Annotated in this window: 55 protein-coding genes and 1 tRNA gene; 28 read left to right on the top strand and 28 right to left on the bottom strand. The window is 65.7% G+C overall.

The annotated features are described in order from the left end of the window. Positions 1–41 precede the first annotated feature (41 nt). Both AB0H42_RS31125 and AB0H42_RS31120 read right to left on the bottom strand, forming a co-directional pair. Positions 42–458: a helix-turn-helix domain-containing protein gene (locus tag AB0H42_RS31125; RefSeq protein ID WP_011207048.1), complete on the bottom strand. Its 417-nt coding sequence runs from the start codon at positions 456–458 to the stop codon at positions 42–44. 434 nt (positions 459–892) lie between these two features. Continuing rightward, on the bottom strand, positions 893–2056 hold the full coding sequence (locus tag AB0H42_RS31120) for a steroid 3-ketoacyl-CoA thiolase (protein ID WP_357062545.1): 1164 nt from the start codon (positions 2054–2056) through the stop codon (positions 893–895). Positions 2057–2214: 158 nt separating this feature from the next. Between AB0H42_RS31120 and AB0H42_RS31115 the strand changes: the two genes are divergently transcribed. The 3 genes from AB0H42_RS31115 to AB0H42_RS31105 all read left to right on the top strand — a co-directional run bounded on the left by AB0H42_RS31115 (position 2215) and on the right by AB0H42_RS31105 (position 5417). Beyond that, positions 2215–3471, top strand: coding sequence for a cytochrome P450 (locus AB0H42_RS31115; protein ID WP_357062558.1), 1257 nt, complete (start codon positions 2215–2217; stop codon positions 3469–3471). A gap of 370 nt (positions 3472–3841) precedes the next feature. Next, positions 3842–4642: an alpha/beta fold hydrolase gene (locus AB0H42_RS31110; RefSeq protein ID WP_357062544.1), complete on the top strand. Its 801-nt coding sequence runs from the start codon at positions 3842–3844 to the stop codon at positions 4640–4642. Between the two features lie 4 nt (positions 4643–4646). Beyond that, a complete protein-coding gene (locus AB0H42_RS31105; protein WP_357062543.1) occupies positions 4647–5417 on the top strand; it encodes a MerR family transcriptional regulator in 771 nt (256 codons plus the stop codon). Between the two features lie 152 nt (positions 5418–5569). Here the strand turns inward: AB0H42_RS31105 and AB0H42_RS31100 are convergent, their stop codons facing one another. From AB0H42_RS31100 to AB0H42_RS31080, 5 genes are read right to left on the bottom strand one after another with little or no spacing between them, the layout of a single operon-like run. Further along, a complete protein-coding gene (locus tag AB0H42_RS31100) occupies positions 5570–5986 on the bottom strand; it encodes a nuclear transport factor 2 family protein (RefSeq protein WP_357062542.1) in 417 nt (138 codons plus the stop codon). Between the two features lie 27 nt (positions 5987–6013). Beyond that, on the bottom strand, positions 6014–6889 hold the full coding sequence (locus AB0H42_RS31095) for a TIGR03619 family F420-dependent LLM class oxidoreductase (RefSeq protein WP_357062556.1): 876 nt from the start codon (positions 6887–6889) through the stop codon (positions 6014–6016). 2 nt (positions 6890–6891) lie between these two features. Then, a complete protein-coding gene (locus AB0H42_RS31090) occupies positions 6892–8058 on the bottom strand; it encodes a thiolase domain-containing protein (protein WP_357062541.1) in 1167 nt (388 codons plus the stop codon). Further along, on the bottom strand, positions 8055–9122 hold the full coding sequence (locus AB0H42_RS31085) for a thiolase domain-containing protein (RefSeq protein WP_357062540.1): 1068 nt from the start codon (positions 9120–9122) through the stop codon (positions 8055–8057). The genes AB0H42_RS31090 and AB0H42_RS31085 overlap by 4 nt, the downstream gene beginning before the upstream one ends. Positions 9123–9135: 13 nt before the next feature. Next, the gene (locus AB0H42_RS31080; RefSeq protein WP_357062555.1) at positions 9136–10059 is read right to left on the bottom strand and encodes an OB-fold domain-containing protein; all 924 of its coding nucleotides are present in this window, start codon (positions 10057–10059) and stop codon (positions 9136–9138) included. Between the two features lie 150 nt (positions 10060–10209). Here AB0H42_RS31080 and AB0H42_RS31075 point away from each other — a divergent pair, with 150 nt between their 5' ends. From AB0H42_RS31075 to AB0H42_RS31055, 5 genes are all read left to right on the top strand, one after another. Further along, entirely contained in the window at positions 10210–11250 is a 1041-nt protein-coding gene (locus AB0H42_RS31075) for an LLM class F420-dependent oxidoreductase (RefSeq protein ID WP_357062538.1), read from the top strand. Between the two features lie 456 nt (positions 11251–11706). Then, a complete protein-coding gene (locus AB0H42_RS31070; RefSeq protein WP_357062536.1) occupies positions 11707–12420 on the top strand; it encodes a DUF3558 domain-containing protein in 714 nt (237 codons plus the stop codon). A 45-nt stretch (positions 12421–12465) separates the two neighbouring features. Next, the gene (locus AB0H42_RS31065) at positions 12466–12918 is read left to right on the top strand and encodes a hypothetical protein (protein WP_357062535.1); all 453 of its coding nucleotides are present in this window, start codon (positions 12466–12468) and stop codon (positions 12916–12918) included. After that, complete coding sequence (locus AB0H42_RS31060) at positions 12915–14093, top strand: hypothetical protein (RefSeq protein WP_357062534.1); 1179 nt, start codon at positions 12915–12917, stop codon at positions 14091–14093. The genes AB0H42_RS31065 and AB0H42_RS31060 overlap by 4 nt, the downstream gene beginning before the upstream one ends. Positions 14094–14264: 171 nt before the next feature. Next, positions 14265–15038, top strand: coding sequence for an ESX secretion-associated protein EspG (locus tag AB0H42_RS31055; protein ID WP_357062532.1), 774 nt, complete (start codon positions 14265–14267; stop codon positions 15036–15038). Between the two features lie 167 nt (positions 15039–15205). Here AB0H42_RS31055 and AB0H42_RS31050 read toward each other — a convergent pair whose 3' ends face one another. Together AB0H42_RS31050 and AB0H42_RS31045 are read right to left on the bottom strand one after the other, a co-directional pair. Further along, entirely contained in the window at positions 15206–15661 is a 456-nt protein-coding gene (locus AB0H42_RS31050) for a hypothetical protein (RefSeq protein WP_357062531.1), read from the bottom strand. Continuing rightward, entirely contained in the window at positions 15651–15914 is a 264-nt protein-coding gene (locus tag AB0H42_RS31045) for a hypothetical protein (RefSeq protein WP_357062530.1), read from the bottom strand. Before AB0H42_RS31045 ends, AB0H42_RS31050 begins: the two co-directional genes overlap by 11 nt. Positions 15915–16426: 512 nt before the next feature. On the opposite strand from AB0H42_RS31045, the gene AB0H42_RS31040 reads away from it, so the two are divergent. Further along, positions 16427–17305, top strand: coding sequence for a helix-turn-helix transcriptional regulator (locus AB0H42_RS31040; protein WP_357062528.1), 879 nt, complete (start codon positions 16427–16429; stop codon positions 17303–17305). Continuing rightward, a complete protein-coding gene (locus AB0H42_RS31035) occupies positions 17302–17508 on the top strand; it encodes a DUF397 domain-containing protein (protein WP_357062526.1) in 207 nt (68 codons plus the stop codon). Before AB0H42_RS31040 ends, AB0H42_RS31035 begins: the two co-directional genes overlap by 4 nt. A 58-nt stretch (positions 17509–17566) precedes the next feature. Here AB0H42_RS31035 and AB0H42_RS31030 read toward each other — a convergent pair whose 3' ends face one another. The 9 genes from AB0H42_RS31030 to AB0H42_RS30990 all read right to left on the bottom strand — a co-directional run bounded on the left by AB0H42_RS31030 (position 17567) and on the right by AB0H42_RS30990 (position 23906). Continuing rightward, positions 17567–17794: a hypothetical protein gene (locus AB0H42_RS31030; RefSeq protein ID WP_357062525.1), complete on the bottom strand. Its 228-nt coding sequence runs from the start codon at positions 17792–17794 to the stop codon at positions 17567–17569. Positions 17795–17957: 163 nt separating this feature from the next. Further along, positions 17958–18410 carry a hypothetical protein gene (locus AB0H42_RS31025; protein ID WP_357062523.1) on the bottom strand — a complete coding sequence of 151 codons (453 nt, stop codon included), beginning with the start codon at positions 18408–18410 and terminating at the stop codon, positions 17958–17960. A 588-nt stretch (positions 18411–18998) separates the two neighbouring features. Further along, complete coding sequence (locus AB0H42_RS31020; RefSeq protein WP_357062521.1) at positions 18999–19661, bottom strand: pentapeptide repeat-containing protein; 663 nt, start codon at positions 19659–19661, stop codon at positions 18999–19001. After that, a complete protein-coding gene (locus AB0H42_RS31015) occupies positions 19658–21160 on the bottom strand; it encodes a hypothetical protein (RefSeq protein WP_357062519.1) in 1503 nt (500 codons plus the stop codon). The genes AB0H42_RS31020 and AB0H42_RS31015 overlap by 4 nt, the downstream gene beginning before the upstream one ends. Continuing rightward, complete coding sequence (locus tag AB0H42_RS31010) at positions 21153–21449, bottom strand: WXG100 family type VII secretion target (protein WP_357062518.1); 297 nt, start codon at positions 21447–21449, stop codon at positions 21153–21155. The genes AB0H42_RS31015 and AB0H42_RS31010 overlap by 8 nt, the downstream gene beginning before the upstream one ends. A 3-nt stretch (positions 21450–21452) precedes the next feature. Then, complete coding sequence (locus AB0H42_RS31005) at positions 21453–21737, bottom strand: WXG100 family type VII secretion target (protein WP_357062516.1); 285 nt, start codon at positions 21735–21737, stop codon at positions 21453–21455. A 425-nt stretch (positions 21738–22162) separates the two neighbouring features. After that, complete coding sequence (locus AB0H42_RS31000) at positions 22163–22486, bottom strand: DUF4143 domain-containing protein (RefSeq protein WP_357062553.1); 324 nt, start codon at positions 22484–22486, stop codon at positions 22163–22165. Next, positions 22444–22791, bottom strand: a complete 348-nt coding sequence (locus AB0H42_RS30995; protein ID WP_357062560.1) for a DUF4143 domain-containing protein — start codon at positions 22789–22791, stop codon at positions 22444–22446. Before AB0H42_RS30995 ends, AB0H42_RS31000 begins: the two co-directional genes overlap by 43 nt. 110 nt (positions 22792–22901) lie before the next feature. Further along, positions 22902–23906, bottom strand: a complete 1005-nt coding sequence (locus AB0H42_RS30990; protein ID WP_357062514.1) for a sigma-70 family RNA polymerase sigma factor — start codon at positions 23904–23906, stop codon at positions 22902–22904. Between the two features lie 305 nt (positions 23907–24211). On the opposite strand from AB0H42_RS30990, the gene AB0H42_RS30985 reads away from it, so the two are divergent. Continuing rightward, positions 24212–24631: a VOC family protein gene (locus AB0H42_RS30985; RefSeq protein WP_357062512.1), complete on the top strand. Its 420-nt coding sequence runs from the start codon at positions 24212–24214 to the stop codon at positions 24629–24631. Positions 24632–24789: 158 nt separating this feature from the next. On the opposite strand, the gene AB0H42_RS30980 is transcribed toward AB0H42_RS30985, so the two are convergent. Together AB0H42_RS30980 and AB0H42_RS30975 are read right to left on the bottom strand one after the other, a co-directional pair. Continuing rightward, positions 24790–26052 (bottom strand): cytochrome P450, encoded by a 1263-nt coding sequence (locus AB0H42_RS30980; protein ID WP_357062510.1) that lies wholly within the window; start codon positions 26050–26052, stop codon positions 24790–24792. Between the two features lie 306 nt (positions 26053–26358). Further along, positions 26359–27141, bottom strand: coding sequence for a crotonase/enoyl-CoA hydratase family protein (locus AB0H42_RS30975; RefSeq protein WP_051164274.1), 783 nt, complete (start codon positions 27139–27141; stop codon positions 26359–26361). A gap of 62 nt (positions 27142–27203) precedes the next feature. Between AB0H42_RS30975 and AB0H42_RS30970 the strand changes: the two genes are divergently transcribed. Beyond that, positions 27204–28850 (top strand): acyl-CoA synthetase, encoded by a 1647-nt coding sequence (locus AB0H42_RS30970; protein WP_357062508.1) that lies wholly within the window; start codon positions 27204–27206, stop codon positions 28848–28850. Between the two features lie 242 nt (positions 28851–29092). Here AB0H42_RS30970 and AB0H42_RS30965 read toward each other — a convergent pair whose 3' ends face one another. From AB0H42_RS30965 to AB0H42_RS30950, 4 genes are read right to left on the bottom strand one after another with little or no spacing between them, the layout of a single operon-like run. Further along, on the bottom strand, positions 29093–29530 hold the full coding sequence (locus AB0H42_RS30965; protein ID WP_357062506.1) for a PIN domain-containing protein: 438 nt from the start codon (positions 29528–29530) through the stop codon (positions 29093–29095). Further along, complete coding sequence (locus AB0H42_RS30960) at positions 29520–29777, bottom strand: AbrB/MazE/SpoVT family DNA-binding domain-containing protein (RefSeq protein WP_357062504.1); 258 nt, start codon at positions 29775–29777, stop codon at positions 29520–29522. The genes AB0H42_RS30965 and AB0H42_RS30960 overlap by 11 nt, the downstream gene beginning before the upstream one ends. Before the next feature lie 59 nt (positions 29778–29836). Next, positions 29837–30943, bottom strand: coding sequence for an acyl-CoA dehydrogenase family protein (locus AB0H42_RS30955; RefSeq protein WP_357062503.1), 1107 nt, complete (start codon positions 30941–30943; stop codon positions 29837–29839). A 21-nt stretch (positions 30944–30964) separates the two neighbouring features. After that, positions 30965–32158 carry an acyl-CoA dehydrogenase family protein gene (locus tag AB0H42_RS30950; protein ID WP_357062501.1) on the bottom strand — a complete coding sequence of 398 codons (1194 nt, stop codon included), beginning with the start codon at positions 32156–32158 and terminating at the stop codon, positions 30965–30967. Between the two features lie 225 nt (positions 32159–32383). Here AB0H42_RS30950 and AB0H42_RS30945 point away from each other — a divergent pair, with 225 nt between their 5' ends. The 14 genes from AB0H42_RS30945 to AB0H42_RS30880 all read left to right on the top strand — a co-directional run bounded on the left by AB0H42_RS30945 (position 32384) and on the right by AB0H42_RS30880 (position 46946). After that, the gene (locus tag AB0H42_RS30945; RefSeq protein WP_030522901.1) at positions 32384–32572 is read left to right on the top strand and encodes a ferredoxin; all 189 of its coding nucleotides are present in this window, start codon (positions 32384–32386) and stop codon (positions 32570–32572) included. A 44-nt stretch (positions 32573–32616) separates the two neighbouring features. Then, a complete protein-coding gene (locus AB0H42_RS30940; RefSeq protein WP_357062500.1) occupies positions 32617–33522 on the top strand; it encodes a 3-oxoacyl-ACP reductase in 906 nt (301 codons plus the stop codon). A 286-nt stretch (positions 33523–33808) separates the two neighbouring features. Continuing rightward, positions 33809–34573: an ABC transporter permease gene (locus tag AB0H42_RS30935; protein WP_030522899.1), complete on the top strand. Its 765-nt coding sequence runs from the start codon at positions 33809–33811 to the stop codon at positions 34571–34573. Between the two features lies 1 nt (position 34574). Continuing rightward, entirely contained in the window at positions 34575–35432 is an 858-nt protein-coding gene (locus tag AB0H42_RS30930; protein ID WP_357062498.1) for an ABC transporter permease, read from the top strand. A 164-nt stretch (positions 35433–35596) separates the two neighbouring features. Beyond that, positions 35597–36730: an MCE family protein gene (locus AB0H42_RS30925; protein ID WP_357062551.1), complete on the top strand. Its 1134-nt coding sequence runs from the start codon at positions 35597–35599 to the stop codon at positions 36728–36730. Next, positions 36727–37752: an MCE family protein gene (locus AB0H42_RS30920; protein ID WP_357062497.1), complete on the top strand. Its 1026-nt coding sequence runs from the start codon at positions 36727–36729 to the stop codon at positions 37750–37752. The genes AB0H42_RS30925 and AB0H42_RS30920 overlap by 4 nt, the downstream gene beginning before the upstream one ends. Then, entirely contained in the window at positions 37749–38810 is a 1062-nt protein-coding gene (locus tag AB0H42_RS30915; RefSeq protein ID WP_063125339.1) for an MCE family protein, read from the top strand. The genes AB0H42_RS30920 and AB0H42_RS30915 overlap by 4 nt, the downstream gene beginning before the upstream one ends. Before the next feature lie 574 nt (positions 38811–39384). Continuing rightward, a complete protein-coding gene (locus AB0H42_RS30910) occupies positions 39385–40665 on the top strand; it encodes an MCE family protein (protein WP_357062550.1) in 1281 nt (426 codons plus the stop codon). Next, positions 40665–41936 carry an MCE family protein gene (locus AB0H42_RS30905; protein WP_357062549.1) on the top strand — a complete coding sequence of 424 codons (1272 nt, stop codon included), beginning with the start codon at positions 40665–40667 and terminating at the stop codon, positions 41934–41936. The genes AB0H42_RS30910 and AB0H42_RS30905 overlap by 1 nt, the downstream gene beginning before the upstream one ends. Next, the gene (locus tag AB0H42_RS30900) at positions 41933–43399 is read left to right on the top strand and encodes an MlaD family protein (protein ID WP_357062495.1); all 1467 of its coding nucleotides are present in this window, start codon (positions 41933–41935) and stop codon (positions 43397–43399) included. Before AB0H42_RS30905 ends, AB0H42_RS30900 begins: the two co-directional genes overlap by 4 nt. After that, positions 43396–44373 (top strand): hypothetical protein, encoded by a 978-nt coding sequence (locus AB0H42_RS30895; protein ID WP_357062494.1) that lies wholly within the window; start codon positions 43396–43398, stop codon positions 44371–44373. Before AB0H42_RS30900 ends, AB0H42_RS30895 begins: the two co-directional genes overlap by 4 nt. 49 nt (positions 44374–44422) lie before the next feature. Continuing rightward, positions 44423–44908 (top strand): h domain protein, encoded by a 486-nt coding sequence (locus tag AB0H42_RS30890; protein ID WP_357062493.1) that lies wholly within the window; start codon positions 44423–44425, stop codon positions 44906–44908. A gap of 218 nt (positions 44909–45126) precedes the next feature. Further along, positions 45127–45780, top strand: a complete 654-nt coding sequence (locus AB0H42_RS30885; RefSeq protein WP_357062492.1) for a hypothetical protein — start codon at positions 45127–45129, stop codon at positions 45778–45780. Next, on the top strand, positions 45777–46946 hold the full coding sequence (locus tag AB0H42_RS30880; protein ID WP_357062491.1) for a helix-turn-helix transcriptional regulator: 1170 nt from the start codon (positions 45777–45779) through the stop codon (positions 46944–46946). Before AB0H42_RS30885 ends, AB0H42_RS30880 begins: the two co-directional genes overlap by 4 nt. Positions 46947–46963: 17 nt before the next feature. Here the strand turns inward: AB0H42_RS30880 and AB0H42_RS30875 are convergent, their stop codons facing one another. The 4 genes from AB0H42_RS30875 to AB0H42_RS30860 form a co-directional block, all read right to left on the bottom strand. After that, positions 46964–47368, bottom strand: coding sequence for an HNH endonuclease signature motif containing protein (locus AB0H42_RS30875; protein ID WP_357062489.1), 405 nt, complete (start codon positions 47366–47368; stop codon positions 46964–46966). Between the two features lie 48 nt (positions 47369–47416). After that, positions 47417–47492: transfer RNA gene (locus AB0H42_RS30870), tRNA-Thr, on the bottom strand. 170 nt (positions 47493–47662) lie between these two features. Further along, positions 47663–47893 carry an MbtH family protein gene (locus AB0H42_RS30865; protein ID WP_030522889.1) on the bottom strand — a complete coding sequence of 77 codons (231 nt, stop codon included), beginning with the start codon at positions 47891–47893 and terminating at the stop codon, positions 47663–47665. A 147-nt stretch (positions 47894–48040) separates the two neighbouring features. Further along, the gene (locus AB0H42_RS30860) at positions 48041–48874 is read right to left on the bottom strand and encodes an alpha/beta hydrolase (protein ID WP_357062487.1); all 834 of its coding nucleotides are present in this window, start codon (positions 48872–48874) and stop codon (positions 48041–48043) included. Positions 48875–49018: 144 nt separating this feature from the next. Between AB0H42_RS30860 and AB0H42_RS30855 the strand changes: the two genes are divergently transcribed. Further along, a complete protein-coding gene (locus tag AB0H42_RS30855; protein WP_357062486.1) occupies positions 49019–49189 on the top strand; it encodes a hypothetical protein in 171 nt (56 codons plus the stop codon). A gap of 90 nt (positions 49190–49279) precedes the next feature. Beyond that, the gene (locus AB0H42_RS30850; protein ID WP_357062547.1) at positions 49280–50911 is read left to right on the top strand and encodes a trehalose-6-phosphate synthase; all 1632 of its coding nucleotides are present in this window, start codon (positions 49280–49282) and stop codon (positions 50909–50911) included. Positions 50912–51120: the final 209 nt, after the last annotated feature.

Raw genomic sequence — 51120 nt, 5'->3', positions numbered from 1 at the left:
GTGCGATCCCGATGGGGATCGCACCGCGCCGACGAGGTCTGCTATTCGGTGCCGTCCGGCGGAATTTCGGGCAAGCCTTCGCTCGCGCGCAGTTTTTCCGCCATGGAGGTGAGCAGGTTCTGCGACTCCTCCGACAGGTCGAAGGCCCGGCTGGACAGCCGGCGCAGACCGTAACCCTGTAGCTGCGATAGGAGTTCCAGGTCGTGGTCGATCTTCGCGGCGTAGATGTCGTTGAAGAAGTAGTCGGGCTTCACCTTGAAGAACTTCGCCAGCGCCGCAACCGTCTCATCGGAAGGATTCGTACGCTGGCCCGACCGTAACTGCGACAGATACGGTTTGGAGATCGGATGACCGGATGCCGTCAGGGCGGCCGCTACCTCTGCATTGGTATGCGGCTTTCGCCCCGGGGGATGCACGGTTTCGAACAGCTTGTTCAGCCGCGCCGCGAAATCAGCCATTGTGAGCCGCCCAATTCCCTTCACTGTACTAACAGACGTTATCTCGGATACCTATCATTGATATTAGCGGCTCAGTAACTGAAAACCTACGCCTGAATCAGGATTTCCTTGAAGCTTCCAGGCGCATATCAGGGGAAGTGGACCGTGGTACCGCGTTTGCGGGTTGCCCGCACCGGACTTGTGGACCTCTGATACGGCCAGGTAGCCGCCCGTCGCGGGGGTCTTCCCGGGCGGGCGGCCAGTAGCCTCTGGATAGCTGGTATCCCTTCCGGAGCCGTGCCGAAGCCATTGTGTGGCGTACGACACGTTCACCGAAAACTGAGATGAACGTTCAACCTACCGGCTGAATTTTGTGAAGGACACTGGGCCCGTATGGGTCTGACTGTGGTCCGTACGGGCCGATGTCCTGTCGCAATAGGGAATTGGTGGATGCGCTACAGGCGTTCGATGATCGTTCCTGTCGCGAGTGCGCCACCGGCGCACATGAGAACCATTGCGATGTTCCGGTCGGAACGTTCGAGTTCATGCAGGGCCGTGGTGATCAAACGGGAGCCGGTGGAGCCGACGGGATGGCCGAGGGCGATCGCGCCACCGTTCACATTCACCCGGTCGAAATCGGGCTTGTGCACCTGGGCCCAGGACAACGCTACGGAAGCGAACGCCTCGTTGATCTCGAACAGGTCGATATCGCCGATGCTCATACCCGACCGCTCGAGCAGCCGTTCGCACGCCTGGATCGGGCCGTCGAGGTGGAACTCGGGTTCGGAACCGACCAGGCACTGGGTCACCACCCGGGCCCGGGGCCGCAGACCTTCACGCTCGGCGGCCTTCTCGTCCATCAGCAGCACCGCCGCCGCGCCGTCGGAGATCTGCGAAGACGTTCCGGCGGTGTGGATTCCGCCCTCCAGTACCGGCTTCAGCTTGGCGAGACTCTCCGCCGAGGTCTCCCGCAGGCCCTGGTCTCGGTTCACCTCCTGCTTCTCTCCGGTCGGGTTGCCCTCCTTGTCGACCACCGGCGCGGTGACGGTGAGCACCTCGCGGTCGAACCGGCCCTCCGCCCAGGCCTGTGCGGCCAGGCGCTGGGACCGCACACCGAGCGCGTCCACGTCCTCGCGAGTGATACCGCGCCGCTTGGCGATTCGCTCGGCGGCCTCGAACTGGTTGGGCATATCGATATCCCAGGAGGCCGGCCGGCGCGGGCCCGCCTGGTCTCCGACATTGGCGCCCAGCGGCACCTGGCTCATCGCCTCCACGCCGCAGGCCACGCCGATGTCGATGGCACCGGCGGCGATCAGGCCGGCGACGAGATGGTTGGCCTGCTGGGCCGAACCGCACTGCGCGTCGATGGTCGTGGCGCCCACCTGCCAGGGCAGGCCGGCCGCGAGCCAGGCCGTGCGGGTGATGTTGTTGGACTGTGCGCCGGCCTGGGTGACGCAGCCGCCGATGATCTGTTCGACCTTGGCGGGGTCGAGGTGGGCGCGATCGAGCAGCCCGCGCTGGGCGAGGCCGAGGATCTCGGCGGCGTGCAGCCCGGACAGCCGGCCGTTGCGTTTGCCGATGGGGGTGCGAGCTGCCTCGACGATAACGGGTGTGCCCATCATGAACCTTTCGTTTCGGACATAAAACTGTAACGTGTTCCGCACGCGGCACGAGGCTTGATCAGTCCGCTTTCTTTCCTCGTTCTCCCGCCTGTGCTTCAATGATTGTAGAACGTGTTTCAGTTTGTCGAAGGAGACATCTGGTGGTGGATACGCGCATGGCCCGGCCGAACCTGCCGGACGGGTTCGACGTCACGGACCCCGACATGTACATGCAGCGGATACCGGTCGAGGAGTTCGCCGAACTCCGGCGTACCGCACCGATCTGGTGGCAGGAGAAGTCGCCGGAAGTGGGCGGATTCCACGACGACGGCTTCTGGGTCGTCAGCAAACACGCCGACGTCAAGGAGGTGTCGCGGCGCAGTGATGTGTTCTCGACCTTCGAGAACACGGCGCTGCCGCGTTTCAACGACGATATCGAGCGTGAGCAGATCGAATTGCAGCGTTTCATCCTGCTGAACATGGATCCGCCCGAGCACACCCGGATGCGCAAGATCATCTCGCGCGGGTTCACCCCCCGGGCGATCAACTCGCTGCGCGAAGAGCTGTCGAAACGGACCGAGGCCATCGTCAAGGCCGCGGCCGAGACCGGATCGGGCGACTTCGTCACCCAGATCGCCTGTGAACTGCCCCTGCAGGCGATCGCCGAGCTGATCGGGGTCCCGCAGGAGGACCGGATGAAGGTGTTCACCTGGTCCAACGAGATGACCGGCTACGACGACCCGGAGATCGACGTCGACCCGGTGCAGGCGTCCACCGAACTGCTCGGTTACGCCTACATGATGGCCGAGGCCCGTAAGGCGTGTCCGGCCGACGATATCGTCACCACCCTGGTCGAAGCCGATATCGACGGCGAATCCCTCAAGTCCGAGGAATTCGGTTTCTTCGTGATGCTGCTCGCGGTCGCGGGTAACGAGACCACCCGTAACGCCATCACCCACGGCATGATCGCCTTCCTGGAGAACCCGGAACAGTGGGAGCTCTACAAGAAGGAGCGCCCGAAGACCGCGGCCGACGAGATCATCCGCTGGGCCAGCCCCATCACCACATTCCAGCGCACCGCGCTGGAAGACACCGAACTGGGCGGAGTCCAGATCAAGAAGGGCCAGCGCGTCCTCATGCTGTACCGGTCGGCCAACTTCGACGAGGACGTCTTCGAGAACCCGATGAAGTTCGACATCATGCGCGAGGACAACCAGCATGTGGCCTTCGGTGGTACCGGCGCCCACTACTGCATCGGCGCCAACCTGGCCAAACTGGAGATCGACCTGATCTTCAACGCGATCGCCGACCATATGCCCGACATCAGCAAGCTGGGAGATCCCCGCCGGCTGCGGTCCGGCTGGCTGAACGGGATCAAGGAGTTCCAGGTCGACTACAAGACCTGCCCGGTGACCGGCCAGACGGCGAGCTGACCACTGATTCGCGCACTTTCCGGCCCCGAGCACCAGGTGCTCGGGGCCGGAAGTATCTCGAAAATCGGCGATCCCGCGAGTGGATCGTTGCTGTCCCGGCACCGGGGTGCCCGGCCGCGGCGGTTCGGACTGCGCGACGAGGCGCCCGCGGGTGCCGCGGTGATAATTCGGACAACGACGTACGGCCGGCCCCGTACTTTTCGCCACGGCTCGGTATGGCTGTTGCGCCGTGGCCGCCGGCGTGTCGGAGTTCGTGCCGGCCGCTCAGTCGCGCCTTCGTCGAAAGCGAATTTCTCGGCGAGCGTCTTGCCGAGGACATCGTCGAGCTCCACCTTGACCTTGACCCGAGGTCAAGGTGGAAGCTGGCCGCATGCCTTATGCAACCACCTCACCATGGACCGGCATGGTGCCTGTCGACGACACGGCCCTGGCGGTTACCGACACCCGCGGCCCCGGTCGCCCCGTTGTGTATCTCAACGGCTCCTACGCCGGTCAGCGATCCTGGCGGCGTGTGATCGCCGAACTCGGCCCTGAGTGGAGGCACGTCACCTACGACGAGCGGGCTCGCGGCGGGTCGAAGCGGTCGGCGGACTATTCCTTCGAGGGCTGTCTTCGCGACGTCGACGCGGTTGTCGAGGCGACCGGAGTGGACCGGCCGCTGCTGGTCGGCTGGTCCTACGGTGCGGCGCTCGCGGTGCACTGGGCCGACCGCAACCCGCACCGGATCGCCGGCGTGGTCTCGGTCGACGGCGCAGTTCCGTGGGGCTACACCGGCGAGGAGGGGCGGGAAACGATTCGGCGTCTGTGGCGCAGGATGCGGTTGTTCCTGCCGCTCGTGCGTCCGTTCGGCATGTCCGCGTCGATGAGCGCCGCTCAGCATGCCGAGGTCAACATCGAGATCAACGAGGTCTGTGCTGCCCTCGAACCGGTCCTGGACCGATTGGCCTGCCCGGTGCGCTACATCCTCGCCACAGGTGCGAACCTGGGTGGTGGCGCGGAGGAGATGGAACAGATGCGCGCCTCCCTCGATCCGGTGCTCCGCCGGAATCCGAATCTGCGGGTCAGCGCGAAGGTGGGGAGCAACCATACGCAGATCCTGCGGAAGGATTTCCGGGCCGTCGCTGCCGCCGTACGGCAGACCGCCGCAGTACACGATGGGGAGGATCGCTGAGTCGATGACCGACGGAGTGACCATCGGCCAGGCGGCCGCGTTCGCCGATATAACGATCAAAACTGTGCGGCACTACCACAAGCTCGGCCTGGTCGACGAACCAGCGCGCGACAGCTCGGGCTACCGGCGATACGACTCGGCCGACCTCTCGAGGCTGGTCCAGGTCCGGACCTTGGCCGCCGCCGGGGTGCCGTTGGCCGACATCGTCCCGCTTCTCGACTTCGACGCTGCGCCGTTCGCCGACGCACTCGCCGATGTCGGGCGGCGCCTCACCGCACGGATCGCCGAGTTGACCGCACAGCGGGACATGCTTCACCGGCTCACCTCCGGTGACCGGACCTTGTTGCCCGACCGCGCCGTGGCGATGCTGGAGGGAATGCCGACTCTCGGCTTCACACCGGATGATGTGCGGACTGCCCGAGAATCCTTCGTGCTGGCCAAGGCCCTGGTCCCCGAAGGCTTCGACGACTACCTCACCGACATCGAGCACGCGCTGCGCGACCCCCGCTTCGTCGAACTGGCCAGGCGCAGCGCCGAAGTCATCGGGTGGGGATCGGATGACCCCCGTGTTGCCGAACTGGCCACCGACATGGCTGAGCACTACCTCGCCAACCCCGCGCAGCTGAGGATCGTGACGGGCTTGCAGGCCCACACCGAGACCGCGACCCGGTACCGGCTGATCGCCCACCACGGCGAGGAACAGAACTCCGCCGCGGGTCGCCTGGCGTCCCTCGTCGAAACGGAGCTCCGTGCCGCCGGCATCGACATCCCCTGAACAGAGTGACCTGAATGCCCATCTCCGCCCATTGCTGCCCGAACCCCTCCCATACGAACCGAGCCCCGCACACCGCCCTGTGGTGTGCGGGGCTCGGTTCATACCCCGGTGGTGAGGCGGCCGGACCGGGAGGGAAACCGGCCGGCCGCGACTCAGCCGACCGGTGTGGCTGTCGCCATGGCCCGCTCCACTTCCCAGAACGCGCGCAGGGCGGCGATCTTGCCCGCTTCGTCCACCTTGTAGGTGAAGACGCCTTCGGCATCGATGCGGTGACCACCGAGGGTGGTGCGGATCGTCCCGGTGAAGGCGACCTCCGCGCCGCAGGCGAAGGAATCGCCGAACAGGAATTCGATCGAATCCGTTCCGGCGATGGCCTTGTCCCAGAATGCCCCGATGGCCTCCGGTCCCCGATGTCCTTTGCCTTCGGGGTCGAAACCGGACGGGCCGACCGGATCTTCCACGATGCCGTCCGCGGCGAACAACGCGAGCCAAGCGTCCTTGTCCCGGGCGCGCACGGCGGCCTGGGAGGCCAGCCCGGCCGCGCGGGCGGGATGTTCGCTGCTGCTCATTGGGTTTCCTCTCGACGAGCCGGACACTCAGGTGATCGGGTTCTGGATGTGCTCCTCGGCGAACTCGCGCAGCGCGTCCTGCTTCGCCGCGAGCTCCCCGTCGAATCCGATACCGGCGGCCGGCCAGGGCACCACGATCGCGTCGGTGACACCGGCGTCGTACTGCTCCTGATAGCCGTCGCGCCCGAACTTGTCGATACAGACGGCCTGGATCTCGAACGGCACCTCCGCACGACCGTATTCGGCCCGCAACTGGCCCAGGCGGGCGATGGTGGTCTGCAGATCGTCGAACTTCATCATGGCCGAGGTCCAGCCGTCCCCGACCTTCGCGGCGCGGCGCAGTGCCACCTCGGTGTGGCCACCGATGTAGAACGGGACCGGTTCGCTCGGCGCCGGGCTCATCTGCAGCTCGTCGAAATCGAAGAACTCGCCGTGGAATTCGACCATGCCGCCGGCGAGGACTTTTTTGATGACCTCGATCATCTCGTCGACCCGGGCGCCGCGGCGCGCGTAGGGCACGCCGCACCACTCGAATTCCTCGGGCGCCCAGCCGATGCCCACCCCGAACCCGAACCGGTTACCGGACAGATTCGCCACCGATCCGACCTGGCGGGCGAGCAGCAGCGGATTGCGGGACCCGAGTTTGAGCACATTGGTGTAGAAGCGTAACCGGGTGGTCACCGCGGCCATGGCGGTCGCGGCGATGAGCGGATCCACCCACGGTGTGTCCGGACCCCAGAAGCGGCTGCCGTCCGGGGTGTAGGGATACTTCGCCGCCTGGGATTTCATGTAGAACAGCGAATCCGGCAGGGCGATCGAGGTGAACCCGACCTCCTCGGCGGTCCGGGCGAGGGCGGGCAGCTGGTCCAGCGGGCTCAGCGCGACCCCGAGGCTGAACTTCAGAGTCATCGGCGTTCCGATCCCACGACCCACATGGAGAAGTACTGCGAGCCGCCGCCGTAGGCGTGACCCAGCGCCTTGCGGGCATTGTCGACCTGATAGTCACCGGCGCGGCCCATGACCTGTTTGGCGGCCTCGGCGAACCGAATCATGCCGGAGGCCCCGATCGGGTTCGAGGAGAGCACCCCGCCGGACGGGTTCACCGGCAGCGCGCCGCCGATCTCGGTTTCGCCTTTGTCGGTGAGCTTCCAGCCGTCACCAGGGGCGGCGAAACCGAGGTTCTCCAGCCACATCGGTTCGAACCACGAGAACGGGACGTAGATCTCGGCGGCGTCGATCTCGGCCAGCGGATCGGTGATTCCGGCCTGCGCCCACAGGGCCTTCGCGGCTTCCCGGCCGGCCTGCGGGTTCACCTGGTCGCGGCCGGCGTAGGCCAGCGGTTCGGTCCGCATGGCGGTGGCGTGGATCCAGCCGACCTTCTTCCCGGACGCCTCCACCGCGGCCGCCGATGTCTCACCGCCGATGACCACGGCGCAGGCACCGTCGGAGGAGGGGCAGGTCTCGTCGAACCGGATGGGGTCCCACAGCATCTGGGAGGCCAGCACCTCTTCGGCGGTCTTGTCGCCCTGCTTGAGATGGGCGTGCGGGTTCTTGGCCCCGTTGCGCCGGTCCTTGGCCGCCACCGTCGCGCCGATGTGCAAGGGTGCGTTCGAACGGCGGATATAGGACCGCACATGCGGGGCGAAGTAGCCGCCGGCACCCGCACCGACCGGCATGGTGAAGGGAACCGGAATCGACAACGCCCACATGGCATTCGATTCCGACTGCTTCTCCCAGGCGATGGCGAGCACCTTCTCGTGCACACCGCCCTGCACCATGCTGGCGGCCACACAGGCGGTGGAACCGCCGACCGAGCCCGCGGTGTGCACGCGCAACAGCGGTTTCCCGGGGGCGCCCAGCGCGTCGGCCAGGTACAGCTCGGGCATCATCATGCCCTCGAACATGTCCGGCGCCTTGCCGATGACGATGGCGTCGATATCGGCCATGGTCAGGTCGGCATCGGCCAGCGCCCGGTCGATCGCCTCCCGGCACATCCCGGCCATCGAGACATCGCTGCGCTTGGCAACGTGATGGGTCTGTCCGGTGCCCAGCACCGCGGCGGGGAAACTCATCGGCCGGCCTCCGAATTCAAAACGGTCACAAGGTTCTGCTGCAGGGCCGGGCCGCTGGTGGCATGTGCCAGGGTGCGGCCCGCGGTGCCCGCCATGATGGGCAGCGCGGCGTAGCCGATGCGCTCCAGCCCGGTGGCGAACATGGGATTGCCGGCCAGCGCGCCGCCGGACGGGTTGACCTTCGTCTCCGGCTTCAGACCGAGCGCCTCGGTCAGGATGAGCTGCTGGTGGCTGAACGGCGCGTGCAGTTCGGCGACGTCGATACCGCTGGTGTCGCCGGTGGTCACCGCCTGTCCCGCGGCGGCGGCCGACGGCGAGGTGGTCAGGTCACGGGCGCCCAGCACACTGGAATCGATCCGGTGCGCCATCCCGGTGATCCAGGCGGGACGCTCGGTCAGCTCGCGGGCACGGTCGCCGACCGCCAGCACGATGGCCGCGGCGCCGTCGGTGACGGGTGCGCAGTCGTGTTCCCGGAGCGGGTCGGCGACATAGGGGCCGGCGAGCAGATCGTCGATCGATTTCCCGTCGACGGTGTGCGCGGCCGAGACCGCGGCCATATCGCGCTCGGTCCAGCGGCCGGCGTCCAGTCCCGCCCGGGCCTGGAGCCCGGCGATGGCCAGCGAATCCGGCCACAGGGGCGTGACCAGGTAGGGGTCGAGCTGGGTGGACAGCACCTGGCGCAGCGTGCTCGCCGAAGACTTCCCGAAGCCGTAGACCAGCGCGGTCTGTACCTGGCCGGTGCGCAGTTTCACCCAGGCTTCGTACAGAGCCCAGGCGGCGTCCATCTCCACATGGGATTCGTTGATCGGCGGTACGGCGCCGATCGAATCGATGGCGGAGATGAACGAGAAGGACCGCCCGGCCAGGTAGTCCGACGATCCGGAGCACCAGAAGTCGATATCGGACTTGGTGATGCCCAGCTGGTCGTAGAGCTGCTGGAAGCAGGGAACCAGCATCTCCACTCCGTTGGTGGTGCCGTAGGTCTCCGGCACATGCGGTGCGTGCGCGAAGCCGACGACGGCGATCTCGGTGGCGTTGTCGATGGAACGCTCGGTGATGGTCACGCGGGGAGCCCTCTCACAGATGATGCTTGTAGGTGTCGTAGTCGGCATCCGGCTCGCCGGTCGGCTCGAAGTGATCGATATTGGCCATGGTGTAGCCCCACTCCTCGCGCGGCTTCCAGACCACCTTGACCCGCATACCCATCCGCACCTCGCTCGCGTCGCAGCCGAGCACGAGGTGCAGGAAAGGAATATCCGCGCCGTCGAGCAGGACATACGCCGCCACATACGGTGGTTGGATCCGCTGCCCGAGGAACGGCACGTTCACGATGCAGAAAGTGGTGACCGTAGCGGTCTCGGCCAGTTCGACCGTTTCCGCGGTGGACCGGCCGTCCATGGGGTCCACGCCGCGCGGCGGGAAGTACACCTTGCTGTTCGCATCGGCCCGCGCGCCGATGAGTTTGCCCTCTTTGAGACCGCGCAGGAAGGTGCTCTCCTCAGGGGAGGCGGTGTGCTTGTAGTCCATCCCGATCGGTGTGGTGATGATGGTAACCGGGTCGGCGTCCGAGGCCGGGGCCGGCTCCGCCGTCGGGGTCTCACCGGGCTCGAAGCAGACGATGTCGTGGATGGTGCCGGTGAGTTCGCCGGCCCAGCGGGCGGTCACCCGCAGGCCGGTGCCGATCTGTTCCGGGCCCTCGACATCGACGGCGTGCAGCAGTGCGGTGTCGGCGCCGTCGAGCTGGATCAGCGCGTAGGCGAACGGCCGGTCGAAGGGCTGGCCGGGCAGCGGGTCGCGGACCCAGGTCCAGGACTTCACCGTGCCCGTGGTGGCGACCTCGACGAACTCCGACAGCGGTTCGGCGGTCACCGGGTCGAATTCGGCGGGTGGTACGAGCACCCGGCCGTCCGAACCCCGGATGCCGAAGACGCGTCGCTCGCGCAGGCCGGTAAGGAACTTGCCGATGATGGGTCCCACGGAGCGCGTGTAGTCGAACTCCATCCGCAGGGGCGCACTGAGCACATCGCTCGGTTTCAGTCCCGGCGGGCGTTCCTGCGTAATTACCGTGGGTGCAGTATTCCCCTGATTCACGATATCGAGTAGAACAGGTTCTTATTCTGCTGGCAAGCAGTAGGCCGGAAGGGGTCGGATATGAAGTTCGGATTGCAACTCGGGTACTGGAGCGCGGGGCCGCCGGAACATGCCGCCGAGGTCGTCGTGGCGGCCGAGGAGGCCGGGTTCGACGCGGTGTTCGCCGCCGAGTCCTGGGGATCGGATGCCTTCACCCCGCTGGCCTGGTGGGGTTCGGCGACCGAGCGGGTGCGGCTGGGGACCTCGGTGGTGCAGCTGTCCGCCCGGACCCCCACCGCCACCGCCATGCACGCGCTGACCCTCGATCATCTCAGCGGCGGGCGGGCGGTTCTCGGTCTCGGCGTCTCCGGCCCGCAGGTGGTGGAGGGCTGGTACGGGCAGCCGTTCGCCAAACCGTTGCAGCGGACCCGTGAATACGTCGATATCGTGCGCAAGGTGCTGGCCCGGCAGGGTCCGGTGACCAACGACGGCCCGAACTATCCGCTGCCCTACAACGGCGCGGGCGCGACCGGTCTGGGTAAACCGCTCAAACCGATAACCCATCCGCTACGTGCAGATCTGCCGATCTGGCTGGGTGCGGAAGGGCCGAAGAATGTGGCGCTGACCGCGGAGATCGCCGACGGCTGGCTGGCCATCTACTACACCCCCCGCATGGCGAATGTGTACAACGAATGGCTGGACGAGGGCTTCGCCCGCCCGGGTGCCCGGCGTTCGCGGGAGAACTTCGAGATCGCCGCGACCGCGCAGGTGATCATCACCGACGATCCGGCGGCCGAGATCGAACGGATGCGCTGGATCACCTCGCTCTACATCGGCGGGATGGGCGCACCGGAACTGAATTTCCACGCGCAGGTGTACCGCCGGATGGGTTACGAGAAGGAAGTCGACGAGATCGGCACGCTGTTCCAGGCGGGCAAGAAGGCCGAGGCCGCGGCGGCGGTGCCGGACGAGCTGGTGCTGGAGACCGCGATCATCGGCAACGAGACCCAGGTGCGTGAGCAGATCGCGGGGTGGGAGGCCGCCGGCGTCACCATGCTGCTGGTCTCGGTGCCCGATGTGGAACAACTGAAGCGGTTGGCGCCGCTGGTCGGCACCCGGTGAACTTGTTCCAGAAAACGCTCTCTTCCGATACCCGCCGGAGGCGCCCGGCGGGTATCGGGCCGCACCCGCGGCGTCACCGCGCGGTCCGGTAGGAGCCGCCCCGGGACATCCACATCGCCGAGCCGGTCCGGCGTTGTTCAGTTGCCGGTACCGCGCCGAGGACTCCCTCGGCCACCGCACTCTTGATCCGGTGCCGACTCTCCCGGCCCGGCCGGCGTCGACCACCATCGCGCGATCGCGTTTCCGCGCGGAACCGCGTCCGCTATTGCTTGTGTCCTCGGCCCGGCAGCGGGCGCATTGCCCAGCTCTGTGCCATCTTCTCCATTGTTGCGCCGGCGTCTTCGGCTGCTGGACTGCGCTGGAACGACAGCACCGAGCGGCACGCCACCGGGTGATCTCACGGCGACGGCTCACGCCGAACGGGATGGCCCGGCTCCGGGTGGTGCGGTTACAGGTATGGGGTGCGGGTGGTTCGCGGTGCGGAGGCGGTGGTTTCGCTTGCGGACGTGGACAAACGTTCGATACGGTCGCTGCAAGCTCGCGGGGGCGGAGGAGCCGGTCCGATCCTGCGGTACCAGTTCCGGGATCGGCACGCAGGGGAACGAATTGGGCATCGTGCGAAGGTCGGCGTGTGCCGTGGTGGCCGGGGCGAGTGTGGTCCTGGTGGCGGCGGGGTGCGGGACGTCTACCGGTGGTTCCGCGGAACCTTCTACGTCGGCGGGTCAGTCGGCTGCGCCGCAAGTGCCGAGTGGGTTCGATCCGTGTACCGATATCCCGCAGGAGGTACTGGATTCGGAGGGGTTGCACGTGACGGGACTCGATCTGGATCGGGATGAGATGCGGCGGGGTGATATCGCCTGGAGCGGCTGTGGCTGGGTGATGTCCGACGGTTACGCCGCGAGTGTCAGCGCGACGAACCTGACGCTCGACATGGTTCGGGAGAAGGCTGTACCGGGGGCGCGGGAAACCGCGGTCCATGGCCGAGCGGTCATCATTGCGAAGCAAGGGGGGCCGACCAGCTGCACGCTGAACGCGGAACTGGTGGGGGGAAGTTTGGAATTCTTGGTCGACAATCCGCCGTCCAACCGTCTTACTGGGGACCAGAATTCGTGCGATATCGCGACGCGCCTAGCGGAGAAGGTGCTACCGCTGATCCAGCCCGGAGCATAGAGGCGTTCATGGTGATGAGTTCGATTACCGAAATCGGGGTGGCTCGTGGCAGATGAGGAAAAGCGTCCCATGCAGGGCGTAATCGATGCGGCCAGCGAAGGCCAGTTATCGGTGTCCTTCAATAGCGACGTCCGGGTGAATGCTGAGGAATTCGTCTATATCGACCGGGACTGCGAAGCCATGAAGGACAAGATTCGGGCGATGCAACGGACCGCCGAGGGGATAGCCAGCCGCGATAAGTGGGGTTTGGGCGAGGACCCTGGTAGTTGGATACAGACCGGTAAGGTTCTGGTCTCACGGTTTCGGAGTAAAGCTCAGGGCGATGAGTCGGGGAACAGCGTCCACGCCATCCTGGAACGCCACTACCAGATCGTGGACAGCATTCAGGAGATGCATCGGGTGATCGCGCAGCGCTACCTGGATACCGATAGCGAGTTCGCGTCGCGGTACAACGAGGTCATGGCATCCGCTCCGCAGGGATTGCAGGTGCCGAAATGAGTGAAATAGGCTACGAGGAATCGCTGATCCTGAAGAACAATGCGCGGGAGAACCCCGCCGCGCATTCGCATACCGAGATCAAACAAGTCTTCGATGCGATGGATCCGATGGAGGCGACCTACGCCCGCGACGATTACGCCGCGATCGCCACCGCTTGGGAAGAGACCGTCACCGTGTTCGCCGCCCGGATCCGGCGGTCCAGCGAGTCGGCGTGGTCGGGCCCGGCGGCGGAGACGGCACGGCAGTCGATCGCCGACTACGCCACCGACGCAACGAATCTGTCGCCGGCACTGTGGGGGCTGGCCTACCGGGTCGACAATATGGTCGCCGCTGTCCTGTCGACGAAGAACGGCATGCCGGAGGTCGTGGACGATCCTCAGAGCTGGTGGGTCCCCGGGGACTGGTTCGACGGTGACGGGGGAGTGTCGGCGGCGGAACAGGGCGCCCACCAGCATATGGCCACCAACTATGTGACCCCGGCGGTTTCCGCGGATGCCCAGGTCCCGGTGCTGCCGCAGCCACGGGACCCGGTCGCGGTGGACGACGGTGGTACTCCGGGTGACACCACCACCGGTGACAACGGGCCCTCTCCGGCGGGCACCTCGCCCACGCCCGGTACGCCGGGGCAGGAAACGCCCGGGGCGGAACAGCCCGGCGAGCAGCAGCCGACCGGCGAGGACACCGGCACCACCTCGGAGGATACGCAGTCGGCGACAACCGAAACCCCGAGTACCACACCGCAAGCCACGGTGCCGAGCAACACCGGTAGCCCTGCCGTGACTCCCGCGTCGACCACCACCGGCATGCCTACCGGCACCCCGGGCAGTCCCGGTAGTCCCGCGGGGACTCCCGGGCCGGGTGCCCCCGGCCCGGGTGCCCCCGGGCCGGGCCGGACCGTACCGGGTGCGCCGTCGACCGCGGTGCCGGCGGCCACCGCCGGCACCAGGACCGCGTCCGGTTCGCCCGGGCGTAGCGGTATGCCGATGATGGGCTCGCCCGGTGCCGGCCGCGGCGGCTCCGGGGACGACGAGCGTGACCGGCAGACCCCCGACTATCTGATCAACGAGGAGAACACCCGCGAACTCCTTGGGGAGGAACCGCGGACTATTCCCGGTGGTGTGCTCGGTGCCGATGCCCCCGCCGCCGGTCCCGCCGAACGACCTCCCAGTTTCTGATCGGCCGACGGACCTCGGAGCCGCATCCCGGCCACGACACAGCGTGGACGTGGACCGGGCGTGCGGCCCGCCGACCTCGGTTGCGCTGTTCACCCCGCAACCACCCGCCCTCCGCCCCCGCTGCTCGGACCGCGGGGCCGATATCGCTCGATTGGAACGGATATCACCCGTATGGCCTGGACCTGGGAACCGGATACCTTTGCCGCGCACTGGTTCGACGAGGGCAACGACCGTATGCCCACACCCCTGCGCTACCGGAGCCGTTTCGCCACGATCGACGAGTTCGAGGCGCACCGCGCCACCGTCCGCGCCGGCGGCGATAGCGACGAACAGGAGCGGATCCGCTTGCTCGTGCAGACGCTTGCCCAGTGCGATATGCGGATCGAGATCCTGTTCGGTTCGGTGAAGCACCGGGGCGGCGACGGCCGCACCCGCAAAGATCTGCGTGTGGTCGGCGCCCGCACCTACGCACACGCCGTCGTGCTGAGCCAGACCGCGATACGGGGCGAGGACAGCGATATCCGGGCCCAGTTGTTGCGCGCCGACCAGCTTCCCGCCGCGCTCGCCGCCGCCGTCCCGCCCTGCGAACCCGGCCGCGACAAGCCCGCCACCTTCGACCTCGCGGACGTGAAACCGGTCGAGGACCCCCGGCACTCCGCCGACCCCAGAAGCGCACGCCGCCGTTTCGAACAGCTGGCCCGCCGACCGGCCGACGGCGGTGGGCACGCCATCCTCCGGCTCGGCAATTTCCATGCCACCCACAACCGCCATCGCGCATTGCAATGGTGCGATATCACCGGCGACGGCCGCTATGTCGAACAACGCAACCGCACCCACCTCGAGCTGCGTCCCGCGAGTACGCAGGGTTTCGGCGCCGTGTTCGCCGGGTGGATCGAACAGGCCGAACGCACACTCCGCGAAAACGCGGACGACGCATACTTCTGACGGGCTGCCGGGATACACCCGTGCCATCGGGTACCGGGTGCGATCCGCGCCACGCCGACCGTGTCTCCCGCGCATGGCCCGAACGTGTCTCCGCATTGCTCGAACGTGTCTCCCGCGCATCGCTCGAGCGCGGGTCGTCTGCGCAGTGGCTCGATCGAACGCGGCGTTCACCGGTAGTCCTGGGCGGTGAGCAGCGGTGGATACAAACCCTTCTCGATCAACCGGATACCGGTCCAGGGGCACGGGCGATGGCCGTGTGAGCCGATACGGCCGGTCAGGACCGGTGCGAAGTCCCGGCAGCCGCCGGGGCAGGCGATCGAGGCGATCGGCCCCCACGGTGTCCTGCCGTGATGGGTGACTATGCGCAGTTGCCGTGTGGTGATGAACGGCCCGCAACCGCACGGAGGCGCGGTGTGGCGCACCCCGACCCCGATCCATGGACACAGACCGGCGACGTTGCGGAAATGCGGTGCGATCTGCCCGCCGGTGACCAGTGCGCCGCGCAGGCAGAACAGCGAGTCGGGGCACCGGACGACGAGTTCGTCCGCGTCGTGCCGGGCGATGGCGAGCGCGATCAGCGGGACCCAGGGTTCGGTGTGCAGATCGCAAGCGTCAGCGGCCATGCCGTGCCTCGGGATGGGCCGCGCGGTATCGGGCGATGACTCCATCGATTTCGTGCTGGGTGCGGGTCTGGTACTCGCTACCGGCGTCGAGGTCGCGCAGGCTGCGGGCAACTCGTTCGAGCACGCCGAGGTCGTAGCATTCGGCCGCCCGCCAGAGTCGCGCCGCCGCCTCTTTCGTCCGGCGGCTGGGCGGCGTTCGCTGCGGTAGGGCGGGTGCCCACGTCTCGGGCCGCTCGGTGTGGATCCCCGGCATGGTTGCCTCCGATCGTCGATCGATTCTCGTTGGGCCGTGCTCTTCTGCCGGGCCCCAGTAGAGCGGAAGCACCATTGAATCCGGCCGCGCAGCGAAGGATCCGATCGAATTGATACGAAGGCCGAGAGCGCAATCCGCTGCTCGCGCGGCGCTCATCCATGGATCGAAGCGGGCGCATCCAAAGAAAACGGATGCCGCTTGTGGATATCGGTGCGATACAGAACAGATGGGTTATCGGGAGGTCTGCCGGGTTCCCGCCGGGTTTTGTTCCCGACGACATCGAGGTCACGCGGACGCCGGGTGTGGGCGAAATGCCGGGGATGGATGTGCCCGGCCGGCCCAGCTGTTCCAGTGTGGAACTGTCGTTTCGGGATGGAACGATTCTTGTTGATGCAGTTGTATTTCGGCCCGATCGGATGCGACTATCAGCGGGCGCCGGGGCGGCATGGGGATGATCCGATCAGACCGGTCAGAACGAATTCGAGGGCGTGATCCAGGGAAAGCAGGTTGTCATGGCAGATATCGGCTCGACCCTTCCGCGTCGCCAAGTGGGGCGATATCTGCGGGACCTACGGCAGGGCGCCGGGCTCACGATCGCGGAACTGGCGCGGCGTATCGAACGCGGCGCCACCACTGTGCAACGCCTGGAAACAGGAGCGGCGGATCGAATCCGGCTCTGGGATATCGAAGCGATCTGCCGTGTATGCGGTGCCGACGAAACAACGATCGACGCTCTGAAAGGCCTCGCCCAACAGGGCAACAGCAAGAGCTGGTGGCATCAGTACGGCGATCTGATCCCGCTGAAGTTCGACGTGTACATGGGGCTGGAAGCGGGAGCGCGGAAGCTGACTTCCTTTCAGGAACTCGTGCCCGGGCTATTGCAGACACCGGAATACGCGCGGACGCTGACTCGGCTTGCACACCCGGCGGAGCCGGACAGCGAGATCGCTCGGCGAGTCGAGTTACGCGGGCGCCGACAGATCATGCTGACGAAGAAGAACGATCCTGTTCTGTTCGATGTCGTCCTGGATGAATCGGTGCTGCACAGGGTGATCGGAAGCCGCCGAATCATGGAAGCGCAGCTGCGACACCTGGCGGATATAGGGACCCGAGCAAATATCGGTATCCGAATCCTTCCGTTCGGTACCGGTGTGCCTCTAGGAGACCTGACCGGGCCGTTCACCATCTTGGACTTCGATGGTTCTATGAGTGCCGCTCCCATCGAGCCACCCGTGGTCTATGCCGAGGGCTACACGGGCGCCATGTACTTCGACGATCTCGCACTCATCGAGCGGTATAGGGGCGCGCATCTGGGCCTGGGCCGGGTAGCGTTGGGTGAGCAGGAAAGCAGGCAACTGCTTCGCGAGAAGGCAAGGGAGTTCGCACGGTGAGCTTTGATCGTTCCGAAACCCACTGGTTCAAGAGCAGCTACAGCGGCGGCAGCCAAGACTGTGTCGAAGTTGCGTTCATCGAGGGGGATGTGGTGGGTGTACGCGATTCCAAGGATCGCAGCGGCCCGGCTTTGTCTTTCTCCTCCGCGGCTTGGGACATGTTCACCTTGAGCGCCCGTTCCGGTCGTTTCGACCGGCCGTAGCTCACAACTCGGAGATTCGCCCCTGTGGCCCGGCTGTACCGGAGCCGGTGACAGGTAGCTATTGAGCGAGTCGCCAGAGGGCGTCCATCGGGACCGCCTCTGGTTTGGGCCCGAAGGGCAAGGTTCGTTCGCCGGTGTAGAGGACGTAGCCCGCGACGAACTCGTTATCCGGTTTCTGCGCGAGGTTGCGCAGGCCGGTGAGATCCGCGGTCCGTACTGTTGCCGCGGCCTTGACCTCCACTCCGACGACCCGGCCGTCGGGGGTGGGAGGGGGCGCGTACTCCACCCGGACGGCATCACCAGTGCGGTTGGGCGGTGGCTCTTGACGCCGATACCGCGTGTTTGCATCTTGCGGCCGCTACCGCGTCGGGGCGTCCCGTCTGCTCCCGCTGGGATGCGGCTACCCGGCGCCTTCCAATTGACCTCGTCAACGCCACCGTCTCGTTCACCTAATACCGCCGATACGGCGGATAGCCCCAGTCGGCAGCGTTCAGGTACGGATCATCGAACCACGGGTCGCCGTATGTCTCGTATGGGTCCCCCATCTCTGCGAGTCGGTCCCGGCCCCGGACAGTGATCGCTGCTCGAAACAATTCGTTCGGGCCGAGATCGGCTTCATGCACCGTCAGCGCACCCTCTACACCGTTATATCCGTGAGCGATACGGTGAATCGCTTCTTCCACAGGAACATCCCAAGGGACCCAAGCCGGATCCCCATCGGATATATTCCCAATTTCTATATATCCACGAACGAGGAACTCGCGCACCAATTCGATCACATACTCTCTCGAGTACTCCTCCGGGGCAAATTTGCGAGCATGCTCGACGAACTCCCCTAGTTGCGCCCAGTCATCAGAAATAGCGTATAAGAGGAAATTCTCATAAGCAGGATCTATGTTCATGGAAGATGGACCTTTACCGGCTTTGTCTTACCCGGATAGTATATGTCGATGGTACGGCCGCCCGACGTACTCTCCTCTCTTGATCCGATTTTCGTTCCATCCGGGAGCTGCTTCACCTCCCCCTTGTAATTCGGCAATGACGAAGGTGTTCCTTCCCGGCTTAAATCCTTGTAGAGATCCACAAGTTCCTGCTCGGTTCGCAACTTGGTTAGATCGCCGGCCCTGCCGAGATCCAACCTGACCGCACCTACCGGTTTCCGATCTGAAACGCAGGCAGTCGTCCTGCATCGCGGGGCACTGCTCGACCACGAGATCGAAGACCATGAGGGGTTCCGGGTCACCACCGATGCGCGCTGTTCTGGAAACAGTGGATGCCGGAATGGGCCAGGACGTGATCGGCTCGCAGTGACCGAGCTTCTCGATCGTGGCTCCAGCAGCCGCTGGCGCCTGCTACTCCACTTCGGGCGGACTTCGTCCTCGAATATGCAGGCTATCTTCCGATCGCGATTATCGAGGTCAAACGGACCAGGATCGACGTCCACGCCGGTATCGAGCAGGCGCGTCAGATCCGAAATTGCTATCAGTCGTTTATCGGTAAACATGGACCTCATGGGCACCCTGATCGGCGAGCCAGGATTCCAAAGGTGGCCCGGAAATCGGATTCGGTTTGGTCACTCCGATGTCTACCGGTCCGAATATTTTCCCACGTGCATTGCTCAGTAGCGCATTTGCAAGCCTGCAACCATCGAAATCTGTCGAACCTAAATTGCAGTCCCGTAGATCTGCGCCGGTGAGATTTGCGTCCGAAAAACTGGCAGAATGAAGATTTGCACCACGTAAGAACGCATAGCGTAAATCGGCATCATCGAAAGATGCTCCCTGTAATTGAGCTCCATTCAAAACAACTCCCACCCCTGAGCATCCGGTCGCTTGCACCTTCCGGAGATCCGACCGGGACAGGTCGGCTCCATCCAGATTTGCGTATCTGAGCCAGGACTGGTACAAGTCGGCCTCGATTACCCGAACGCCCCGCAAATTTGCCTCGTTCAGCGCGGCGCCCTGCAAGAACAACCCGGAGAGGTCAGCGCCGGTAAAATCGCATTCGTCTGCGGCCAGCAGAATGTCTACTGTCAGATCTCTCGAAGGCTGGTCGGCCAGCGCATCCAAGTATTCCACCAGCGTTTGCCGCGCACGAGCATCTTCAGGCCAAATTCGCACACGCACATCAGAGTGCTCGCCCTTGCTGTTCATCGACCCCAAACCACCTTTCCTTGCCACTCAGGTCGATTCGACACCAGTTGTTCCAAATGAATCTTCCTCGCAGGTGTCATTCCATCTGGATCGATAAGAACATTCTCTCCCGTTGCGAGGTCCTTCTCGATCATCTTTACAAACTTATCATCAGTTTGAGGGTTAGGAATCTCCTTGCCAGCGTCAGGTCGATAGCTGGGCTGATGGTCAGGTGAGCTCTTGACATCCCAGCGTTGGCCGTTGGAATCTACGAATTCTCCCTGGTCTTCTCCATTCGGACCGGGCTGAGCTCTGGTAATAGGACCAGCGAGTTGGCCGTCATGCTCCGCTGCGAGGCCAATCTCGGCCTCTCGTTGTGACTGGGGGTTTATTTTCCCGTTCTTCGCGGGATCTTTCGCCAGTTCATCGAGGCGGCGTTGATAGTCGCTGCTTCCGGGTGTATTGCTGGGATTCCCGGGGCTGTTGCCCGTCCCGTCATCATCGATAAGGACTTTCATGGCGATGATGGCACCGAGGGAGGTGAGGGTGTTGCCGAGGTCGGGGACCGCGTCGAAGGCGCGGATGGTCCCGACGGCGCCGGCTGCCGCGGTCGCGAGTCCGACCGCTTTGAACAATCGGCTGGCTTGATAGGCGTTGCGGATTGCGTTGATGCAGTTGCCCACCATCACGGTCACGCCGCCGCCGGCTGCGGCGGCCGAAGCTCCCCAGGTGAAGAATGCTGCGGCGGCAGCGGCGACCACTGTGATACCCACTGCCCATTCGGTATTGGTAATCTGCCTGCTGATTTCTCCGCGGACCTCGACCATTCCCGAGTGGTAGACGCCAACAGGTGTGGCGAGGTTCTGCGTGGCGGCGGCCAGTTGGTCCGCGCTACCGCGCAGGGTTTCCAGATGGTCCAGGACCGGCTGCAGATTGGTTTTGTCCTGGATGGTGTCGAACAGCCCCACGATCGTGCTGATCCGGCCTGCGGTCCCGGTGACCGTGTCGTGTCCGGCGAAGGTCTGCCACGCCTGGGCTGCCTTGGCGAGGCCGTCGACATCACCGTTGGGCAGTTTGCCGAATTCGTTCATGATGCCGGCGATGAGGGCGTCGAAGAGTTCCTGCACCCCGCCCTGATGGTCGATGCCGAGGCCGTTGTCGCGCACCGAGGTCGGGATGCTGACCTTGTGTTCGGTCATCTCCTGGACCTGCGGGCGCGGCGGTGCCGGATTTGCCTTGCCGTTGATGCCGTAGTTGTATCCGGTCGCGTACAGCACGTACCCGAAGTTGGTCAGTGCATCCGCCAGGTTCGTGCACGCCTGCATCGTTTCCCGTGCGGACTGGTCATAGGCCTGGCCCCACTCCTTGCAGCCGGGCGCGTCGCCGGCCATCCCGGCGCAATCACCTTTGACCGCGTCGTGGACCGGTTTGTCGGCCGCGCGCAGTTCGGTGGCCAGGTCGTGGCATTTCTTGGCGGCGTCGTAATAGATCTGCCAGTCGATCCGGAGCGGGTCACCCACGCAGCATCCTGCTGTTCAGGTCGATCGCGCGCGTGTACCGGTCGTGGGCCGCCTTGGCTGCGTCGGAAGCTGTGCGGACGCCGTCGGCAAACTCGCGGGCGCCGGTGGACCATTGCCGGTGCGCATCGGCATACGCGCGCGCCGCGAGGCCTTCCCAGCCGGTGCCCTGCAAGGTGGCCACTTTGTCGTCGATATCGTCGAGGTTGTCACTGAGGAAGCCTGCCAAATCTCTCAGTTTGCCGACGATGTGGTCGAGATGGTCGAGATCGACCTGGAATTCCGAGGGCACGGTTCACAACCTCAAACTGCTGAAACCGTCGGCGGTACCGTCGTCCGTGGCCTCGAAAGTGTCGGCGTTGACGCCCAGTTTCTCCGCTATGCCGGTCAGCGCGTCGATGATCTGCATTCCACCATCGCGCACATCGGACCACCCCGTCGCGAACTCGGCGGCGTCGTCACCGGCCCAGGAACCGTCGGTCAGCGAATCCACTTCGGACCCAGCAGATTCCAACGCCCCTCGCAACGTGTCGGCCAGGCCGTACACATACCTACCGACGGTACGAACCTGTTCAGGCACAACTGATACGTCCGGTAGGCCAGGAGTCCCCCCAGGATCACTCACAGATCCGGACTATAACGGTGCGGTCCCACGGTGTCGACCTTGTTCATCCGATCGCCGCAACCTCTCGATCCTGTCAGAGCAGGGTCAGATCGGTGCTGTCGTCGGCCGAAGCGCGCCCCAGTCGTGCCCTCTCGGCCGAGCGGGAGTGATCGCTTTGTCCGGTGCCTTGACCTCGATGTACCCGGTTATCGAACCGTCAACGCGCACACCGTGGTCCGGTCGGACTCGGCGCTCCGTGTCGCGCACCTCGTCGTGGAATACAGCCGCGATCTCGAGATGGGAACCAATCGCGCCGAGTAGTCCTTCCAAGGGAGATCGGATCGCTGCTTCCCGATCCCCCGGACCCGCCAGCTTGTCACAGGTGACAGGCAGTTATGCAGCTATGGAGCGAGCCGCCAGAGGACGTCCATCGGGATCGCCCGTAGCTTGGGCCCGAATGGCAAGGTCTGTTTGCCGGTGTAGAGGATGTAGCCCGCGACGAACCTGTCCTCCAGTTTTTGCGCGAGATTGCGCAGGCCGGTGAGATCCTCGGTTCGTACTGTTGCCCCGGCCTCGACCTCCACTCCGACGACACGGCCGTCGGGGGTCTCCAGCACCACGTCGACTTCGACCTTGTCCTTGGTGCGATAGTGATACATGCGCGCTCGCTGTCGCGCCCAGGTCAGTTGTCGCGCGAGTTCCATTGCCACGAAGTTTTCCAGCATCGGACCGGCGGCACCGCCGGGGTCGTCCATATGCGCGGCGTCCTGTCCGAGGAGGTGCCGGCGATTCCGGAATCGACGAATGCGAGGTTGGGGGTTCCGATCGCCCGGAAGGTCGGCCCGGGTGACCACGCGGGAATACTCTTGATCAGGAAAACCGAGTGCAGCAACTCGATATAGCGCACCACCGTGGTCCGGGAAAGGCCCGACTGGCCAGCCAAAGTTCCCGGTACCAGTAGATTGCCCACCCGCCCCGCGAGCAGTGCCGGCAGCTTCAACATTTCGCCGTGCCGCTCGATGATGATCATCTGGACGCGGTCCAGCTGATCACTTGGACGGTAGGTCGGTGGTCATCTGGTCGGTAGGCCCGTGGTCACTTGGACGGTACCGAGACGGTCAGGTGGTGGGGTGGCGGTCGTCAGGCCGGTTCGCCCACCGGTTCCTCCGTCCATTCCAGTGGCAGATCGAACAGCGGGAACAAGCGCTCGGTGTCGAGGAAGAAATTGAGACCGGTGATCACGCCGTCGCGCATCTCCAGCACCGTGATCGACCACGGTGTCCACCGGCCCGGCTCGCCGCTCGGTTTGTAGTGGCCGAACGCGGGATGGCCGTTGGCCCCGGCCAGCGGAACCAGCCGCGAATTCCGGCAGGCCGCACCGGTACCGAGCATGAAGGCGGCCACGTTCTCGGGCCCGGAAATCCAGAGATCGAAGGGCGGCATCGATAGCGCCACATCGCTTTTCAGCAGCGAGGTGAGCGCGTCCATATCGTAGGACTCGAACGCCGTCACGAAATTCTCGACCAGTTCGCGCTGGCCTTTATCGGTTTCGTCGTAGGTATCGGTATCGGCGGGCTTGACCTTGCTCATGGTGGCGCGGGCCCGCTGCAGGGCGCTGTTCACCGAGGCAGTGCTCATGGTGAGTGCTTCGGCGGTCTCGTTGGCGGAGAAGCGCAGGACCTCGCGCATGATCAAGATGGCGCGCTGAGTGGCGGGCAGATGCTGGCAGGCGGCGACGAACGCCAGGCGCAGGCTGTCCTTGGCGGTGGCGTGCGCGGCGGGATCGGCGCCGAAGGCGAGCGAGTTGGGGATGGGCTCGACCCACACGTAGTCCGGCTGCGGGGGCGGCAAGGGCCGGTCCGGTGTCGACGCGCCGGACAGATCCATCGGCCGCGCGCGGCGCTGCGGGCCGTCGAGCATATCCAGGCAGATATTGGTGGTGATCTTGTAGAGCCAGGATCGCAGGCTGGCCCGGCCTTCGAAGGAGTCGTAGGACTTCCAGGCTCGGGTGAAAGCGTCCTGGACGGCGTCCTCGGCCTCGAAGGACGACCCCAGCATGCGGTAGGCGTAGGCGCACAATTCCCGTCTGTGCACCTCGAAGGATCTCATGACATCGGCATCGACAGTGCCGGTCTGCTCGCTCATGCGTGCCACTGTGGCACAGGGCACCGACATGTGAACAGGGGATGAAACGCGCCCTTTTTCGGTCGGTTTCACAGCGGTATCACCGGGCCCCAGCTGCCACAGTCCGCAGCGCGCCGGCCGGTTGTCCTCGCCCGTACCGTCGGCTTCGGCCGGGTCGACTCCGCTCCGCGGGCCGAGGTTCCGAGACCGGTGGCGAGCGTTGTTTCTTCGGGATCGGTCCGGGGACGATTATTTTCCGGGTCGGGCCGCGTCTGAACCTTTGCAGCCGGCGAAACGCAGACCACCCTCCCGAAAGGATCGACACCGTGAGCAGCAAGATGATTTTCGTGAATTTACCCGTCACCGACCTGGGGCGGTCCAAAAACTTCTACGAGGCGCTCGGGTGGAAGGTCAACGACGATTTCACCGACGACAATGCCGCCTGCATCGTGGTCGACGACAATATCTGCCTGATGCTGCTGACCCATGGGCATTTCGCCACCTTCAGCCGGCGGCCGATCGCCGATACCCGGGCCGCCACCGGCGCCGCCTACGCGCTGTCGCTGAGCAGCGACGAGGAGGTCGACCGGCTGACCGCGGCCGCGGTGGCCGCCGGTGGTACCGAGGAGATCAATACCGACAAGCAGGCCCAGGAGGCGCAGGTCGGCATGCACGGCCGGACCTTCCTGGACCCCGACGGTCACCAGTGGGAGCCGTTCTACATGAATTACCCCGGCGCGGAGTAGAACCCCGGCTACCGCTGGATACCGCGGCCGGCGCAAGGCCGACCGGCTGTTCGGCTGTAGCTCGGGCCACAGCCGAACGGCCCGAACACGCTCTGCCGGACCAGGTGCGGTCCGGCCGGCTCATCCAGCGCTGATGTCGCAGGCCCACAACGGTGCGATCACGCGAGCGCCCCGAGCTCCCGTAGGTTGTTCAGTGCTGTCCGGATATCAAAGGTGACCTCGGCTTTCTCGACCACATCCACCACGCGTGGGACACGCACCCAGTCGGTCAGTTCGTAGTGGCCGAGGATGCTGCCCACGGTGCGCAGCACGACATCGGCTTCGTATCGTGCGAGGGGGGCGCCTACGCAGTAGTGCAGACCACGACCGAATCCGAGATTGGTCACCTTGGCCCGCCGGCCCGGTTCGAATCGATCAGCGTCCTCGCCGAAAGCTTCCGGATCGCGATTGCCCGCTTCCCAGTGCAGGGTAACCACGGAATTCCGCTCGATCACGAAATCATCCAATTCGACGGACTTCATACACACCGCGACGTTGGCGGGGAACGGAGTGAAGCGCAACGATTCGTTGATGACATTGTGCCGCCACGAGGCGCCGTCGGGGCCGAGGTTGCTCAGTAGGCTGGATTGCAGGCCGGCTTCGGCGAGGAGGCCGAGCATCAACGCGGTCAGGGTCGCCGTGGTATCACGGCCCGCCGACCAGCAACCGAAGATGAGGCCGTGCTTCTCGTCGCGCGAAATGAGTCCGGCGTCATGGGCCGCGGCGATCTCCGCGAGCAGCCCACCGCCACCAGCGTCACGATGCTCGGCGATGATGCGATCGAAGTACGGACGAACTTCCGGACCCTCGGGCCGGAGCATCTCGGCGAAGCTCGTACGAGTCCGTACGTCGTCGAGGTAGGTCTTGATGAATGCCTCGTCCTCGGGGCCGTGGGGGAACCCGGCAAGCTCGGACATGGTGTGGAATGCCAGTGTGTCGGTGAACTGGGCGAAGTCTATGGTCCCGGTACCCTGCGCGCCGTGTTTCTCCTGTTGTTCCAGGACGTGGCCGGTCAGCAACTCCACAGCCGTCTGCTCGATCCACGGGCCGAGCTCGCGGATGGAGCGGTTGGAGAGATATCCCTCCAGAACGCCACGCAGGGTCGCATGCCTTCCCGGTGATCCGTCGAACTCCTGGGGCGCCGATGCCCATGGGAAATGCCATGAGACATGAACATCACCCCCGGGTAGGTCGACACCCATCGCGGCCATCACCTGCCGATGGGCCGACAGCGCTTGGCTGAAGAAACCCCGCTTCTCGTGATCGGTTATGGCCACCAGATCGCGGTACCTGGTGATGTGGATACCGCTTTCGTCGGCGAAGGGTGCTCCGGGCACGCCATACGGCGCGGGCCGCATCGGTTCGGAAGGTTTCCGTCCCACAATGGCTCCTGAATCCTGTGGTCCGCGCATCGTGGGACATTGCTGCTGTGCGTTGAGCCACCGGATGCGCGAGGTGAATGAGCGAGCGCATTCAACCACGAGGCATGCGGGTACCGAGACACCGATTACCGCTGCTGGTAAGACCGATCGGGAAGTCGGGATCATCGCTTCAGGAACGGCAGGTTCGGTGCCCACCGCGGCTGCCCCGGTAGGCGTTCGGCGTTTCCAGCGGGGAGCGCGCGCCCCGGCGTATCCGGGTGTCGGGGCGCGCGGTACCGGTCGGCGACGTGGCCGCCGGGAAGATCTCTACTTGCCGCTGAAGTTCGGCTTGCGCTTTTCCTTGAACGCCTTGGGGCCCTCCTTGGCGTCGGCGGACTGGAAGACCGCCATACCGAGTTTGGCGTCGATCTGGAAGGCCTCTTCCTCGGGGATGCATTCGCTGTCGCGGATGGTCTGCAGGATCGCCTGCACCGCGAGGGGGCCGTTGGCCGCGATGAGGTCCGCCAGTTCGAGCGCCTTGTCCAGCGCCTGGCCGTCCGGCACCACATGGCCGATGAGGCCGATGTCCTTGGCCTCGGCGGCGCTCAGATGCCGGCCGGTGAGCAGAATATCGGCGGCAACCGTGTAGGGGACCTGACGGACCAGCCGGACCGCGGAGCCGCCCAGCGGGAAGAGGCCCCAGCGCGCTTCGGACACCCCGAACTTCGCGCTTTCGCCCGCGACCCGGATATCGGTGCCCTGCAGGATCTCGGTGCCGCCGGCGATGGCGGCGCCCTCGACCGCCGCGATCAGCGGTTTGGTGAGTCGGCGGCCCTTCAGCAGGGCCTCGATCTTCGACAGGTCCCAGCCCCCGCCCGCGAACGAATCACCAGGGTGCTGCTGGGTCATGCCCTTGAGGTCGGCGCCCGCGCAGAAGGCCCCGCCCGCGCCGGTCAGGATCGCGACGCGGATGTCCGGATCGCTGTCGACCTGATCCCAGGCGTCCCGCATGATCGCCATCATCTCGGTCGAGAGCGCGTTGCGCGCCTCGGGGCGGTTCATGGTGACGATGAGGACATGGCCGCGCTTCTCGACGAGGCATTGAGGCATCGTTGTTTCTCCTGTTACTCGGACCCTTGCCAGAAACAGTAACACGTTCTATTTTTGACCTTGTGACGTACAACATAGCCGACCTCGTCGAACACACCATCGACCTTGTGCCGGACCGGGTTGCGCTGGCTGACGACCACCGCTCGGTGACCTTCGCACAATTGGAGGACCGTGCGAACCGGCTGGCGCACTACCTGCTGGAACACGGTGTCCAGCCGGGCGACAAGGTCGGTATCTACTCGCGCAACACCATCGAGGCCGTGGAGTCGATGCTGGCGGTGTTCAAAGCGCGGGCGGTGATGGTCAACGTCAACTTCCGCTACGTCGAGAACGAGTTGCAGTACATCTTCGAGAATTCGGACATGGTGGCGCTCATCCACGAGCGGCGCTACACCGACAAGGTGGTGAACGTCCGGTCGAAGGTCCCGCAGCTGAAAGCGGTGCTGATCGTCGACGACGGCACGGACGCTGCCACGCCCGCGGACGCGGTGGGCTACGAAGCGGCACTGGCGGAGTCGTCGGGTGAGCGGGATTTCGGCGATCGGTCCAACGACGACATCTTCATGATCTACACCGGCGGCACCACCGGTATGCCCAAGGGCGTGATGTGGCGGCACGAGGACTGGTGGCGGGTACTCGGCGGCGGTATCAACTTCATGACCGGGGAGTACGTCCAGGACGAATGGCAGCAGGCCAAAACCGGCGCGGCCGGCGGCCAGATGGTGCGCTACCCGATTCCGCCGCTCATCCACGGTGGTTCGCAGACCGCGGTCTTCCACGGTCTGTTCGACGGTGGCAAGACCATCATGATCCCGGAGTTCGACGCGCACGTCGTCTGGCAGGCCGTGGACACGCACGGCATCAACATGATCTTCATAACCGGCGACGCCATGGCCCGGCCGATGCTGGACGCGCTGAAGGCCGGCCATCCGGAAACCGGTGAGCCCTACCAGCACGCCAACCTGTGGGCGATGGCCAGCAGCGCGGCCCTGTTCTCGCCCGCCCTCAAGGACGAGTACATCGACCTGCTCCCGAATACCGTGATCACCGATTCGATCGGCTCCTCGGAAACCGGTTTCGGGGGTATCTCGATCGCCGCCAAGGGGGCTACCCACACCGGCGGTCCGCGGGTGAAGATCGATGCCTCCACCGCGGTGATCGACGAGAACGGCAAGCCGGTCGTCCCGGGATCCGGGCAGACCGGTGTGCTGGCGCGCAAGGGTCATATCCCGATCGGGTACTACAACGACCCGGTGAAAACCGCGGCGACCTTCAAGGAGTACGACGGTGTCCGCTACTCCATCCCCGGCGACTGGGCCCGGGTGGAGGAGGACGGTTCGGTCACCATGCTCGGCCGCGGGTCGGTCAGCATTAACAGCGGTGGCGAGAAGATCTACCCCGAAGAAGTCGAGGGTGCGCTGAAATGCCATCCCGAGGTATTCGACGCGCTGGTGGTCGGCGTCCCGGACGAGCGCTGGGGGCAGCGGGTGGCGGCCGTGGTGCAGTGCCGTGGCGACAAACGCCCCACCCTGGAGGAATTGCGCCCGGTGCTGACCCGGGAGATCTCCTCCTACAAGCTGCCCCGCAGCCTGTGGTTCGTCGACGAGATCAAGCGGTCGCCGGCGGGTAAGCCCGACTACAAATGGGCCAAGGCGCAGACCGAGGAGCGCGACGCCGACGAGCACGGGTCGGCGGGTAACGCCTCGTAGCTTGGTCCGGAGTGGGAAGGCCGCCGGACGACCGGCGGCCTATTGCACATGTCCTCCGATCTATCCTGGCTCGAAGGAATCCAGAACTGGAGGGCAGGCGGGGTGTGGAGCAATTCGCCGACGACGTGCAGCCGAATGAGTCCGACGAACGTTCACGGTTGTTCGATCGAGCCGCAGACTACGTCCTGGCGGTGAGCGTCGAGCTGAATCGGAGGCTCACCTGAGGGGTGTGCGGCTTTCGTTCACTGCATTGGAACGATCAAATCCACCGTCGGGAAGTATCCCTTGAAACGTTGCCCGTCCCGCGTCAGCAGCCGGTAACCGGCCATCGCGGCGTGCGCGCCGATATAGAAGTCGGGCATGGGGGAGCGTTTCGTGCCGTCGTTTCGCCGATAGCGCTGGTAGGCCTTGCCTGCCAGGAAACCGGCTCGGAAGGGCAATGGTTCCCGGACGAAGTGCTCGGCCGGTAGCAAGCTGTCCAGCAGTTCGACCGTGTCGTAGCCGACCGACACTTCTGCGTACACTATTGGATTGATCACTACCCGTCCGAAGTCGACTGCCTCGGCCAGTCTTTCCGCCGACCACTGCGCCCAATTCTTGTCGTCGGTCAGCACGTCCAGTAGTACGCAGGAGTCGACCAGCGTTGTCGGGCCACCGATCGAACGCAGGTTAGTCGCCACGAAGCAGTTCCATGATCTCGTCGGTGCTCATACCCTCGATCTCTTTGCTGTCGGCGGTGCCGCGCATCCGATCGACCAGCCGCTGGCCGCGGCTGGGGGTGTTATCGCTCCGGATGATCCGGAGTGCGCCATCGACTTCGATCACCTCCACGTCGTCGCCCTCGCGAAGGTTGAACCTCGCACGTAAGGCCGAGGGGATGGTGACCTGCCCTTTGCTGTTGAGTATCACCGCGCGCTCTCCCGTCATACGTAATACGTGTATTACGTAATACTACGCGCGGTGATATCGCTCGACAAGGTGGCAGCTCAGGCGGACTCCGGGACGTACTGCGCCAGGGGGAGCAGGTGGTTGGTGGCCCCGCCCAGGGCGAACTCGTTGCGGGTGGCGGCGGTGAAGTAGTTGTGCGCGATGTGGTCGCGGTCGATACCGACGCCGCCGTGTACGTGGACCAAAGTGTGGGCGACCTGGTGGCCCGCCTCGGCGGCCCAGAACTTCGCGGTGTGCACGGCCCCGGTGGCGTCCAGGCCCTCGGCGAGCTGCCAGGCGGCCTGGGTGACGGTCAGACGCAGGCCCTGGAGGCTGATGTAGCTGTCGGACAGGCGCTGGGCCACGGCCTGGAAGCTGCCGATGGCGCGGCCGAACTGTTCGCGTTCGCGGGCGTAGCCGGCGACCAGTTCCAGAGAGCGTTCGAGGGTGCCCAGCTGCTGGGCGGCCAGGCCGAGCCAGGCGCGGTCGAGCAGCCAGTCCAGGATCCGGGCGCCGTCGTCGACGGTGCCGAGCAGTTCGGCCGGGGCGTCGGTGAACTCCACCAGCGATTCGGCGCTACGGTCGGTCACCTGCTGGGCGGTCACAGTGACGGAGGCGGCCGCGGGGTCGACCAGGAAGACGGCGGCGACTCCGGACACCGTCGCGGGGACCAGGATCCGGGCCGCGCGGTCGGCGACCGGGACCGTGGTCTTGGTGCCGGTGACGCGCCAGCCGCCGTCGGTTTCGGTGGCGGTCGTGGTGGGGCGGGCCGGTTCCCAGTTGTGCTCTTCGGCCAGTGCCACGGTCAGGATCGCGGTGCCCGCCCCGGCGTCGGTGGCGAGCTGCTGCTGCGCGGCGGACCCGAACTCGGCCAGCGCGCCCGCGCCCAGGACGACCGACCACAGGTAGGGGACCGCGGCGACGTACTTGCCGAGTTCGCGCAGGATCGCGGTCTGCTCGAGCGCACCGAAGCCGTTGCCGCCCACTTCCTCGGGCAGGGCGGCGGCGAGCACGCCGGTCTCCGCCAGCGATTTCCACAGCGGCTCGTCGAATTTCGCGGTCCCGCCGTCCAATTCGCGCAGGCGGTCGGCGGTGACCAGTTTGTCGCAGACCTCGCCGGTGAGCCGGGCCAGATCCGTCTGGGCTTCGGTGGGGGTGAAATCCATGGTGAACTCCTGAATCGGGGGTCAGCGGCCGGAGGCGGGCTGCTTCAGAGCGGTCATCGCGATGATGTCGCGTTGCACCTCGTTGGTGCCGCCGCCGAAGGTGAGGATCAGGGCGGCGCGATGCATCCGCTCGAGCCGGCCGCGCAGGACCGAACCGGGGGAGTCCTGCCGCAGCGCGGCCTGCGGGCCGAGCACCTCCATGAGCAGCCGGTAGGCCTCGGTGGACAGTTCGGTGCCGTAGACCTTGCAGGCCGAGGCGTCCCACGGGCGCGGCGCGGCGTCCCCGCCCGCGTCCGCGCGGCTGGCGATCTCCCAGTTCATCAACTTCAGGTATTCGACCTTGGCGTGCACTCGGGCCAGATTGAGCTGCACCCATTCACGGTCGAAGATCCGGGAGCCGTCCGCCGCCTTGGTCTCCTTCGCCCACGCGGTCGTCTGGGCCAGTGCCAGCTGCAGCGCGGCGGCGGAGGTCAGGGCGACCCGTTCGTGGTTGAGCTGATTGGTGACCAGCGGCCAGCCGCCGTTCTCCGGACCGACCAGCGAGGTGACCGGGACCCGCACATCCTGGTAATAGGTCGCGCTGGTGTCGGGGCCGGCCATGGTGTGCACCGGGGTCCAGGAGAAGCCTTCGGCGTCGGTGGGCACGATCAGCATGCTGATGCCCTTGTGCTTCTTGGCAGTGGGGTCGGTCCGCACGGCCAGCCAGATGTAGTCGGCGTAGGCGATGAGGCTGGTCCACATCTTCTGTCCGTTGATCACGTAGTCGTCGCCGTCGCGCACCGCGGTAGTGCGCAGACTCGCGAGGTCGGTGCCCGCGCCGGGCTCGGAGTAGCCGATGGCGAAGTGCAACTCACCGGCGGCGATCTTGGGCAGGAAGAACTTCTTCTGCTCGGCGCTGCCGTAGTGCATGATCGTCGGCGCGACCGAGTTGATGGTCAGGAACGGCACCGGGGCGCCCGCGATGGCGGCTTCGTCGGTAAAGATCAGCTGATCCAGCATGGGCCGGTTCTGGCCGCCGAACTCCTCGGGCCAGCCCAGGGCGAGCCAGCCGTCGCGGCCCATCTCCGCGACGACCTCGCGGTACACATTGCCCTGGCCGTACTCGCCGGTCTGGGAGCTGAGCGCGGCCCGCCGCTCGGGGGTGATCAGCCGCGCGAAGTATTCGCGCAACTCGGCGCGTAGCCGGTCATGTTCCGGGGTATACGCAATGCGCATGGCGGTACCTCGAGCCTTCGTTCTACGGGATTGGAGATGGGCCGGGATGTGGGATCGCGCCGCGCTCACCCTCTGAGAGCGCGGAATGGATCTCCGATACCTTGCTCCGATCATTGCATATGCACTGAAACATGTTCCAGTATTGAAGGGTAATCAGCCCATGTAGCCCGTCTCGTCGGCCGTCGCTTGTTAGGCTTCGGCCATAGGGCGGGAAAAGGAGTTTCGATGAAGGTCAGCGTTGACTTCGATCAGTGCGAAGCGAACGGAATCTGTGCGGGAATCGCTCCCGACGTCTTTGAACTCGATGACGAGGACATGCTGCACGTCGCCGAGGGCGAGGTTGCGCCCGATCAGGAGTCGCAAGTGGCCGAAGCGGTCGCGCAATGCCCGAAAGCGGCGTTGCGGTTGCTGTGAATCGGCTCTTGCCGTGAATAAGAACACGTTCTAGAGTCGGCCCGGTGAGCGATACAGATACCAGCCTTGCCAGGCGAGTTGCGATCGTGACCGGAGCGGGTGCGGGCCTCGGTAAGGCCGAAGCGCTCGCCCTGGCCGCAGCCGGGGCCTCGGTCGTGGTCAATGACCTGGCCGAGTCCGACGCCGTGTCCGAGACGCTGGAGCAGGTACGGGCACTCGGCGCCAAGGCCGAGTTCGTGGCCGGCAGTGTCGCCGAGCGGTCCACCGCCGACGCCTTGATCGCCGCGGCCACCGAATCCTTCGGCGGCCTGGATATCGTGGTCAACAACGCGGGTATCACCCGCGACAAGATGCTGTTCAACATGTCCGACGAGGACTGGGACGCGGTCCTCGCGGTACATCTGCGCGGGCATTTCCTGCTGACCCGCAATGCCGGTGCCTATTGGCGGACGAAGTCGAAAGAAGCCGGTGCGCCGGTCTACGGCCGGATCGTCAATACCTCTTCCGAGGCCGGTCTGCTCGGTCCGGAGGGGCAGGCCAACTACGCCGCCGCCAAGGCCGGTATCACCGCTCTCACGCTGTCCGCCTCGCGTGCGCTGAACCGGTTCGGTGTCCGGGCCAATGCCATCTGCCCGCGGGCGCGCACCGCTATGACCGAACAGGTCTTCAGCGCGGCCCCCGAGGGCGAGATCGATCCGCTCTCGCCCGAGCATGTGGCGCGATTGGTGGCCTACCTGGCCTCTCCCGCGGCCGAGGCGGTCAACGGACAGGTGTTCGTCGTGTACGGACCCATGGTCGCGTTGATGGCCGCGCCGGAGGTCGAGCGGCGGTTCGACGCCGCGGGCGCGCAGTGGTCAGGTGACGATCTGGCCACCACGCTGACCGGTTACTTCGCCGGGCGCGAAGAAGGTCGTACGTTCTCTGCAACGGCTCTGCACGAACTGGGTTGAGTGTCGGCATCGGAGCGGGTGGCGGGGTCTCGGCCTCGGCTGTTGAACAACCGTCCAGTTATTGGTAAACAGGGTGGTCGTGCTGTGCCCGGCCTCACACAATGATGCTCAAGGCGTATGAATCGTGTTTCAATCCCGCTGTCTGGGATTGAAACAAATTTCCAGTTCAGAAGCCTCAAAATGGCCCCAATCAGGAAATGAACATGTTCTACTTATCGGGGCGTGCGCCGGGGTGTCTCCCGAGCTGCCGCCAGCGGGACCAGTAGTCGGGCAAGGAGGATCTACAGTGACCGAGGTCCTTACCGTGCCATTGCGGGCCGTCGGCGGATTCTTCGAACTCGCCGCGGCTGTGGCCCGGGCGAGTCTGCGCCGGCCCTTCCAGATGCGCGAGTTCATCGACCAGTCGTGGTTCGTCGCGCGAGTGTCCATCATCCCGACACTCCTCGTGGCCATACCCTTCACCGTGCTGGTGAGTTTCACCCTGAACATCCTGCTGCGTGAGATCGGCGCCGCCGACCTCAGCGGCGCGGGCGCGGCCTTCGGCGCGGTCACCCAGGTCGGCCCGATCGTCACCGTGCTCATCGTGGCGGGAGCCGGCGCCACCGCCATCTGCGCGGACCTCGGGGCCCGCACCATCCGTGAAGAGATCGACGCCATGAAGGTGCTCGGTATCGACCCCATCCACCGCCTGGTGGTCCCCCGCGTGCTGGCGTCGATGTTCGTGGCGCTGCTGCTGAACAGCCTGGTGTGCACCATCGGCATCGTGGGCGGATTTCTCTTCTCGGTCTATCTGCAGGATGTGAACCCCGGCGCGTTCGTCAACGGCATCACCCTGCTGACCCATCTCCCCGAATTGCTCATCTCCGCGGTCAAGGCCGGCCTTTTCGGTTTGATCGCCGGCCTGGTGGCCTGCTACCTGGGTTTGAATGTCAAAGGTGGTCCCAAAAGTGTCGGTGATGCGGTGAACCAGACAGTGGTTTTCGCCTTCATGGCGCTGTTCGTGGTGAATGTCGTCGTCACCGCCGTCGGCCTCAAATTCGCGGTGCGGTGATATGTCGGCCTCGGTGATAATCCAGTCCCGCTTTCCCAAATTCGTCCGCCGCGTCCGCCGCTGGTCTACGTCCTTCGACAATCTCGGCAAACAGGCGGTGTTCTACGGCAAGGCGATCGGCTCCATGCCGCGCGCGCTGGTGCACTACCGCACCGAGACGATCCGGCTCATCGCCGAGATCAGCATGGGCAGCGGTGCGCTCGCGGTGATCGGCGGCACCGTGGTGATTGTCGGCTTCCTGACCCTCTTCTCCGGCGGCACCATCGCGGTGCAGGGCTACAGCTCGCTCGGCAATATCGGCGTCGAGGCGCTGACCGGCTTCTTCGCGGCGTTCCTCAATGTCCGCATCGCCGCCCCGGTGATCTCCGGGATCGGTCTGGCGGCCACCATCGGGGCGGGTTCCACCGCCCAGCTGGGGGCCATGCGGGTGGCCGAGGAGATCGACGCTCTGGAAGCCATGGCGATCCGGCCGGTGCCGTACCTGGTGGGCACCCGGGTGCTCGCCGGAATGATCGCGATCGTGCCGCTCTACGCGCTGGCCGTGATCGCGTCGTTCATCGCCAGCCGATTCGCCACCGTCGTCATCTACGGTCAGTCGGCCGGTGTGTACGACCACTATTTCTCCACATTCCTTATTCCGAGCGACATTCTGTGGTCGTTCGCCCAAGCCATTTTCATGGCGCTGGCGGTGATGATGATCCATACCTATTACGGCTACCACGCGGCCGGCGGCCCGGTGGGGGTGGGCGTCGCGGTGGGTAACGCGGTGCGCAGCTCGCTGGTCGCCGTGGTCACGGTGACGCTGCTGATCTCCCTGGCCGTCTACGGCACCTCCGGCAACTTCAACCTTTCCGGATAGCCGCGATGACGGGACTGATGCGAGCGAACAGCAAGGGGACCGGGGCGTCGAACGCCACCGCGGGTGGGTCGTCCCGCGGTGGAGAGGACCCCTGGGCCCCCATCGGGGCGAATCGCTGGACCGCGGTCCGCGAGAAGGCCGGGCTGAAACTGGCCGGGGTGGGGATGGTGCTGGCCGCCGTGGCGGCCGTGACCGTATCCCTGACCATGTTCTTCGGCGGCTTCACCCCGAGCGTCGAGGTGACCGTCTCCGCGCCGCGCAGCGGCCTGGTGCTCGACCCGGACGCCAAGGTGAAGGTGCGGGGGGTGCAGATCGGGCGGGTCGCCGGAATCGACCGCACGCCCGGCGGCACGAATCTGCGACTGGCCCTGAACCCGGACCTGCTGCACCTGGTCCCCGCCAACTCCACCGTCGATATTCGTTCGACCACGGTCTTCGGGGCCAAGTACATCAACTTCGTGATCCCGCAGCAGCCTGCCGCCAAATCACTGCAACCGGGCGCGCTCTTGGCCGCCGATCAGGTGACCGTCGAGTTCAACACGCTGTTCCAGCATCTCAGCGATGTCCTCGCCGATGTGCAGCCGGAGAAACTGAGCGCCACGCTGACCGCCCTGGGCACGGCACTGCAGGGCCGGGGCGAAAGCCTCGGGCAGCTGCTCGCCGACAGCGACGCCTACCTGCGCGAGATCAACCCGATGCTGCCCACCCTGCAGCGGGACCTGAACACCACGGCCGCGGTGAGCAACCTGTACGCCGATGTCTCGGGTGATCTGCTGCGCACCGTGGACGGCGCGACGGTCAGCAGCCGCACGCTCGCCGAATCCGAATCCGATGTCGACTCGCTGCTGGCGAACATCACCGGCCTCGCCGACACGACGGGTGCGGTCCTGCGCGACAACGAGGGGCAGATCAATACCGCCCTGGAGCTGTTGCGTCCGACCGGTGAGCTGCTGAACGGGTACAAGGAAGCGTTGTTCTGCCTGATCGGTGGTAGCGCCAGGGCGCTGCCGCTCGGTGAGGCGGTCTTCGGCGGCGGACAGGAAGGTGTCGCCCTGAACACGGGATTCATGTACGGGTCTCCGCCCTACACCTATCCGAACGATCTGCCGAAGGTGAACGCCACCGGCGGGCCGCGGTGCGCGGGTCTGCTGGACCGGGTGCCGGACAGCCATTCCGACTACGTCGTCACCGACACCTCGGAAGGACACCCCTACACGCCCGTGACGAAGCTGCAACTCAACGCGCCCAAGGTCTTCCAGGTACTGTTCGCCGGACTCCCGGGGGTGGGCCAGCCATGAGGAACACCGGTACCACCGTCAAACTCGCCGTCTTCACACTGGTGATGACCCTCATCTTCGCCGGCCTCGCGGTGGTCTTCTCCCAGATGCGTTTCTCCCGGGAGACCGGCTACAACGCGGTCTTCACCAGTGCCTCGGGCATGCTGCCCGGCGACAAGGTCCGGATCGCCGGGGTGCCGGTCGGGTCGGTGTCGGCGGTGCAGGTCGACGACGAATACCACGCGCACGTGGAATTCGATGTCGACACCAAATACCCACTGCTGACCAGTACCCGCGCGACCATCCGGTACGAGAACCTCGTCGGCGACCGCTATCTGGAACTGCTGGAGGGCCCCGGTGCGGCCACCACCCTGCACAAGGGCGGCACCATCGGACTGGACAAGACCGCACCCGCACTCGACCTGGACATGCTGCTGGGCGGGTTCAAACCGCTGCTGCGCGGACTGAACCCGGCGCAGGTCAACGATCTGACCAACGCGCTGCTGCAGATTTTCCAGGGACAGGGCGGGACCCTGGTCGAGCTGCTCAACAGCGGCGGGTCGTTCACCAGAACCCTCGCCGACCGGGACGCGCTCATCGGCAGCGTCATCGACAATCTGAACTCGGTGCTGAAAACCATCGACGACCGCGGCGACCAGTTCGCCACCACCATCGACGAACTGCGCCGTCTGGTGAGCGGGCTGGCCGCGGACCGCGACCCGATCGGTGCCGCGCTGCCCCGGATCGCCGACGCCACCGCCGCCACCACCGATCTGCTGGCGCAGGCCCGCCCCGATCTGGCGGCGACCATCGCGCAGACCGGCCGGCTGGCCACCAATCTCGACAACGGTTCGGACACCGTGCAGTGGGTGCTGGACAAACTGCCGGCCACCTACCGCAAGCTGATCCGCATCGGCTCCTACGGTTCGTTCCTGCAGCTGTACGTATGCCGGACGAACTTCCTGATCGACGGTCCGGACGGGAAACCGCTGCTGCTCGAACTGCCCGGTGAGCAGACGACCGGAAGGTGTGCCAGCGAATGAAAGAGCAATCGCGCGCGGTGACCATCGGCGTCGTCGGCCTGGTGCTGGCCGCGGCGGTCGCGCTGTCGGCCCTGCAATTCGAACGACTGCCCTTCATCCGCGGTGGTGCCACCTTCACCGCCTACTTCGCCGACGCCGGCGGCCTGGTGACCGGTGACGACGTGGAGGTCGCGGGGGTGCGTTCGGGCAAGGTCGAGGATGTGAGCCTGGACGGCGCGCAGGTGCTGGTGCGGTTCAGCCTCGACGAATCGATCGTGCTCGGCGACAAGACCTCGGCCGCCATCAAGACCAATACGGTGCTGGGCCGTAAATCGCTGGCCGTCGCCCCGGCCGGCGACGGGGCCCTGAAGGTCACCGACACCATTCCGCTCGGCCGCACCACTTCGCCGTACTCGCTGAACGAAGCACTCAGCGATCTGGCCGGCACGGTGGGCGACCTGGACCTGCAGCAGGTGAATCAGACCCTGGACACGCTGTCGGCCGCGTTCGCCGATACGCCGGCGCCGCTGCGGTCCGCGCTGGACGGGGTCACCGCGCTCTCGCGCAGTATCAACGCCCGCGACCAGGCGCTGTCGGATCTGCTGACCCGCGCCCAGGACGTCACCAAGATCCTGGCCGACCGGGCCGATTCCATCAACGCCCTCCTGGTGGACGGTAACCAGCTGCTCGGCGAACTGGACCGGCGGCGTACCGCGATCAGTCAGATGATCGTGTACGTCAACGCGCTCGCCCAGCAGCTGTCCGGGCTGGTGCACGACAACGAGGCACAGCTGCAGCCGGCGCTGGACAAACTCAACTCGGTACTGGACCTGCTGGAACGCAACCGGGACAACATCAACGGCGCACTCGACGGCCTGGGCCCGTTCGCCGCGGCGCTCGGTGAACAGGTGGGCAGCGGACCGTACTTCAACGCCTACGTCGTCAACGCCAGCAGTGAAACACTGCACCCGCTGGTGGACGCGCTGGTGTGGCCGCAGCATCTGCCCGAATCGCTGCGCGCCTATCTACTCGAACCCGGTCCCAAGATCGGCCCGTCCGTACAGGAGCCGCCCCGATGAGGCGATACCTCCGCCTTCGCTACGGCCTCCGCCGACCGCATGAACCTGTTCCGAGGAGGACCCGATGAGGCGATACCTCCGCCTTCGCTACGGCCTCCGCCGACCGCATGAATCTGCTCCGAGGAGGATCCTGTGATGCGATCCCTTCGCCTTCGCTCCGGGCTCCGCGGGCCGCATGAATTCGCTCCGAGAAGGAGCGATCTTGCGACGGCTTCGTCTCGTATCGGGCTTCGCCGACCGCATGAATCTGCTCCGAGGAGGATCCTGTGACGCGATCCCTTCGCCTTCGCTCCGGGCTCCGCGGGCCGCATGATTCTGCTCCGAGAAGGAGCGATGCTGCGATGCCTTCGTGTTTGTTCCGGTCTCCGCGGTCCGCATGCGATTTCTCCGGGGAGGACCCGATGAGGCGATACCTCCGCCTTCGCTGCGGCCTCCGCCGACCGGATGAACTCGCGCCGAAAAGGAGCGATGCTGCGCTGGCTTCGTCTCGTTTCGGGCTTCGCGGGCCGTCTGAATCTGCTCCGAGGAGGATCCTGTGTCGACTCTGACGGACAAGGTTCGGGCCATTCCAGGTATGTGGGTGGCGATCGTTGCCGGTGTCGTGGTGGTGGCGCTGGTCGCCTTCGGTGGGTACACGGCCTACCAGCGGATCACCAAAAACGAGATCACCGCCTACTTCACCTCCACCAGCGGCCTGTACGCGGGCGACGAGGTGCGGGTGCTCGGCGTGCCGATCGGCCGGATCGACAGCATCGAACCGGGCAAGGATCAGGTGAAGGTCACGATGTCGGTGGACGGCGGCGTCGACCTGCCCGCCGACGCGCGGGCGGTGATCATCGCGCCGTCGCTGGTCTCGGCCCGGTTCATCCAGATCGCGCCCGCCTACACCGGCGGCGACACCCTCGGTGACGGCGCCGTGATCCCGATCGACCGCACCGCGGTCCCGGTCGAATGGGACGACATCAAGACCGAGCTGAACAAACTGTCCACCGCCCTCGGACCGGTCGGGGACGACCCGCAGGGTTCCTTCGGCCGGTTCGTGGACACCGCGGCCGACAACCTGGACGGTAACGGCGACCGGTTCCGCGCCACCCTGCGCGAACTCTCGGCCACCCTGACCACGCTGTCCGACGGCCGCACCGATCTGTTCGGCACTATCCGTAACCTGCAGAAGTTCGTGGATGTGCTGTCCAAGAGCAACGATCAGATCGTGGAGTTCGGTGGCCGGCTCGCCTCGGTGTCCTCGGTGCTGGCCGGGGTCTCCCAGGATCTCGGCGCCGGTCTGGACAACCTGGATCTGGCGCTCGGCGATGTGCACCGGTTTCTGGACGGCAGCGGTGCCGAACTCACCGAAGGGGTGCAGCGGCTCGCCGATGTCACCCAGATCCTGGTCGACAAACGACCGCAACTGGAACAGGCGCTGCATTCGGGCCCGACCGCGCTGGTGAACTTCTACCAGATCTACAAACCGGCCCAGGGCACGCTGACCGGCGCCATCTCGCTGAACAACTTCGCCGACCCGCTGAGCTTCCTGTGCGGTTCGGTTCGCGCCCTGGAACAGCACGAAAGTGAGACCAGCGCCGACCTGTGCGCCCAGTACCTCGCCCCGGTGCTCAGCTCGCTGGCCATGAACTACCTGCCCATCATGACCAACCCCGCCACCGGTGTGACGGCGTTCCCGAACCAGTTGCAGTACACGACACCGGATCTGGCCGGGAAGGTCGATCCGCAGAAGGTGGGTCCGCCGGCCGCGCCCGAACCCGCGCCGATCACCGTACCGGCCGGAGTCGCGGGACTGGCCATCCCCGGCGTGCAACTGCCCGTGATTCCCGGCCTGCCCGGAGGAGGACGATGATGCGCCGGCTCGAGCTGCGGGCGCCGGGTGCCCGGCGCCGGATCGCCGCGGTGGCCGCAGGTCTGACGCTGGCGCTGTCGGCCACGGGCTGCCAGTACGACGGACTCAACTCGCTGCCGATGCCCGGTACCGAGGGCACCGGCGAAGGTTCCTTCGAAGTCCGGATCCAGATGCCCAACGTGACCACACTGACCCGGAACTCACCGGTGCGCGTCGACGATGTCGCGGTCGGCACGGTGACCGATATCGAGGTGGAGGACTGGCACGCGCTGGTCACGGTCTCGCTGAATCCCGGTGTGGTGCTGCCGGCCAACGCCACCGCCAAGATCGGCCAGACCAGCCTCCTCGGCAGCAACCATGTCGAGCTGGCGCCGCCGACCGGGGTTCCGCCGGAGGGGCGCCTGGCCGCGGGCGATGTGATCCCGCTGGAGCGCGCCGGGGTCTACCCGACCACCGAACAGGTGCTGTCCTCGCTGTCGGTAGTGCTCAACGGCGGCGGTATCTCGCAGCTGGAGAACATCACCACCGAACTCAACAAAGCGCTCGTCGGCAACGAGGACGAGGTACGCGACCTCATCCCGCAGATGAACGATCTGATCCGCAATCTCGACGCGCAGCGGGGCGACATCATTGCCGCGATGGAGGGTCTGGACCGGGTCAGCGGGCAATTCGTACAGCAGACCGATGTGGTGGCCGCGGCCATCGAAGAGATCCATCCGGCGCTCACCGTGCTCGCCGACCGGCGGCAGAACATCACCACCACCATCACCGAACTGGGTGAGCTCAGTGATGTGGTGAACCGCCTGATCGCCGCGAGTGGCGACAACCTGAAAGCGAACCTGGCCAACCTGGCCCCGGTACTGCAGACCCTCGCCGACACCGGCGCCGACCTCACCGAATCGCTGAAGATCATCGCCTCCTTCCCGTTCCCGCTGAAGAACCTGGACAAGGCGATCAAGGGCGACTATCTGAACCTGTTCATGACCGTCGACCTCACCGGCGCGCGACTGGATTCCAACTTCCTCACCGGCACCGGCCTCGGCGGTATGTTCGGCGGGGTCGAGGTCGCGCTCGGTCAGGTCGCCGGACCCGCCGGACAACAGGGCAACCCGCTGACCACCCCGCTGGCACCGCCGCCACCCGTGCCGGCCGGTGGGGAACAGCCGCAACCGACAATTCCAGGGCTGCCGCCGATTCCCGGCCTGCCCGCCATCCCCGGGCTCACGGTGCCGATGCCCGGGCCGCAGCCGCAAGGGGGCGAGGGCCCGTGACACTCACCCGTTTCGTTCGGATCCAGCTGACGATTTTCGCGATCCTCACTGTGGTCGGGCTGGCTGTCATGGGCGGCACCTATGTGGGCGTGCCCGCGCTGCTCGGGATCGGCCGCTACGAGGTCACGGTGGAACTGGCGGCCACAGGCGGGCTCTACCAGAACGCCAATGTCGCCTACCGCGGTACGAATGTCGGGGTGGTCCGCGAGGTCCGGCTCACCAGCGAAGGAGTCGAGGCGAAGCTGTCGGTCGACAGCGACTACAAGATCCCCGCCGACTCCTCGGCGCTGGTCCGCAGCGTCTCGGCGATCGGCGAACAGTACGTCGACCTGGTTCCGCCGCCGGATCCCGGCAGCGCCAACCTCTACGACGGCAGCGTGATCCCGGTGGACCGCACCGAACTCCCACAGGATGTGGGAGCGCTGCTGGACCAGGCCGACCGCCTGCTGGCCAGCGTCGCCGACACCCGGCTGCGGCAGGTCATCGACGAGGCGTTCCGGGCGTTCAACGGCGCCGGGCCGGATCTGCAGCGCTTCATCGACTCCGCGTCGCTGCTGGTACAGGAGGCCAACGACAATGTGGGCCCGACCAAACAGCTGATCGAGCAGATCGGGCCGCTGCTGGACACCCAGGTGAACTCCGATGCCGCGATCCGCTCCTGGACCCGGGATCTGGCGACGGTCACCGACACCCTGCGCGCCCACGATCCGGCGCTGCGCAACATCCTCGCCAGCGGCCCGGCCGCGCTCCAGCGGGTGACCCGGCAGTTCGAAGATCTGCGGCCGACTCTCCCGCTGCTGCTGAACAATCTGGTGAGTGTCGGCCAGGTGGGCGTCACTTACCACTCCGGCCTGGAACAGATCCTGGTGGTGTATCCGCCGCTGATCGCGGCCCTGCTCACCGCCGTCCGCGGACCGATGGAATACGGCGCGCTGGTCGACTTCATGACCGTGCTCAACGACCCGCCACCGTGCACCACCGGCTTCCTGCCGCCCGACCAGCGCCGCGACCCGAGCGAACTCGACACCATCGACACGCCCGAGGGCCTGTACTGCAAGGTGCCGCAGGACGACAAGACCGCGGTCCGCGGTATCCGGAACACGCCGTGTATGGAATATCCCGGCCGCCGGGCACCGAGTCCCGAATTGTGCCGCACCGGCTATGTTCCGCTCGGTACCAATCCACCCTTCGGGCCGCCGCAGCCGGTCGCCCCGACCGAACCGCCGGCGCCGGTGGCGCCCGCGGCCGCCCCCGACACGGCGCCGGGGGTTGCGGGAGTACCCCCGGCACCTGCTAGTTTCTCGGGCGCAAGCACCCCCGCCGCCGCACTCTCCTACGATCCGGCCACCGGGGTCTACACCAACAGCGATGGACGCAGCTACCGTCAAGGCGATATCGCCCCCGGCGGTTCGGGCACCGTACCCGCGGATTGGCAGGCAATGTTCGAGGAGCAGCAACGATGAGCGAAACCAAGGACCCGCGCCGTACCCGCCGGCGGGCCAGCCGCACCGCGGGCCCGCCCCCGGCCGAGGACGCGGCGACCGAGAAGCTCGGAACCGGAGCTGCCGATCCCGGAGCGGCGGCGGAAGCGTCGGCGGCCGCGGAGACGGTCACCTCCGGGGAAGGAGCGGGCTCCGCGGAGCAGACCGGAACCGTTGCCCCGCCGGCCGGGGCGGCCACCGCGAAGACTGTGAAAACGCTGCCCGCGACCGGGACGACCGAGAAGGAGACGGTCGGGTCCGGCGGGAAATCGACTGCCGGGCCCGGCACCGAAAAGGTCACCCGCGGTGAAGCCACCGAGGGGGCATCGGGGCCCGCCGAACCAGCGGAGAGTTCGGCGGAAACCGTACGGCTGGTGAAAGCCGGTGCGGCCACCGGTGCCACGGAGAAGGCCGGCGAGGACTCCGAGGCAGACGAGACCGGAACCACCGAGGCCCCGGCGCCCGGCCGGTCGTGGAAGCGGATCGCTGCCCTCACCGCGGCGGCAGTGCTGGTGATCGGGCTGGTCGCCGCCGCCGTGGTCTCGGTGTTCGCCGTGCAGTCCACCCAGCAGCGCGACGAACGCCGCTTCGAATACGTGGCCACCGCGCGGCAGACGGTGCTCAACCTGACCACCATTCGCGCCGATACCGCCAAAGAGGATATCGACCGCATCCTCACCATGGCCTCCGGTGAGTTCAAGACAGAATTCGACGGCCGGGTGGACCCGTTCACCGAAATCGTGAAACAGGCCAAGGTCGTCTCCACCGGGGAGGTGGTGGAGGCCGCGGTCGAACGCGACGACGAGAATTCGGCGGTGATCCTGGTGGCGGCGAAGCAGACGCTCACCAACGCGGGGTCGCAGGAACAGCAGCAGCGGTTCTATCGATTCCGGGTGACCGTGCAGCGGGCCGACGACGGCACGCTGACCGCCTCGGACGTGAAGTTCGTGGCATGAGACGGGCCAGCGTGGCCGGGCCGACCCTGCATGCCGAGAGGAACCGAGAATGAGCGTGCGTAACAAGATCCTGCTCGGCGTGACCGCGGTGGTGGTGGTCGCGGCGGCGGTGGTGGCCGGTATCGGCGGCTACCGGTACTGGGATCACCGGCAGTCGGAGCAGTCCCGCACGGCTGCCGTGGCCGCGGCGACCCGCACGGTATCGGCCATGTTCAGCTACGAATTCCAGACGGTGGACACGGAGCTGCCCAAAACCGCCGAGGACCTCGCCCCGGATTTCAAGGCCGACTACCTCGAGCTGATCGACAAGGCCATCGTGCCCGGGGCCAAGGAGAAGGAACTGACCGTCAAGGCCAGCACACAGGCCGGAGGAGTGGTCTCCGCCGACCGCGCGCACGCCGTGGTCCTGCTGTTCCTCAACCAGGTCACCACCAGCAAAGAAAGCCCGCAGGGCACCACCACCGGCAGCCGGGTGCGGGTCGCGCTCGACAAATCCGACGATCGCTGGCTGGTCGCCTCGGTCACCCCGATCTGACCGCGAATCGACCACCTGGCCAGTGGACCGGTGATAGCTCAACTCGGGCAGCAACCCCGGTACCGAGTTTGAGCCTGGTCGACGGACGGCTGGATGCTCCTGCCATGTGGAGGTGCTGTCGGTTGAGTTGGTGGAGCGGCGGCGGACACCGCGGCCCAAGATTCGCAATCTTTCATTGCCTACCATATTATGACCTGACACGGCAGAGAGGTCATAATATGACGCCCAATGAAATGCGGAGCGTTGTAGTGAGTCAGGCCGAAGTCCTGGCGCCTCGCATGTATGAGGGCGTCGCGTCCGCGTTGGCTGACGCTGAGGCGCGGGCGAGGGGATTCGGTCACGCCAAGTATCCCCACTTTCGGCCCTTGGCTGCGCGGATTGCCTTCCGTGAGTACCTTGAAAAAGAGGGGTTACCTCCACAGTGGAATGTTGACGGCAATCCTGCCGCCATGGGGCAGCTGTACCTCTCGGCGCCAGCACTCGGTCTCAAGCTGCGCTTCCTGAAAGAACGCCGGAGAACGTATCCCAGCGGAGTGCCTGTTGCAGGTAAGAACCGCGCCCGTCGAGAAGCGTGGCGCCAGGGAGTGTTGTTCAGTCGGTCGGAGTTGCGCGCGGCGGATGCCGAGCTGTCGGTGCATGAACTTCTGCTCCTCTGGGACTACGCGAAAAGCGCTTCGGTCAGCGAGGGCTTTACGTTGCGCATAGTCCGGCCGCTCGCTCCTGGCGTCTATGGCAAAGCTGTGCCCTTCGACCTCGATATTGCGTTGAAGCCGGGCGGCGATATATTCACGAGTATGACGTTCGTCGGCGATGCAGATGATGAAGACTTTTTCGGCACTGCGCAAATCGACCGCGAAGAAAATGACGGATGACCGGTGCGGATGGCTGTGCACTCCTAGGCTCACGTCTTCAAGCCCTACGTGACCTGAAGGAACTGACGCAGCAGGATCTCGCCCTGGCTGCCGGAGTATCGCAGACTTTTTTGTCGCGCGTTCAGAACGGCACACGCGGCTTACCGCTGGGACTTGCTCTCGAGTTGTGCCGGGTGTACTCGCTGCCGATCTCCTTCTTTGCCGTGGCGGACGGTGTCACCGACGCAGGGCAGTTCACATTCCGCAAACGGGCTCGCGCCAGTACTCGTGATGAGCGGCGTGTCAAACGTCTATATTCCGAAGCTGCGCGGCTGTTCAATGCGATATCCGCTGAATCCGGATTTCGCACGAGCGGACTTCCGGATCCAAAAGAGTTCGACAATGACCCCGAGGAGTGCGCCGAAGCGCTGCGTCGCTCGGCTGGGCTTGGCCCTGACGAGCCAGTTAAGAACGTCACACGGCTGTTGGAACGCCATGGCGTCGGTGTGGTCAGCGACCTGGACGACAGCTTTGAAGGCGCATCGGATCATGTTGGAGTTTCGCGGCCAAATGCCGGTACCGAGCGACCCTTGATCGCCTTGACAACTCAGCTGCCAGGGGCTGTGCAGCGACTGAGTCTCGGGCATGAAGCCGCTCATTGGATTTTTGACCGGCAACTTGCTTCGCCTATAGGAAGTACGCGGAGTCTAGAGGAATCTCGCGCTTTTCGTTTCGGTGGCGCGTTGCTGCTGCCGCAACGGGTAGTTGCTGAGCGAGTGTCTGAAACGCTCTCACTGCACGGCTACCTTCGTATAAAGGCAGATTACGGTATTTCGGTGGCGGCTATCGTTCGGCGGGCCAAGGATGTCGGAGTCATCTCACCAGCGCGGTATCGTAGCTTGAGCATTCAAATGTCTTCCCAGGGCTGGCGGACGAATGAGCCCGTGGAGGTGGCCCGCGAAGCGCCACGGCTATTTTTACAGGCAGTCGAGAAAGTTTATGGCCGTCATTTCGTCTCGCGTGCATCCGATGAGCACGGCATCGATCCAAGCCTCATCCGCCGCTGGCTCGGGGTCGCGTCCGTTCCCCGTCAGAAGCCTGAAGCTGAGGCCAGCAATGTTGTCTCGGTTGCCTTTGGATCACTAGCGGCTGCCGGTGCGGGGTCGCAGGACCGATCTGGCCAGTAGAAGATGACCCGAAAGGGTCAGTACGACTGGCCGCGTGCATAGCGGGTACGACGCAGGTGTCGGCCGCGGCCACGATTGCGGCTCTTGTAGGTGGGCAGCTGTGAATCGCAGTTCGGACAGATGAGGCGTAAATTCTCCCGCCGGTTTGCGGTCGGGTCGCCGTCGATGTGATCGAGTACGAACGCCAGGGACTTTCCGCACCATTCGCCGCCGATCCCGCATATAGCGCAGCGACCGTCCTGAGCCAGCGCGAGATAGTCGCGTATGTAATGGCCCTGATAGCTGCCCACCTCGGCCTCGCCTGTCGCCAGCCACAGGCGAGTCTTATCCGCACGTTGCGCGGACTGCTGACAGCTCGTCGTGCAATACAATTTCTGGCTGCGTTTGGTCAACAGCGCGGAACACCCCCGGCAGTGCCTCATGGCGCGAAAGTACTCCGGCCCACCGACACGTCGGTGGGCCGGAGTGAGTGGAGCCGCCTGTGGGACTCGAACCCACAACCTACGCATTACAAGTACGTTGCGCTGCCAGTTGCGCCAAGGCGGCGGAGCGGCCCGCGAACACGGTTGCTCGGCAGCCGATCATACGGTGTGGTTCGGGAGTTCGCGAAATGTAAAGCCCGGCCGCCAGGCCCGCGCCTGCAGCGCTTGTCACCCGCGAAGGGCGTTGCGCGCCGAGGGCGGAGCCCGCGTCGGCCGGGCCCGTGGAGATTCGGCCTACTTGCGGGCCGCCTCGTCCGCCGCCATGGCGTCACGCAGGCTCTTGGGCCGCATATCGGTCCAGTTCTGCTCCACGTACTCCACACAGGCGGCACGGCTGTCCTCACCGAAGACCACCCGCCAGCCGGCCGGGACTTCGGCGAAGGCGGGCCACAGGGAGTGCTGTTCTTCGTCGTTGACCAGTACGAAGAAGCGGCCGTCCTCGTCGTCGAACGGGTTGGTGCTCATTTCACCTCACTGGGGTGCTCATGGGTTGCGGATTCGGATCTGTGTGGGCCCACCCCGGCTGCCCGGGTCTGATCTCCGGCTGCCGCGTCGCGGACCCAAACGATGTGTCGACACTAGCAAGCTCGGCGTTAGCGGTGGGCCCTCCCCTCACGCGGCGAAGAATTCCAGCAAAATCTTGTTCACCGCGTCCGGACGCTCCAGATAGCCGTAGTGACCGGCGTCGGGAACCTCCTGGTAGCGGCCGCCCGGAATGGCGTCGGCGACCTCTCTGGCCAGGTACGGCGGGATCATCCGGTCGTCCGCGAAACCGACGGCCAGGCACGGCACCCGGATATCGCGGTAGGCGGGCAGCCGGTCGAACTCGTGGTCCATCCGGCGCTGCGCCCGGATCCCGGGCGGCACCGGACCGCCGGTGAACTCGAACAGATCCAGCCAATCGCGGGCCTTGTTCGTATCGGCCATGGTGGCCGGCGAGAGATTCATCACCGCGGTCAGCGCGGCCTCGTACTTGGCCGGCAACCGCACCTCGTTCTCGTCCATCTCGTGTTCGCCCAGCGACAGGGTCTTCTGGAACTGGTCCAGCCGGCCGTGTCCGGCGAGGAACACCGCCTTGCGCACCAGTTCGGGCCGCGCGAGCGCGAGTTCCTGCGCCACCCGGGCGCCCATCGAAGTACCGGCCACGAGCGCGGGACCCTCGTCGAGGAATTCGATCAGGGCCGCCGTATCGGCCACCATCTCGTGGATGGTCATCCCGTCGGCGGCCTCGTAACTGGGAGCGATACCCCGGTTGTCGAACGTGCACACCCGGTATCCGGCGGCGAGCAGGGCCGGCACCTGGTGCAGCTCCCACACCCGGCCGGGGCTACCGGTGCCCATGACGAGTACCACCAGCGGACCGCCGCCTTTGACGTCGGTGCCCTTGGCGCGGTCTCCCTTGACCTGATAGTTGAGCGATATTCCGTTCACCGTGGCCAACGGCATGCTACGGGCCCCTTCCTCATCGTTTCTGCTGCCAAAGGTATAGCCCCGGGGGCCCCGCTACGTTACCCGCGCCGGAAGCGACCCGGACCCCGGACAGATACCATTGACATTTCACATACAAGCGCACCAGCCGGGAGGACTGAGATGGCCACGAAGAGCAGCGCCAACGGTATCGCCGACGACGAACTGGAACCTCTCGCCGACGAGACCGCTCGTCAGGCGCAGCGGGTCGTGGCCGCCTATGCCGCCGACGCCGACGAATGCCGGATGCTCCTGTCGATGCTCGGTATCGGCCCCGGAGTCCGCACCGAGTAAGCAGTCGCCGGCGCCAACGGCGACGTCGGCGGATCCCCACACACAACTACATGGCGTTCAGCGCCCGCAAAGGATGCGTGAGTGGACCAGATGACCGATCAGCCGTCCAGCGATTCCACCCCCGAGGATGAAAACGCCGTGTCCGCGGACCGGCCCGGAGACCGTAACGGCTCCGGTCCGGCAGGCAGCCCCATCGACCCGGCGGAGGCCCTCCCCGAGTCGGTGGACGCCGAACCCCTGCGCGAACGCGGGGCCGGTTCCGGTTTCGTGGTGGTGGCGAACCGGCTACCGGTCGACCTGGAGAAGCTGCCGGACGGCAGCAGTCGCTGGAAACGCAGCCCCGGCGGTCTGGTGACCGCGCTGGAGCCGGTGCTGCGCAGCAATCGGGGTGCCTGGGTCGGCTGGGCCGGCGTCCCGGATGTGGAGGTCGACCCCATCGTCGAGGACGGACTGGAACTGCATCCGGTCCCGCTGTCCGCGCAGGAGGTCGCCGACTACTACGAGGGCTTCTCCAACGCCACCCTCTGGCCGCTGTACCACGACGTCATCGTCCGTCCCGTCTACAACCGGACCTGGTGGTCGGCCTACGTCCAGGTGAACCGGCGTTTCGCCGAGGAGACCGCGAAGGTCGCCGCCGAGGGCGCCACGGTGTGGGTGCAGGACTACCAGTTACAACTCGTGCCCAAGATGCTGCGGATGCTGCGCCCGGATCTGACCATCGGATTCTTCTTGCACATCCCGTTCCCGCCGGTGGAACTCTTCATGCAGATGCCGTGGCGTACCGAGATCGTGGAGGGGCTCCTCGGCGCCGACCTGATCGGCTTCCATCTGCCCGGCGGCGCCCAGAACTTCCTCTACCTGGCCCGGCGCCTGGCCGGTCAGCCCACCTCGCGCGGCACCGTCGGAGTCCGGTCGAAGATGGGCGTGGTCCAGGTCGGGTTCCGGGCGGTACGGGTCGGGGCCTTCCCCATCTCCATCGACTCCGCCGGACTGGACGAACACTCGCGCCGGCGCTCGGTGCGCGAACGCGCCGCCCGCATCCGCGCCGAACTCGGCAGTCCCAAGAACATCCTGCTCGGTGTCGACCGCCTCGACTACACCAAAGGGATCGACATCAGGCTCAACGCCCTCGAGGAACTACTGGCCGAAGGTCGTGTCGACCCGACGGAAACCGTGATGGTGCAGCTGGCCACGCCCAGCCGGGAACGGGTCGAGAGCTATATCCAGATGCGCGGCGATATCGAACGGCAGGTCGGCCGCATCAACGGCGAGTTCGCCCGGGTCGGCTACCCCGTCGTGCACTATCTGCACCGCCCGATCGCCCGCGAAGAACTCATCTCCTTCTTCGTGGCCGCCGACGTCATGCTGGTGACACCCCTGCGCGACGGTATGAACCTGGTCGCCAAGGAGTACGTCGCCTGCCACTCCGGCCTCAACGGAACCCTGGTGCTCAGCGAATTCACCGGCGCCGCGGCCGAGCTCCGCCAGTCCTATCTGTGCAACCCGCACGACCTGGACAGCGTCAAGGACGCCATCGTCGCCGCACTGACCGACGACCGCGAAACCCGCCGCCGCCGGATGCGCTCCCTGCGCCGCCAGGTCCTGGCCCACGATGTGGACCGCTGGGCCCGGGCATTCCTGGACGCACTGGCCCAGGGCCAGGTCGCCGGGAAGGCCCTGATGGCCGACGGAGACCATGACGACGAGGACTACCGGGACTAGGTTTTTCTGGGGCGGTTCGTTTACTCGGCGGGGTGGGGACGGGCGTCGGTTGAAGATATGTGGTTTTGGCGCGACCGACAGTGGGCTTGCCGGTGAAGGCGGGATAGTGGGCTTGCTCGTGAAGGTGCTGTGTTTTTTGGCGGCGCCTGCGGCGCCGCGGGGTTGAGGCCCCCTTGGTCTCGCCGTTTCGGCCTCGAGACTCGAGGCTG

The organism is Nocardia sp. NPDC050799 (genome assembly GCF_040654015.1).
GTDB lineage: Bacteria > Actinomycetota > Actinomycetes > Mycobacteriales > Mycobacteriaceae > Nocardia.
The sequence above is the reverse complement of the archived record's forward strand: the minus strand, read 5'-3'. Positions and strand labels throughout refer to the sequence as shown.

Bases quoted from the DNA above. Each gene is read 5' to 3' on its own strand.
- AB0H42_RS31125 (WP_011207048.1), bottom strand. From the start codon at position 458: ATGGCTGATTTCGCGGCGCGGCTGAACAAGCTGTTCGAAACCGTGCAT.
- AB0H42_RS31120 (WP_357062545.1), bottom strand. From the start codon at position 2,056: ATGGGCACACCCGTTATCGTCGAGGCAGCTCGCACCCCCATCGGCAAA.
- AB0H42_RS31115 (WP_357062558.1), top strand. From the start codon at position 2,215: ATGGCCCGGCCGAACCTGCCGGACGGGTTCGACGTCACGGACCCCGAC.
- AB0H42_RS31110 (WP_357062544.1), top strand. From the start codon at position 3,842: ATGCCTTATGCAACCACCTCACCATGGACCGGCATGGTGCCTGTCGAC.
- AB0H42_RS31105 (WP_357062543.1), top strand. From the start codon at position 4,647: ATGACCGACGGAGTGACCATCGGCCAGGCGGCCGCGTTCGCCGATATA.
- AB0H42_RS31100 (WP_357062542.1), bottom strand. From the start codon at position 5,986: ATGAGCAGCAGCGAACATCCCGCCCGCGCGGCCGGGCTGGCCTCCCAG.
- AB0H42_RS31090 (WP_357062541.1), bottom strand. From the start codon at position 8,058: ATGAGTTTCCCCGCCGCGGTGCTGGGCACCGGACAGACCCATCACGTT.
- AB0H42_RS31080 (WP_357062555.1), bottom strand. From the start codon at position 10,059: ATGGAGTTCGACTACACGCGCTCCGTGGGACCCATCATCGGCAAGTTC.
- AB0H42_RS31075 (WP_357062538.1), top strand. From the start codon at position 10,210: ATGAAGTTCGGATTGCAACTCGGGTACTGGAGCGCGGGGCCGCCGGAA.
- AB0H42_RS31070 (WP_357062536.1), top strand. From the start codon at position 11,707: ATGGGGTGCGGGTGGTTCGCGGTGCGGAGGCGGTGGTTTCGCTTGCGG.
- AB0H42_RS31060 (WP_357062534.1), top strand. From the start codon at position 12,915: ATGAGTGAAATAGGCTACGAGGAATCGCTGATCCTGAAGAACAATGCG.
- AB0H42_RS31055 (WP_357062532.1), top strand. From the start codon at position 14,265: ATGGCCTGGACCTGGGAACCGGATACCTTTGCCGCGCACTGGTTCGAC.
- AB0H42_RS31050 (WP_357062531.1), bottom strand. From the start codon at position 15,661: ATGGCCGCTGACGCTTGCGATCTGCACACCGAACCCTGGGTCCCGCTG.
- AB0H42_RS31045 (WP_357062530.1), bottom strand. From the start codon at position 15,914: ATGCCGGGGATCCACACCGAGCGGCCCGAGACGTGGGCACCCGCCCTA.
- AB0H42_RS31040 (WP_357062528.1), top strand. From the start codon at position 16,427: ATGGCAGATATCGGCTCGACCCTTCCGCGTCGCCAAGTGGGGCGATAT.
- AB0H42_RS31025 (WP_357062523.1), bottom strand. From the start codon at position 18,410: ATGAACATAGATCCTGCTTATGAGAATTTCCTCTTATACGCTATTTCT.
- AB0H42_RS31020 (WP_357062521.1), bottom strand. From the start codon at position 19,661: ATGAACAGCAAGGGCGAGCACTCTGATGTGCGTGTGCGAATTTGGCCT.
- AB0H42_RS31000 (WP_357062553.1), bottom strand. From the start codon at position 22,486: ATGCTGGAAAACTTCGTGGCAATGGAACTCGCGCGACAACTGACCTGG.
- AB0H42_RS30995 (WP_357062560.1), bottom strand. From the start codon at position 22,791: ATGATCATCATCGAGCGGCACGGCGAAATGTTGAAGCTGCCGGCACTG.
- AB0H42_RS30990 (WP_357062514.1), bottom strand. From the start codon at position 23,906: ATGAGCGAGCAGACCGGCACTGTCGATGCCGATGTCATGAGATCCTTC.
- AB0H42_RS30975 (WP_051164274.1), bottom strand. From the start codon at position 27,141: ATGCCTCAATGCCTCGTCGAGAAGCGCGGCCATGTCCTCATCGTCACC.
- AB0H42_RS30960 (WP_357062504.1), bottom strand. From the start codon at position 29,777: ATGACGGGAGAGCGCGCGGTGATACTCAACAGCAAAGGGCAGGTCACC.
- AB0H42_RS30955 (WP_357062503.1), bottom strand. From the start codon at position 30,943: ATGGATTTCACCCCCACCGAAGCCCAGACGGATCTGGCCCGGCTCACC.
- AB0H42_RS30950 (WP_357062501.1), bottom strand. From the start codon at position 32,158: ATGCGCATTGCGTATACCCCGGAACATGACCGGCTACGCGCCGAGTTG.
- AB0H42_RS30945 (WP_030522901.1), top strand. From the start codon at position 32,384: ATGAAGGTCAGCGTTGACTTCGATCAGTGCGAAGCGAACGGAATCTGT.
- AB0H42_RS30930 (WP_357062498.1), top strand. From the start codon at position 34,575: ATGTCGGCCTCGGTGATAATCCAGTCCCGCTTTCCCAAATTCGTCCGC.
- AB0H42_RS30925 (WP_357062551.1), top strand. From the start codon at position 35,597: ATGGTGCTGGCCGCCGTGGCGGCCGTGACCGTATCCCTGACCATGTTC.
- AB0H42_RS30920 (WP_357062497.1), top strand. From the start codon at position 36,727: ATGAGGAACACCGGTACCACCGTCAAACTCGCCGTCTTCACACTGGTG.
- AB0H42_RS30915 (WP_063125339.1), top strand. From the start codon at position 37,749: ATGAAAGAGCAATCGCGCGCGGTGACCATCGGCGTCGTCGGCCTGGTG.
- AB0H42_RS30910 (WP_357062550.1), top strand. From the start codon at position 39,385: ATGTGGGTGGCGATCGTTGCCGGTGTCGTGGTGGTGGCGCTGGTCGCC.
- AB0H42_RS30905 (WP_357062549.1), top strand. From the start codon at position 40,665: ATGCGCCGGCTCGAGCTGCGGGCGCCGGGTGCCCGGCGCCGGATCGCC.
- AB0H42_RS30895 (WP_357062494.1), top strand. From the start codon at position 43,396: ATGAGCGAAACCAAGGACCCGCGCCGTACCCGCCGGCGGGCCAGCCGC.
- AB0H42_RS30890 (WP_357062493.1), top strand. From the start codon at position 44,423: ATGAGCGTGCGTAACAAGATCCTGCTCGGCGTGACCGCGGTGGTGGTG.
- AB0H42_RS30885 (WP_357062492.1), top strand. From the start codon at position 45,127: ATGACGCCCAATGAAATGCGGAGCGTTGTAGTGAGTCAGGCCGAAGTC.
- AB0H42_RS30880 (WP_357062491.1), top strand. From the start codon at position 45,777: ATGACCGGTGCGGATGGCTGTGCACTCCTAGGCTCACGTCTTCAAGCC.
- AB0H42_RS30875 (WP_357062489.1), bottom strand. From the start codon at position 47,368: ATGAGGCACTGCCGGGGGTGTTCCGCGCTGTTGACCAAACGCAGCCAG.
- AB0H42_RS30865 (WP_030522889.1), bottom strand. From the start codon at position 47,893: ATGAGCACCAACCCGTTCGACGACGAGGACGGCCGCTTCTTCGTACTG.
- AB0H42_RS30860 (WP_357062487.1), bottom strand. From the start codon at position 48,874: ATGCCGTTGGCCACGGTGAACGGAATATCGCTCAACTATCAGGTCAAG.
- AB0H42_RS30855 (WP_357062486.1), top strand. From the start codon at position 49,019: ATGGCCACGAAGAGCAGCGCCAACGGTATCGCCGACGACGAACTGGAA.
- AB0H42_RS30850 (WP_357062547.1), top strand. From the start codon at position 49,280: ATGACCGATCAGCCGTCCAGCGATTCCACCCCCGAGGATGAAAACGCC.